The sequence below is a fragment of the Pseudomonas sp. GW821-FHT01C01 genome (assembly GCF_059422645.1).
Genome location: NZ_JBWKXF010000012.1, coordinates 1 through 56,409, shown reverse-complemented (window position 1 = coordinate 56,409; position 56,409 = coordinate 1). Strand labels below are relative to the sequence as shown.

The following is a 56,409-nucleotide window of genomic DNA, read 5'->3' as shown; positions in this document are numbered from 1 at the left end:
TGTAACACTTTACGTTTGAGCCTGAACATCCGGCAGCGGCAGAGCGCCCTGTTCCTCGCTGCTTCACTCGCCCGACAAGTCCACAGCCACCTGAACGCACACCCTATGGCAGAACTTAAGACGCTGCGTAGGCTGTGTTCGGAGTGGCGGGACGCTGCCCCCTCACCAACGATCCAACCTGCCGCACGGAAGGCCCCAACCAGTACAGTGATGCTGCACACCGACGGCCCGACCCTCGCTGCCCTTTCCAAGCTCTATATAGAAGAGGGAAAACGTGGCGGTACATGGCGTGAGGTCAGCACGCACGAAGTTGAACGCTCATTACGAGATTTGTTCGAGCTGATGGGCGACATGCCCGCCGAAGCATTCGACGTACAGCAAGCCCGACTGTTGAAAGATCGTCTGAGTCGCTGCCCGCAATACTTCGGCCTACGCCCTGAATATGAAGGCAAGACCCTCAAGCAGGTCGTGGAATCTGGCGCCAACTACAAGACCATCACCGCCGTTACCGTGAACAATCGCTTACGCAAACTCTCTGCGTTCCTGAACTGGTGCAAGTCGAACGGTTACGTCGCGGACAATCCGCTGGTGGGACTCAAGGTAATGACGGGGTCAGCCAAGGAGGCCCGACTGTCTTTTGATCGACACGACCTGACCACTCTGCTCGATCTGGACGCACTTAAGGCTCAAGCCCGAAAACATCCATGGCGTTACTGGTTGCCGCTCCTTGGGCGAGCCACCGGGGCACGACTGGAAGAACTCTGCCAACTACGTGTGGACGACCTCATCGAACAACAGGGCATCCAGTGCATCCGCATCGATGACAGCCGCGAAGGCCAGAACCTGAAGAACTCCAGTAGCAGACGTGTACTGCCCTTGCACCCTGCCCTGATCGACTTGGGGCTGTTGCAGCACGTTGAATCAGTCAAGACCACCGGAACAGATCGCCTGTTTCCCGAACTGGAAGCAGTACGTGGGAAGCTGGGCCATGCACCGTCGAAGTGGTTTGGTCGGTACAAGACCAAGCAGGGCATCACCGACCCGAGAAAGACGTTCCACAGTTTCCGCCACACACTCATTGACGACCTGCGCGACGCAGGTGTGCAGGACTCGCTGATCAAACGAATAGCCGGGCACGAGGACGGTGCAGTGACCTTCAGCATATATGGCAGTCGCTCCCCGTTGAAGGCGATGGCGGAAGCACTGCAACGGATAGAACTGTAAACATATAACCCAAACTGGGTCGCATCGGAATTTCATATCCATGAAGTACGCCCTTGCGACCCCGCACCACCTTTAACACCAACTCACTACCCCTCTCCTAAACTCCAGATTAGCCAATGGAACGCACTTACCGTGGTTTCCTGACGGATGAAGAGTTCGTTGCAATCTTGGATAACGGCAAGGACTTGTACTTCCACGCGGATGACTTGCGTGAGCGTCTACCGAAGTACGCGGCTTACCGGGATGAGCAACGAGAAAAGCAGATGGCAGAGTATCAAGCAGAGATGCAGAAGTACTTGAACGAACAAAAAGCAGAATAAGAAATTTGCCGCCTGCAAAGCGGGCGGCTTTATACGCCCCGGAGGGCACCAGGAATACATGAAACAAGTAACAACTGTAATGGGCGATAGTCCAGTAACAATGAGCAGCGTTGAGCTTCACAAGCTGACAGGGAAGAACCATGCGGATGTCATGCGAGACATTCGCAAAATGCTGAAGCAGTTGGGCGATGAGGAAGGACACAGCAAATTTGCTGGCTCCTATTTGAGCGAGCAAAACAAGTCACTGCCATGCTTCAACCTCCCTCGACGGGAAGTAGACATCCTGCTCACCGGCTACAGCATCCCGCTCCGTGCCAAGGTCATCGACCGCTGGCGTGAGCTGGAAAGTGAAGTGGTGAAGCCAGTTAATCTGTCAGACGCATCAGCCCTCCGTGGTTTGCTGCTGGGTTACACCGAACAAGTGTTGAAACTGGAACACAAGATCACTGAGGACAAACCGAAGGTTGAATACTTCGATGATGTTCGTGACTCTACTAACACACAGACCATCGGTGAATTTGCGAAGGTCTTGAAGTTCGGTGAGAAGAAGTTGTTTAAGTGGATGCGTGAGTCAGAAATCCTGATGACTGACAACAAGCCATACCAGAAACACTTGGACGCTGGACACTTCCGCGTTCTTGATAAGGCTACAACTAAGGCAGATGGTAAGAAGATTACTTACACCCAGACGGTTCTTACCGGCAAGGGTAAACAGTACATCCAGAAGCGCCTGAAGAAAGCTGGTAATCCAGACCTATCGGAGTAACAGCCCGATGTACCGCGATGCCGTTGAATACAAGCCGGGGCATTACCTTGCTCCGGGGAGTAAAGCCCTGGAGCTTTACAAAGAAAAGAAGTGGAAAGAGTTAGAAGCACTTCTAAAAGAAACTGATGCCGCTTGGCGGAAGCGGGAAAGACGGACTTGACTGACGACAACATTGACACGGTACTGGCAAAGCACTTGCCGCACTGGGCGAAAAACAAGTTAAACCGAGTCTAGGAGTAGTACAATCGCCCAAGAGTGCGATGGATTAAGTGTGAATTTGTCGTCCGATTACCCATTATTATTTTCTTGACGCCCCATTTCCACGATGTATCATCCGCATCCCCAGTCGCAAAGGCTGGACACAGCAACACCTCCCCTACCTGACAACCACCTCGCATGTTCAAGCCAATAGGCCTCTGAGCAGAGCGGGTTAAGTACTGCCTGCAATAAGGGCCATGCGTTCCAAACTTACAATAGCCGGAGCACTTCGAGGGTTTGCACATGCACTAACAACATCACAATGAGTAACATCAATATGAAGTCGCACCTCCTTAATAGCTACACTACCAGGATACTTACCCAGTCCGAACTCAAAGAGCTGGACGCACGCATTGCTGCCAACGCCAATAAATGGCTGGAAGCTAACGCACCACTAATCATGTCTAAGACTACTCGAAGGCAGAAAAGCACTTGCGGCCGACAAGTTAAGATGATCCCGAACCCGTTCTTTGGATTCATCGGCCCCTACACGTACTGGGAACGTTACCCGGTGTTTGCCCAAGACATCACAGAGGGTGTTGCACGGTTGGATTGGCATGATCGCTCTATCGGCGAAGGAGGAAAGTCTACGCCGTTGTCGGTACGCAATCTGGCAGTGATTCTCGCATCCCTCCCCTTCGTAACCACCGAGGCCGTACAAGACCTGCTGCAACTAGGGGAGAGGCACGCCAGGCGTTACGTGAAAGCAATTGAATTGATTATTCCGTGGATGATGAAGAGTCGCCCCCGCTCCCTTCTCAGCGAAATGGAAGGCATCGAGCCCGAGCAAAAAGCTTGCGAGTGGCAAGACTGGGATGAGTCGAACACTCCAAGCCCTGAAGAGCTGGACAAGTTACACCATGACTTGCGAACACAGACCCAGTACAAGACAGCCGAAGAATACGAAGCGGAGTTGGAATACAAAACCTCCATGCCAACAATCATCGCCTTCCCAACCCGTCAGCAGCACCCGAAGAAAACCCAGGTGATGCAGATGCTGATGGATGGAGTGAAGGGCAAAGCCATTGAGCGAGAAACTGGCGTGTCTGCGAAGACGATCAGGAAGTGGCGCGACGAGATGTCCGCTGCACAAGGCGAGTTGCAGGCTGCCTGACACGCCCCCCGCCGGAGAGAGGGGGGAGTAATTCGGCCGCATGTATCAAAGGCAAGTGCCAACTTCCGCCAAAGGGCGGAATGGGGCACAATCGCTAAAGCGGAGCTTTGAGATTAGCTACTTCTATAACATATTTAACCTGTGACGTTACCGTCACAGATAATAATTAGTGCCCGAGGCACGGATTACAACTCTATATAATTAAGGGGAGAGATGGGGCAACAAGCCCCTCCCCGCTCTTGATCTTGATCTTGATCTTGATCTTGATCTTGATCTTGATCTTGATCTTGCCGTTAACTGTGCAGAGAACTGTAGAGATGATTACTTCGTGACGGAACGTCACAATACACCTGCACAATTAAAGTCAAAAGCTTTGGGGCTTTATGGCCCCTCTTCTCTGATTAAATAGTATGCCGTCAGGCAAGATAACAACTCTACTATGTAGGGTACAGTGGTGCAGCAGCACCCTGATCTTGATCTAGCCCCTAACTGTACTTATAACTTTAAAGCTAACTACTGTGTGACGAAGCGTCACCACTTACATCCACAATCAAGATCAAAAACTTGCGGGGCTTCTACCCTGCCCCATTTCATCTACCAACTCGCCGATAGGCATTGGATAACAACTCTAAAACAAACTAAATAGAAACAATCTTTTATGCGTGGATCTTCTTGAGGTGCAGAAGTTATGCAGGCGAGCAAGTAATCGACATTCACAAAGCCCTCCTGAATGCAACTATTTTTCCATGAATGTATTGACAAAATGCACTTTCCATGCTATTATTTATCGATTTACAAGTAAATCGAGATACTAATCTCCTTCCCTCGCAACACTACAAAACATCCCAGCCTGCTACGTCATAGTTCGGACCATTCCTTTCCAACTATGTCGCACAACCTCGTTTCCGATTCCGAGGCAGAATGATCGGCTTAGTTGTACATTGATAGGCTTGGAGTTCGCGAGATTTCAACAGTCTTCAATGTCCCGCCTCGGCCAGAGGTACAACGAACTGGCCACTAATTCGCTCTGCAATAGAGCAAATACCGCACTTGCCCATAACGAGTGCAGTACACCCGGCAGCACCACTACCCCGTAATCTCATCCCGAGAGCGGGGTCTATTTCCCCGTAATAAACTTTATCAAACATACCAGAGGTAATTAACATGGCAAAGCGCCGACCGCTCCGCCTTCACACCTGCTCGTCTTGCAGCCGCAACTTCTACAGTCGCTCCCCCCTTAGCAGATTCTGTTCAGTACAGTGTCAGGTGAGAACTTGGAGAGCCAACAACAAATCCACCCAAGAACAACTTGAACGGGAATTCATCGCCCAAGAATCGAAGAAGATCAACGAATCAGAACCGCAGGAAGCAGCATAATGACAAGTAACAACATTTGGTTTGAGGTGGATAAAAGCAACGGGGCAATCATGTCCTACTGCTTGCAACTTCCCACCACCCTATCCAGCACGTGCGATTACATCGAGGCAACCAAAGACGAACTACTCTACTTATCAGCCTTGGAAGACGCCATCTTCGCCCCAGGCACTGTAGCTATGCTGAGTGATCTAACAGAGCACCGGACCCGAGTAGCAGCGGCAAAGAAGGCCAAGGCAACACCAACTACCAAGACCACCCACAAGACCCCACAAGAGCCTTCTAAGGGCGATAGCAAGCCTAACAGCATCAGCCCAAAGACAAATAACGAAAATGCCAAGGCAAGCCTTATAAGCACCTTACGCAAGCACCGTTCACGCAAGTAAACAATGAAACCCAACATGACTATTACAAAGCACCATAACTACGACACCGAAGTTGTCGAGTTCTTCAAACACGATGATGAAGCGTTACAGAAACTCATCGCGCAGCGGGAAGTTGATTACTTTCGCCGCAGTGAATCCTTACTCCACCCACAGATTGGGGTGCACATAAGTTGGTCCAGTGATCAACCAATGGCTGCGGCTCTTAAAGACCTAACCGAACTTTTGCTGAAAGGCTATAACGTAGTAACAGCCTACTCCAAGCCTCTTGACTTTAACGTACAACTTCGGAAGCCGGATTCTCTTATCGATTCTGACCTGATTAATATTACAGAGCAGGCGAAGACTGACTACGACGAAGATCGGTATGCCCGGAACGCGGAAGAAACAAAGCGTCAGATTGCTTTTACTGTAGCCCGTGAAATGCGGGAAGCAGAAGCAACAGCAGCCAAAGCCGCAGCAGATAAGTTAGCCGCCATCCAGGGTGCCGCTCTGGCGGATTTACTCGCTGCCTACTCCAAACCTACCAAGGCTAAGACCAAGAAGGCAGACGAGGTAGCAGCGTGAGCCAGGAGAACCCAACAAGACTGCTGGGCGTGAACTTCACGGACGACGAGTTCCACCAACTTAACGGTCACGCACGCAAGCACAAGATGCCCGTGCGTGATTTCGTGGAGTACATGGTCCGGTGCTACTTAACCTCGGTGCAGCAGGAGCAACGGGGCAAGGCGAGATAATCGCCCCTCAGATAGGTCCGACATTAGTAGGCGACGGCCAAACTGGTATTGCATCTCGACTATGGGGCGGCGTGGGTGAGGCACCACCTGCAAACACACCAGAGGCATCCCCACCAACAGCGATGATTGTGGATGTTACTGGTCTATAGCAGAGAACAGGGCGCGGTCAGATTTTTACCAGTTGTGATATCTGGACAGTCAACTTACCCTTACCCATCCTATCAAAACAAAATCTCTTACACTAAATAGCCTTGGCATAAGCGAAAACTAACACACTAAAGAAATAGCAACTTTCTTATTAGTGCAAGAGAAAGCATTTTAGTTATATAAAAACGTTAGTGTACGAGAAAAAATCTGCTTGACTTCATCATCAAGCCCTGCTTTTCTGGATATAAACCAGCACTTGGAGAACCAGAAATGATCGACAAAAAACCTGCCCTTAATGCCTCTGAAGATGATTGGAACGAGTACGCAGAATACAGTTGCGAATACCTCACGTCGAAGCTCCGTCCGTTTCTAATGGAAGGCTTCGGTTATAAGGAACGGTGGGTGAAGCAGAGAATAAGTTTAGGATTAGGTTCAACAATCAACGCATATACACATAGGTACGACCTTTACCTTCGCCTTTTTCCAAGACCCGAAGCCGGCTGGCCACGAGAGACACTTGTAATTGCACGGATAGGTTTCAAGGATGAACGAAAAGGTCATGGCCGTAGTTTGTTGACGTTTATTACGGGACTTGCCTCTGAGATAGGATATCAGCATATCGCCATAGAGTGTGCTAACGAGAACTCCAGTGCTTTTGGCAAACGCTTTGGTCTTCAACCAATGGACGAACGTAAAAGTAACTGGATCGGCTCCGTTGGCGATGTACGGCGAGCACTTGGGCAATCTACATAGTCCAAGGGACGGGAACTCAAGTCTGTCGAAATCAATTCTACGTTGTAGCTGGCCACTGAGCAGAACTATCAAGGAAGTAATCGAGTATCTGTTCCCCATAGGTGGCCCAGCAACATCTGGTGGCATCTTGTAGCACGTCAAGCCCGCTGTTTGTGGGACCTACACTACAGCCGGGTCAAGCAAAGCCCTCGCGACACGCGGTTTTCCCGCAGTCGTGGCAGATTTCCCCACACCAGCCTGAGTACAGCACCAGGAATTGCCAGACCTGCACTACAGCGGGGTGGTCAGTCATTTACGTGTGGGGATCAAGGGGCTGCACCAACCCCTTGACCGTCACCCCAGTCAGTCGTCCCGCTGATCCCTCACGTGTTCCCAGACCGCCCGCAGAGTCTCGTGCAATACCGCCCTGAGTACCCACAGCCATACCGCTTTGAAGAGTTGTCGCATGGTTATTTCCTTATTCCGGTGACACCCCTGCACGGATCTTAAGCTGGTCGGGTACCGGGTTCAAAGTCACGCCATGTGGATAGGTCTGTATCGAGCTGGAGTGTGTATACGGGCTCTGGTGCGGCAATCAGACAAGCGGTCTACCAAACCACCTTGCAGGGCCATCCAGTACGACCAAAAGTCCCGGTTAAAAACATTTTACAACTGTTGATCGGTCGTTCTAACAGTTGTAAAATTTACTCATCAGCCCAGCTAACGGAGTTACCAGCATGGAAGTTGTCGCCTACTACCGCGTATCCACGAAAGGCCAGGGTGAATCCGGCCTCGGTCTCGATGCACAGCGGGAGTACGTGAAATTCGCTGCCGAGCAGCAAGGATGGACGGTGGTGGCTGAGTTTGAGGACGTGGGCATATCCGGCTCGATTCACCCACTGGAGCGTCCAGCGGGGGCCAAAGCCTTCGCTGATGGTCGGCCTGTAGTCGTTGCCAAACTGGATCGGATGAGTCGAGATGTTGAACACATCGCTGGCCTGATGAAGCGCCACAAGTTCCGGGTAGCCACGATGCCCACCGCTGATACGTTCCAACTGCATATATACGCGGTATTGGCTGAACAGGAACGCACGTTCATCAGCGAACGCACCAAGGCCGCATTGAAGTCCTTGGAAGCGCGTGCAGCTAGTGGTGACGAAGAGGCAGTGCAGAAGATCAGCAACCGCTCCCAAGCTCTCGCCAAGGGCCGTAGCACGTTGAACCGCACCAAAGGCCATGATACCCAGCGCCAGCAGGCGGACGACCGTGCAGCCTTGGTTAAGGACGCCATCAGGTTGTGCATCATTGATGGAGCAACTAGCCTCCAGGCAGTAGCCGATTGCCTTATCTCTCGCAACATTCCCACCGCCCGTGGTGGTCAGTGGTCCCCTACCGCCGCCATGCGTGTGATGCAGCGTCTCGGATTGGAGTTGAATAAGGTCTGCACCACGTCTGTAAGCTCCTAGGAAGCGATTGCAGCGTGACTAGTAGCCGCCTCTGGGCGGCTATTTCTTGCCAGGATATTTCAGAAAGATAGGCGCTGACAGCGAGGTGGCACGGGAATGGCTCTTAACCTCGATCAAGCCTGTGCGGGAATCCGCCGATCTGCTGGATTCTCCGCCCTGATATTCCGCCACGGACTCACAGGCGATATTCGATCCTAGGCAACGACCGACAGCGAACGGCCAGAACTGGTCATTCCATGGGCTACATTCATATTCTGAGAAAGGAGATTTTTTGCAGATATGCGAATGCCCGCAGCATAACTCTCTGGAAATATGATTTACCTACGGTTCGGCTTGTCTTCGATTCGGCTACCATCAAGAACTCTTGATAGAGCGATATCGAAGGATCCGACGTGCAAAGAGAAGAAAGCGCTGTGCTAGCAGCAATGCAAATCCCAACGCAGCAAGGGACCATCCAAGTCGTCGTGAAGGCTGGACGACCTGTTTTTATTTTAGGGCGCAACGGGACTGGAAAGTCAGCTCTTGTGAATAATCTTGCGGCACAGTGGGGAGGGCAATGCGTCTATATGCCTGGGTCTCGGCCAAGCTATTTCGATCACGAAAGCTTATCCATGACTCCCGCTTCTCGGCGGGACTTTGGTACTAATGTTCACTATTACAACTCTCCAGACACCAGATGGAAGTCCTTAGCTGGCACAACTCGAAACGAGAAAGCCATTCACGACCTTCAAGCGGCTGAAACTCAGTATAAACTAGACGCAGCCAATCAGATTAAAGCCGAGGGAGCAGGATCTTCGGCGATTGCGCGACTTCAGGCTGATGATTCCCCCCTGGATATCGTCAACTCAGTATTGTCTCAAGCCAATCTGGCAGTGCAAATTGAGGTCGCTGGCGGCGAACTGCGAGCAAGCCAGGCCGGTTCGTTGTACAGCTATGCACGGATGTCCGACGGGGAGCGATCCGCACTTATTTTTTCAGCCGAGGTGGTTGCGGCACCATCAGGCACGGTCTTCCTGATTGACGAGCCTGAACTTCATCTTCATCCATCGATCGTAATCGCACTTATCAAGGCGCTGATACTGACGCGCCCCGACTGCGGTTTCGTGGTTTCTACCCACGAACTTGAGTTACCTATTGCCACTCAAGTCGGGGAGATCGTTTTAGTGCGCGGCAGCGTATGGCGGGATGGCAATATCTCTTCATGGGATGTTGATGTCATCCATGATCCAGAGCAAATTCCAGAATGGTTATGGGTCGATGTGATCGGTGCTCGACGCAAAATTCTTTTCATTGAAGGAAATGATAGAACGAGCTTGGATCAACCGTTGTACTCGCTCCTCTTTCCGGCAGTTTCGATTAGAGCGCTGGAGTCTTGTAAAGACGTTATGAGAGCTGTTGAAGGTCTTCGCGCGGTGGAAGAAGCTCACCGAACAAGAGCATTTGGTCTCATCGATCATGATGGAATGTCCGAAGAGCAAATGAGGAGATTTGAAGAAGGGGGCATATATCCCCTGCCGATCTTTTCTGTTGAAAGCCTGATCTATTCTTCGGAAGCCCAAAGCGCGGTTGCCTTATTACAGGCAGAAACCTTAGGTGTCCCTCAACAAGAACTGTTGGATGATGCGAAGAGAGGCGCAATCGATTCGCTGAAAAGCGGGGGGAAGAAAGAACACCTCGCGAGTCGGCTTGCGGAGCGGCACATGCGAGACCGTCTGCTTTCAATGATACCTACACGTCAACAGTTGATGGATCAGGACGCTGCTGACATAGGTGTAACATTCAGATCGCCTTACCCCGATGAGCTTGAGCGCCTGTCAACACTGATTGAGACGGATAATTTACAGGAGATTGTGAGCAGGTATCCCGTTCGCGAATCTGGCATTCTGAATGGCATTGCTAAGGGCCTACGCTTCAACAGCCGTGACGACTATGAGAGAGCCGTGCTAAGACGCGTACGTGCAGACTCAAATCTGCGCAATACGCTAAAAATGAAATTGAACAATCTTGCTGCGCAGCTAGAGTGAGCTGAATCGGGACTACAGCAAACAACTTACATAATGGTGAGCTGCCTGTTTCCACAGGCAGTTTTGGAACGTCTTCTGCCGGTTATAACCAAGACGCGTGCTGGTCAAATCCGTTCCAGACTGGTCAGGTTGAACGCAAACATTTGGGCAGGCCTGAACAATAACCCAGCCAGTCCCAGTCAGCAGCATGATGAACTAGAATTCCGCATCACCACTCAAGGACGATAGCCATGTCGGATAATGAAGCCAGCATCGCCACAGCGGATGCTCTGACACTGCTCCTGCACAACCAACACGCCTTAGCTGCGGCCATCGAGGAAATGACCAATTGGCTCTCTGAGAATGGAGTTGGGATTGTTGCCGCTAACGCTACAGCGGCCATGGAAACGCTGGACATGAATGCTCAAGGCATCACAGACGCCATCTTGCGGCTACGCCAGTCGTAGGCATCATCTGAGGATCGGACCAGCCTCAAAATTATAGGATCACATCGATAGTTGTACTGCTCTAGCGGCGAGGGTTTGGATTCGTGCAAAGCGGTCCTCGCCTTTTTCTGCTTATTGTGCAATCACCCAATTACTTCAACTTGCATGCCTGCAAGAATTTGTCCGTCTCCCGTGTAGATCCACCTGCTGAAACAGTTCCAGACCACTTGGAGTCGAACTCTTCTGACTGAAGCCCAAGTTGAACCACCGACTTCGCCTCACGGAGATCAGTCAATACCTTCAAGATTTCATCTTTCTCAAAGGTGACGTACTGAGCGTAATCGTTATTACGTTTGGCGCTCTGTGCTGTAAAACGGTGAATCTCACCCTTGTCAACCTTGATCAGAAGCTTCCAAGCCGAACTGTTCCGCCCCTCTGACCATTTTTCTTTCTGCAAGAGCGCGAGAGACAGGTTCTCGGAATCGCAGTCGAATGCAACCGATTGGGCGGGGCTTATGTCGCCGAGCATCATTGCTTTCTTGCCACCTGAGAAGATGTCGTCTTGTGTAGTTGTATACCAACCAGCACTGGCAGTTGTTGAAATGGCAATACCGATGGATGCAATCGCTGCCGCTACCCTTGCTTTCATGTCGTTACCCTTAGGAAAGATTGGGTAATATTATCGACTCTCTGGGCACGTTGCCATTACGTCGTACGCTCCCCAGGTGTCTTAGGTTACTGAACCGGAATCCATCCGTTGTTCTGGTAGCTGGCCCATATCTTTGTTGCCACGTAGAAAACCAGTCCTAGGAGCAAGAGAATATTTCGCGCCTTGTAGGCCCTGTTTCCCCTTCTGCGATATCGGGCGGTAATGCGAATAGGCCTAGCCTGCTTGGCCTCAGTGGGCGCTTCGTGGGCTCGTGTGTAAGCCAGCATTTCTTTTACCTTGAACTCCAATCGCAAATAACCGCAGATGGCGCTGAAAGTGAACACTGCCAGGCTTAGCAGTAGAAACGTTTCCTTGTTGATGCCTAGAGGCGCGTACGGATTGGTTTGGGCGAGGTAGGCACAAATCGCGAGGGATACGCCAAGAGTGAAATAATCAAGCTTGTTGGCAGCCTCCATGTGCAAGGTGCTTAGGTGGTCCGCTCGATCTAGTTCTAGTTTTTCTGCCATTCTCGTCTCTTGGGATACATCGTGTAGAAGCACGCGAGCTTAACGGGTGCAATGGCTACCTGCTCTGGACCTACGGCTTGTCCTCGCCAGGTGTTAAGCAGGGCCTTGGCTTACCTGATGGCTTACCTGGGCCAAATGCTATCTTGGGAGCATCAACCATGGAGACTGTGTGATGGGAGCAGATTTTGATGAAGGTAGTTTCAAGAAGGCCCGCAGCTTCCTGCTCGTCTTTTCCAGTTTGCTGCTGGTGCTATGGTATTTCAAGGCTGAGATGAATACCCTTTCCATCCTCGGCAACTCGATAAAATTCACCGCCAACACTCACGACACTTGGCTCCTCCTATCAGTCGCAAACGCCTACTTTTTCTTCCGATTCGTACAGCATCTTCCACCGAAATGGGCAGATCAGGGAGAGACCGCAACGAAATATTTCGAGCAGACATTAATCCGTATCACTCAAGCGCTATATAGTCGCGCAAACGCTCGATCAGCGATGGAACATTTCGATGCAAATCCTGAACACCAAACCTCGAAAGACATAAAGATTTACCCAACAGGGCACATGGATTATCGGGTGTCCCAAGGCCCAACAGGCGAGATGGATGGCGATCCAAGTTCAAGCGTGGTGCGATTTACGTTGCGATGCACCTACGTAGCTGAGAGCGGAAATCTTTGCACCGTGGATGGCTACCTAAACCGAGTGAAGCCCCACCGTTTGGTCATCCATTACAGTCGGGTAGCCGGCTTCATTAAGAATTTGTTCCTATCGCCCTGGTTCACAGAGCACATTTTCCCAATGCTCTTTGCTCTCTCCGCCACGGGCGTGGGCCTTTGGAGTTGGTGCGAAATACAATAGAGCGAAGTAGGGGCGTTGCCGAACGGTAGAGAGTTTGATGCAAGCACGATAATATGCCGCTTATGGTGCACCACTTAGGTGTACCTAAACGCTGTCACACTTCGAGATTTTTGACTGACAAATCCTTGTAGAGCCAAGGATTTAGAGATAGGTGGCGACCCTACCAGCCACACCCCGGCACACAATGTCACCGCTGCGGCTGCTCCCTTCCAGGCCTGACCGGGTTCACGGCTGATCGTTGCGGGGGGACCGATAGGGTCACCATAACGACGCTCACCTGTCGGTGAGCCGCGCCATTGTACCTATCTGAGACGAAGTTACAACCGTTCGGGCAGATTAAAAAACATGAGCCCGTTCAAGGACATGCGTTCTCCCGAAAAGATCGTCCAAACGCGACCCGAACCTGCGCCAGCGCCTACAGGGCCAATGCCTCGTCTGCCCTGCCGCCCTCCTGCTGAATCACCAGATGGATAAAGTGCAGCTTGGCGATCACCGCCGGCGGCAAGACGAACGGATAGAAATCCGGCTGCCCCATGCTGCGCGACAGCTCATTGAGCATGCCGGCCAGTTCGATCCACGCATTGACGAACGTCAGAAACGCCGCGCCACCGGGATGCTGCGGATCGTAAAGGGTGTCGGGTGGAAACGGCTGATAGTCGAAATCCATTTCCCGGGCGCTCATGCCAAAGCCCAGCGCGGTATCCACGGCGTCCATCATATGCAGGTAATGCGCCCAGGATTCCGCCCAATCTTCCCACGGGTGCATGGTCGCGTAGGCGCTGACGTAGTGCTGCTGCCAGTCGAGCGGCGCGCCCTGCTGATAATGCCGTTCGAGGGCATCGGCATAACGGGTGCGCTCATCGCCAAACAATCCACGAAACGACTCAAGCCAATGACTGCTGGCGATCAATCGATCCCAGTAGTAATGCCCGACCTCGTGACGGAAATGCCCGAGCAGCGTGCGATAGGGTTCGTGCATTTGCACCCGCACCTGCTCGCGATGGGCATCGTCGGCCTCCTTGATATCGAGGGTGATCAGCCCGTTGGCGTGGCCCGTGGTCGGCAGTTTGCCTTCCAGGTCGACGCCGATGAAGTCGAACGCCAACCCCGTTGCCTCGTCCACGGATTTCGGGATAACTGACAATCCCAGGCTGACCAACTGCGCGATCAGCCGACGCTTGGCGGTTTCCACCTTGCGCCAGCGTTCGTGATTGTCCGTGATCGACAGGTCGGGAATCGTGCGATTCAAGCTACAAGCCATGCACAAGGTTTCGTGATGATTAGCCGGGAGCAGCCAATTACACGCAGCGGGTGAATCGAGATTGGCGCAGCGGCGGAACGCACCAGCCTTCGGATCGGCGTCGAGCAACCAGGTGTCGGGGTGCTCACCCGGTTGCAGCGAAGATAAACGGCTTTGCTCAGACTGATATCCAAGGGCTGCCGAACACGCCAGGCACTGGCTGTTGCGAAAGAACAGCGACTGCCCGCAACGACAGGACCAGACTTTGCTGTTGCGCGAGCTTTCGCCCATGAACGGCGCGGCAATGCGCGAACTGAGCTGCTCGAAGAAACGGTACATGGCGATCTCTCCCTGGAGCTTGCCAAGACTAGATCATTCTCCCTTGCAGATCGTTCCAATTCTTGTGATGGGGCTGAGATCGCCATCGCTGGCAAGCCAGCTCCTACAAGGATCGCGTAAACCCTGTAGGAGCTGGCTTGCCAGCGAAGGACTTCACACCGAAATATCGTGCTCGCGCAGAAACTCGACAAACGCTTCTTCATCCAGCACCTTCAGGCCCAGCTCATTGGCCTTGGTCAACTTGGAGCCCGCGCCCGGCCCGGCCACCACGCAATGGGTCTTGGCCGATACGGAGCCAGCGACCTTGGCCCCCAGGCTTTCGAGTTTTTCCTTGGCGATATCGCGACTCATCAGCTCCAGCGAGCCGGTCAGCACCCAGGTCTGCCCGGCCAGCGGCAAACCTTCGACGACCTTCTTCTCGCTCTGCCAGTGCATGCCGAAATCGGCCAGTTGCTTCTCGGCCGCTTCAGCCATTTGGCGATTGGCCTCGACGGCAAAAAACTCACGAACCGAGTTGGCTTGTTTCTCCGGTAGTGCCTGGCGCATGTCCAGCCAGTCAGCACCGATCACCCCCTGCAGCGAGCCGAATTTGTCCGCCAGTTTCTGCGCCCCGCCCGGACCGACCGATGGAATATGCAGCTTGTCGAGGAAACCGCCCAATGTCGTACTCGCGGCAAACTCGGCCCCCAACTCGCCCTGATCCTGAATCTGCATGCCATGCCTGAGCAAATCGGCGATCACCCGCTGGTTATGTGCATCCTCGAAGAAGCTGTGGATCTCGTGCGCGACTTCCAGCCCGACATCCGGCAAGTACGTCAGCACCTGCGGCAAGGCCTGCTGCACCCGTTCCAGCGAACCCAGGGAGCGAGCCAGCACCTTGGCCGTCTCCTCGCCGACATCGGGAATCCCGAGGGCGTAGATGAACCGCGCCAAGCCCGGCTTCTTGCTGTCTTCGATGGCGCCAAGCAGATTCTTGCTCGACAGCTCGGCAAAGCCTTCCAGATCGACGATCTGCTCGAATGCCAGGGCGTACAGGTCGGCCGGCGAACTCACCAGGCCTTCGTCGACCAGTTGCTCAACGCTTTTCTCACCCAGGCCTTCGATGTCCATGGCACGACGGGAAACGAAGTGAATGATTGCCTGCTTGAGTTGCGCGCCACAGGCCAGGCGACCGACGCAGCGGTACACCGCGCCTTCGCTGATCGTCTCGCGGCCCTTGCTGCGCTTGATCAGTTGCGTGCGCTCGACATGGGAGCCGCACACCGGACACTGTTCCGGGATCTGCACGGGGCGCGCATTGTCAGGGCGGCGCTCCATGACCACTTGCACCACCTGCGGAATCACGTCACCGGCACGGCGAATGATCACCGTGTCGCCGATCATCAAGCCCAGGCGTGCAACTTCGTCCATGTTATGCAGTGTGGCATTGGCCACCGTGACGCCCGCGACCTTCACCGGTTTCAGACGCGCCACCGGCGTCACCGCCCCGGTGCGGCCGACCTGGAATTCCACATCGAGCAGTTCGGTCAATTCTTCCATCGCCGGGAATTTGTGGGCGATGGCCCAACGCGGCTCACGGGCGCGGAAACCCAGCTCGCGCTGGGAGGCAATACTGTTGACCTTGAACACCACGCCGTCGATTTCATAGGGCAGCGCGTTGCGCCGCTCACCGATGTCGCGGTAGTAATCCAGGCACTCGGCGATACCGTGCGCCAGTTTCAGCTCATGACTGATCGGCATGCCCCAGGCTTTGAGCTGCTGCAAATTGCCGATGTGCGTATCGGCAATGTCCGCCGACACCTGGCCGATGCCGTAGCAGCAGAATTCCAGTGGACGGTTGGCGGTGATCTTCGAATCCAGCTGGCGCAAACTGCCCGCCGCCGCGTTGCGCGGGTTGGCGAAGGTCTTGCCGCCGACTTCCAGTTGCGTGGCGTTGAGCCGTTCGAAACCAGCCTTGGACATGAACACTTCGCCGCGCACTTCCAGGGTCGCCGGCCAGCCAGTGCCGTGCAGCTTGAGCGGAATGTTGCGTACGGTGCGCACGTTGACGCTGATGTCTTCGCCAGTCGTGCCGTCGCCGCGCGTGGCGCCGCGCACCAGCACGCCATCCTGATACAGCAGGCTGACCGCCAGGCCATCGAGTTTGGGTTCGCAGCTGTATTCGACTGTTGCACCGCCACCGAACAGGTCGCCCGCCGGCAGGTCCAGGCCTTCGGTCACCCGGCGGTCGAACTCACGCATGTCGGTTTCTTCGAAGGCGTTGCCGAGGCTGAGCATCGGTACTTCGTGACGCACCTGGGTAAACGCCGACAGCGCCGCACTGCCCACTCGCTGGGTCGGCGAATCGCTGGTGATCAATTCGGGATTGGCCGCCTCAAGGGCCTTGAGCTCGTTGAACAAGCGATCGTATTCGGCGTCCGGAATGCTCGGCTCGTCCAGCACGTGATAACGATAGTTGTGCTGATCCAGCTCAGCGCGCAGCTCTAAAATGCGGTTCTTGGCGGCGGTCATAGGTGTTCTCTCATAAAGCAAAAGAGCAGCCGAGGCTGCTCAATTTTCTAAATACAGTAGCCCAAGGCTATGGACATTGTGGCGAGGGAGCTTGCTCCCGCTCGGCGGCGAAGCCGTCGTAAATCCTGCATCCGTGCTGAACCTGACACAGCGAGGGGGATGGTTTTGGGGCTGCTTCGCAGCCCAGCGGGAGCAAGCTCCCTCGCCACAACAAGCCCCTGTGCCACAGGAAGCCGCTCAAGCCATTGGATCAGCGTTTCTGGGTCAGTGCACGACGCTCGAATTCCACGATGCGCTGACGGTAATGCTCAATCGTCTGGGCAGTCAGTACGCTGCGCTGGTCGTCCTTCAGTTCGCCATTGAGCTCCTGGGATAATTTACGCGCCGCTGCCACCATCACATCGAAGGCTTGCTTCGGATGGCGAGGGCCTGGCAGCCCCAGGAAGAAGCTCACCGCCGGAGTGCTGAAGTGGTCGATGTCGTCCAGGTCGAATACGCCAGGCTTGACGGCGTTGGCCATGGAGAACAGCACCTCACCGTTACCCGCCATGCTTTCGTGACGGTGGAAAATATCCATCTCGCCGAAACGCAGGCCGCTTTCCAGAATGTTCTGTAACAGCGCCGGGCCCTTGAAGCCGGCAGCGTCGCGGCAGATCACGCTGATCACCAGCACTTCTTCAGCTTGCGGCTGATCTTTTTCACTGACCGATGGCGAAGACTTGGTGTTATCCGGGAAATCGTCGTCGCGGCTGCTGAAGCTCGGGCCGCCGTCCAGATCCAGGCTGAGGTTCATGTCACCCTGGGAAGGCTCGCCGTGGCTACGCTTGCCGCGCTTGGAACCCGACTCGCGAGGCTCGCGGGCCGGCATGCTCACCGACGGCAGATCGTGCTCGTCCAGTTGCGGCTCTTTATGCGTGTCCAGCACACGTGGCGGGCCCAGCAGCTCGGCGCTGCTGTCCTCGTCCGGCAGGTTGGACAGACTTCGGTCAAGACGGAATTTCAGTTTTCCCTTGCCGCCGCGCATACGGCGCCAGCCATCAAAAAGAATACCGGCAATGACAATAATGCCGATGACGATCAGCCACTCGCGCAGACCGATTTCCATGTAATCCCGTGCCTCTATGAAAAATGCTGAAAAATAAGGGGTTTACAACCTGCAAACCGCTTTAAAACGTGGCGCCAACTCTATGTTCTGACAGGCGTTTTGCCCACGTATACGAAAAATTGACATTAAACTAGCACGACCAAAGGTAACTTTACACCGTCTACCACGTTAGCTAGCGCGAATATGTCGATTGGCCAGCAAGTCGCAGCCAGTAAAAGAGTCCTACAAACCGTAAACACCCCTTCCTACAACCACGACTCAGGCGTCCACCATCGCCATCGCCTCCTCGACATCCACGGCCACCAGACGTGAACAGCCGGGTTCGTGCATCGTCACACCCATCAGTTGTTCGGCCATTTCCATGGCGATCTTGTTGTGGGTGATATAGATGAATTGCACTGTCTGCGACATCTCTTTTACCAATCGCGCGTAGCGTCCAACGTTAGCGTCATCCAGTGGCGCGTCAACCTCATCGAGCATGCAGAACGGCGCCGGATTCAACTTGAAGATCGCAAAAACCAGGGCCAATGCGGTCAGGGCCTTTTCGCCACCGGAGAGCAAATGGATGGTGCTGTTCTTCTTTCCTGGCGGCTGCGCCATGATTGTTACCCCTGTATCGAGTAAATCTTCGCCCGTCAGTTCCAAATAAGCGCGGCCCCCACCGAAAACTTTTGGGAAAAGCGCCTGCAAACCGCCATTGATCTGATCAAAGGTATCTTTGAAACGGTTGCGGGTTTCCTTGTCGATCTTGCGAATCACGTTCTCAAGCGTTTCAAGGGCTTCCACCAGATCGTCGTTCTGCGCATCCAGATAACGTTTACGCTCCGATTGTTGCTGGTATTCATCGATGGCTGCCAGGTTGATCGCGCCCAGACGCTGAATCCTCGCGGCGATGCGCTCGAGTTCTTCCTCTGCTTCTTTCTCGCTGGCCTCGGCGGTCAACGTCGCGAGTACGCCGTGGAGATCGTAGCCGTCTTCCAGCAATTGGTCCTGCAAGGTCTTGCGGCGCACGGTCAGGGCTTGCCATTCCATGCGCTGGGTTTCGAGCTGGCTGCGAATCAACTGCGATTGTTGTTCGGCCTGGCTGCGGCGCTTCTCGGCGTCGCGCAGTTCGCGGTCGGCGTCTTCGAGGGCGATCTGCGCGGTCTTGAGTTCTTCGTCGACGGTCATGCGCTTGTCGAGCAGTTCTTCGAGTTTCAGGCGCAGCTCTTCCAGCGGTGCTTCGCCCTCCTCCAGGTTGAGGCTCAGTTGTTCACGCTTTTCCGTCAGGCGTTCGGACTGCATCTCCAGGCGCTCGAGCGCCTGGCGCGTCGAATCGTGCTGCGCCTTGAGCGAGCCCAGACGCACCGCCAACTGATGGGCGTGGTCCTTGTGTTGCCGCGCTTCCTGACGCACCCGGTCCAGGCGCTCACGCAAACTGTCGCGCTGTGCCAGCAGCAACTCACGCTGCTCGGTGTCCAGCGCCATGCTGTCGAGGGCTTCCTGCAATTGCAGGCGCGCTTCGCCGATGTTTTCGTGCTCCAGTGCACGCTGTTCGTCCAACTCGACGATTTCTTCGTCGAGACGAGTACGGCGTAGAGTCAATTGCTCGGCCTTGGCTTTACCGGCGGACAATTGAGCTTTCAATTCACCTTGCTGACGCGCCTCGTCCTGCAACAAACGGCGCAAATGTTCGCGACCGTTTTCCTGCTGACGCTGCTGCGCCCTGAGATTCTGAAGCTGGGTTTCCAGGGTTTCGACGGCGGCTTCGCGCTCTTCACGCTCAAGGCCCAGTTGCTGGATTTCCTGACCACGGGCGAGCACGCCGCTTTCTGCTTCGCTGGCCCGACGCACACGCAGAAAATGCCGACCGACCCAGTAACCGTCACGGCTGATCAGGCTCTGGCCGGCCGCAAGCTGCCCCCGCAAGGCCAAGGCCTGTTCGAGGCTGTCGACCGGTTTGACTTGCCCCAGCCATGGCGACAGATCGATCTGCGCCTCGACCTTATCCAGCAAGCTGCCCGGCACCCGTACGCCATCGCTGGCCGGGCTGAGCAAACGCAAATCGCCCTGGGCAAAACCCGACAGATCGAAATCGTTGAAATCATCCACCAATACCGCTTGCAGGTCGGCACCGAGCACGGTTTCCACCGCCAGCTCCCAACCGGCTTCAACCTTGAGGCCTTCGGCCAAGCGAGGGCGATCAGCGAGATTCTGTTCACGCAACCATTCGGCGGTGCCGGTACCCGGATCGAGCGCGGCTTGCTGCAAGGCTTCGAGCGAAGCCAGTCGACCATTGAGCCGCTGCAAATCGCCCTGGGCCTGCTGTTGCGCCGACAGCGCTTGCTGCAATTGCTGACGCAGTTGCTCCAGGCGTTCGACCTGAGCCTCTTCGCTGGCCTGCAAATCTTCGAGGGTCGCTTCGGAAGCCGCGAGTTGTTCACTGAGCTCCATGATCGCCGCGTCTTCCGGGTCCGCCGACAGCAACGCGCGCTCCTCGCCAAGACGCTTCTGGCGGTCGGCCAGGCGCTCCAGGCTGGTTTCCAGCTGCTGGATACGCGATTGCTGCACTTCGGCCTGACGGCGCGGTTCGGCGGCGGTGAGGTTGAACGTATCCCACTGCTCTTGCCAGCCATGCATGGTGGTTTCGGATTCTTCCAGCGCGGCAGCAGCTTCTTCGGCGGCAGCGCTGGTGACTTCCTGCTCCGGGGTGAGCATGTCCAGCTCTTCGCCGAGGGTCAGGAGCAACGTGCGGTCGTGGCCGAGGTGGGATTCGGTTTCCAGGCGCGCACGCTCGGCTTCTTTCAGGTCTTCCTGCAATTGGCGCAAACGCTGCTGACCGTGCTGGATGCTCTGCTCGACCCGGGCAATGTCGCCGCCGACCGAGTAGAAGCGTCCCTGCACCAGATTGAAGCGTTCCGAGAGGTCGTGGTGCCCGTCACGCAAGCGCTCGATGCTCGCGTCGGCATTGCGTTGTTCGGCCACCAGGGCTTCGAAAGAAACCTCCTGATTACCGATGATCGCTTCACGCTGGCCGACCTGATCGTTCAGCGCCTGCCAGCGCAGGGCCGACAGTTGGGCCTTGAGCTGACGCTCCTCGCCCTTGTATTCCTGATACTTCTTGGCGGCCTCGGCCTGGCGGTGCAAGCGTTCGAGCTGACGTTCAAGCTCTTCGCGCAGGTCTGTCAGGCGCTCAAGGTTTTCGTGGGTGCGGCGAATGCGGTTTTCCGTCTCGCGCCGGCGCTCCTTGTACTTGGAGATCCCCGCCGCTTCTTCAATAAAGTTGCGCAGGTCTTCGGGCTTGGACTCGATCAGCTTGGAGATCATCCCCTGTTCGATGATCGAGTAACTGCGCGGGCCAAGGCCTGTGCCGAGAAAGATGTCGGTGATGTCACGGCGCCGGCATTTGGTGCCGTTGAGGTAGTAAGTGGTCTGGCTGTCGCGCGTCACTTTGCGGCGAATGGAAATTTCCGCATAAGCGGCGTATTCGCCGAGCAGGGTGCCGTCGGAGTTATCGAACACCAGTTCGATGCTCGCCTGGCTCACCGGTTTGCGGCTGGTCGAACCGTTGAAGATGACGTCGGTCATCGACTCGCCGCGCAGGTTCTTCGCCGAACTCTCGCCCATCACCCAGCGTACGGCATCGATGATGTTCGATTTGCCGCAGCCATTGGGCCCGACCACCGCCGCCATGTTACTGGGGAAGTTCACCGTGGTCGGGTCGACGAAGGATTTGAACCCCGCCAGTTTGATGCACTTGAGCCGCACGCTTAAGCGTCCGTCAGGGCAGAAACCACCAGATCGCAACTGCGCTGGGCGTAAGCCGTCAGCACTTCGCGGATCTGCGGAAAGTCACGGGCCAGCACGGCAGCAAGCAAGCGTTCAAACAGCTCGAGGAATTCGCTCATCGACGCTTTGCGCTGGTCCAGGGCGAGGAAATACGCACGGCTCATGGCCGGCTGCAGATTCTCGACGGTTTCCTGCAAGTACGGGTTGTTGGCGAACGGGTACGCGGCACGCATCACATTGAAGCTGTCGTCGACGAAAGTGCGGATGTCCTGACGCTCGTAGCTGGCAGTCAGGCGTTGCTGGATCTGCACGAACGGCGCCATGTCAGCCTGGGTTTTCCAGCCGCTGGCCACCGAATTGCCGAGCAGAATATAGAGCTCGCTCATCAGCGTGCACAGGCTCTGCACCTTGTGCGCGGTGAGCTCGGTGACGTGGGCGCCACGGCGCGGCAGGATCGCGATCAGGTGCCGGCGCTCGAGGATCAGCAAAGCCTCGCGGACCGAACCACGGCTGACATTGAGGGCCAGCGTGACCTTCTGTTCCTGGATGCGCTCCCCGGGCTTCATTTCGCCGCGAATGATGCGTTCGGCGAGGTGGTGAGCGATTTGCTCGGCGAGGCTGTCCGGCGCCTTGAACGTCATGGTTGTCCTTCAAACTCTTCGATCTGTACAAGCGGCGCAGTGTAGCGCAATTGCTGCGTCAGGGCGGAGTGCCCGTCCGTAATGTTGTTCACTTAAGCGAAGTGATTCTTTGTAGGAGCGAGCTTGCTCGCGATGGACTCAAGCGCGCCGCGTTTAGCCAGTAAATACGCGTTATCGTTAACGACCATCGCGAGCAAGCTCGCTCCTACAGAGGACCACATTCGCTTAACTGAACAGCATTAGAGTGCCCGCCCGGAGGTTTTTGGCACGATTCAAGCAAAAAAGCAGGCTATCGAACCAACGACAATAATTAAGGAACAGATGGTTAATCGACAAAATGCAATTTCCTGACCTTTAAGTCAGAAAATCATTGACCGAAAAGTCAGACCTGCTAAATTCGGTTCCTATCGGTTAACAACAATAATGAGTCTGCGAGGCCTTCCGTGATCCAGTTTTTACTAAACCAGGAACTCCGTAGCGAGCACGCCCTGGACCCGAACCTGACCGTGCTCAATTATCTGCGCGACCATGTGGGCAAACCCGGCACCAAAGAAGGCTGCGCCAGCGGTGACTGCGGCGCCTGCACCGTGGTGGTCGGCGAGTTGCAAACGGATGATGACGGCCGCGAACACATTCGCTATCGCAGCCTCAACTCGTGCCTGACGTTCGTGTCGTCCCTGCACGGCAAACAACTGATCAGCGTTGAAGACCTCAAGCACAAAGGTGAACTGCACAGCGTGCAGAAAGCCATGGTCGAGTGCCACGGCTCGCAATGCGGCTTCTGCACCCCCGGCTTCGTGATGTCGCTGTTTGCCCTGCAAAAGAACAGCGATGCGCCGGATCATGCCAAGGCCCACGAAGCGCTGGCCGGCAATCTCTGCCGTTGCACCGGCTACCGGCCGATCCTCGAAGCCGCCGAGCAGTCCTGCTGCGGCAAGCAACCGGACCAGTTCGACGCCCGCGAGGCCGACACCATCGCGCGCCTGAAAGCCATTGCCCCTACCGATATCGGCGAACTCAACAGCGGCGACAAACGCTGCCTGGTGCCGCTGACCGTGGCCGACCTGGCCGACCTCTACGACGCTTATCCACAGGCCCGCCTGTTGGCTGGTGGCACCGACCTGGCGCTGGAGGTCACGCAGTTCCACCGCACGCTGCCGGTGATGATCTACGTCGGCAACGTCGCCGAGATGAAGCGCATCGAACGTTTTGACGATCGTCTGGAAATCGGTGCCGCCACGGCCCTTTCCGATTGCTACGAGGCGTTGAACGCCGAGTACCCGGACTTCGGTGAATTGCTGCACCGCTTCGCATCTTTGCAGATCCGCAACCAGGGCACCCTCGGTGGCAACATCGGCAACGCCTCGCCGATTGGTGACTCGCCGCCCCTGCTGATCGCCCTCGGCGCGCAAATCGTGCTGTGCAAAGGCGAAACCCGCCGCACCCTGGCGCTGGAAGACTACTTCATCGATTACCGCGTCACGGCGCGCCAGGAAAGCGAGTTCATCGAAAAGATCATCGTGCCCCGCGCCAGCGTCGAAAAACTGTTCCGCGCCTACAAAGTCTCCAAGCGCCTCGACGATGACATCTCGGCAGTGTGCGCCGCCTTCAACATTCGCCTGGAAAACGGCGTAGTCGCTGAAGCCCGCGTCGCCTTCGGCGGTATGGCCGCCATCCCGAAACGTGCTGCAGCCTGCGAAGCCGCGTTGCTCGGCTCACCGTTCAATAACGCCACCGTTGAACGCGCCTGCGCGGCCCTGGGCGAAGACTTCACACCGCTCTCGGACTTCCGCGCCAGCAAGGAATATCGCCTGCTCAGCGCGCAGAACCTGCTGCGCAAATACTTCATCGAACTGCAAACACCGCACATCGAGACTCGGGTGACCGCTTATGTCTAATCATCACGCCGTAGAGAAGACCCAAGCCGAATTGGCTGAACTGTTCGCCAAGGACCTGACCACCGGTGTCGGCCGCAGCGTCAAGCACGACAGCGCCGCCAAACATGTGGCCGGTGAAGCGCAGTACATCGACGATCGCCTGGAGTTTCCGAACCAGTTGCACGTTTACGCGCGCATGTCGGACCGTGCCCACGCCCGGATCATCAGCATCGACACCGCGCCCTGCTACGCCTTCGAAGGTGTGCGCATCGCCATCACCCACGAAGACGTGCCGGGCCTGAAAGACATCGGCCCGTTGCTGCCGGGTGATCCACTGCTGGCCATCGACACGGTGCAATTCGTCGGCCAACCGGTGGTCGCCGTCGCGGCGAAAGACCTGGAAACCGCGCGCAAGGCGGCGATGGCCGCGATCATCGAATACGAAGATCTCGAACCGGTGCTGGATGTCGTCGAAGCCCTGCGCAAACGCCACTTCGTACTCGACAGCCACACCCACCAACGTGGCGACTCGGCCACGGCGCTGGCCACCGCCGAGCATCGCATCCAGGGCACGCTGCACATCGGCGGCCAGGAACACTTCTACCTGGAAACCCAGATCTCTTCGGTGATGCCGACTGAAGACGGCGGCATGATCGTCTACTGCTCCACGCAAAACCCCACCGAAGTGCAGAAACTGGTGGCCGAAGTGCTGGACGTGTCGATGAACAAGATCGTCGTCGACATGCGTCGCATGGGCGGCGGTTTCGGCGGCAAGGAAACCCAGGCGGCGAGCCCGGCGTGCCTGTGCGCGGTGATCGCGCACCTCACCGGCCAGCCGACCAAGATGCGCCTTCCGCGCGTCGAAGACATGCTGATGACCGGCAAGCGCCACCCGTTCTATGTCGAGTACGACGTCGGCTTCGACAGCACCGGCCGCCTGCACGGCATCAACCTGGAACTGGCCGGCAACTGCGGTTGCTCGCCTGACCTGTCGGCGTCGATCGTCGACCGGGCGATGTTCCACTCGGACAACTCGTACTACCTGGGCGATGCGACCATCAACGGTCACCGCTGCAAGACCAACACCGCATCGAACACCGCTTACCGTGGCTTCGGCGGCCCGCAAGGCATGGTCGCCATCGAGGAAGTGATGGACGCCATCTCTCGCCATCTGGCCCTTGATCCGCTGGCAGTGCGCAAGGCCAACTACTACGGCAAGACCGAGCGCAACGTCACCCACTACTACCAGACCGTCGAGCACAACATGCTCGAAGAGATGACCGCCGAACTGGAAGAAAGCAGCCAGTACGCCGAGCGCCGCGAAGCGATCCGTCGCTACAACGCCAACAGCCCGATCCTGAAAAAAGGCCTGGCGCTGACCCCGGTGAAATTCGGTATTTCCTTCACCGCCAGCTTCCTCAACCAGGCCGGTGCCCTGGTGCACGTCTACACCGACGGCAGCATCCACCTGAACCACGGCGGCACCGAAATGGGCCAGGGCCTGAACACCAAGGTCGCGCAGGTCGTGGCCGAAGTGTTCCAGGTGGAAATGGACCGCGTGCAGATCACCGCGACCAACACCGACAAGGTGCCGAACACCTCGCCGACCGCTGCTTCCAGCGGTGCCGACCTGAACGGCAAGGCTGCGCAGAACGCCGCCGAAACCATCAAGAAACGTCTGGTGGAGTTCGCCGCGCGCCAGTACAAGGTCAGCGAAGAAGATGTGGAATTCCACAACGGCCACGTGCGGGTCCGTGATCACATCCTGACCTTCGAAGCGCTGATCCAGCAGGCATATTTCGCTCAGGTGTCGCTGTCGAGCACCGGCTTCTACAAGACCCCGAAAATCTACTACGACCGCAGCCAGGCCCGTGGCCGTCCGTTCTACTACTTCGCCTTCGGCGCGGCGTGCTGCGAAGTGCTGGTCGACACCCTGACCGGCGAATACAAGATGCTGCGCACCGACATCCTCCACGACGTCGGCGCCTCGCTGAACCCGGCCATCGACATCGGCCAGGTCGAGGGCGGTTTCATCCAGGGCATGGGCTGGCTGACCATGGAAGAGCTGGTGTGGAACAACAAGGGCAAGCTGATGACCAACGGCCCGGCCAGCTACAAGATCCCGGCCGTGGCGGACATGCCGCTGGACCTGCGGGTGAAGCTGGTGGAAAACCGCAAGAACCCGGAAGACACGGTATTCCACTCCAAGGCCGTGGGCGAGCCGCCGTTCATGCTCGGTATCGCTTCGTGGTGTGCGATCAAGGACGCTGTGGCGAGCCTGGGCGATTACAAGCATCAACCGAAAATCGACGCACCGGCGACCCCGGAGCGGGTGTTGTGGGGTTGTGAGCAGATGCGCCAGCTGAAGGCGGCGAAGGCGGTCGAGGCTGAGACCGAGTTGGCTTCGCTTTAAGACCGCATCGCCTGCTTCGCTGGCAAGCCAGCTCCTACAAGGATCGCATGTCACCTGTAGGAGCTGGCTTGCCAGCGAAGGGGCCTGAACAGACAACAATGATGTCGAGGTGAACATGTACAACTGGATCGACGCCCTCGCCGACCTGCAAAACCGGGGTGAGCCCTGCGTGCTGGTAACCATCATCGAAGAGCTCGGCTCGACGCCGCGCAACGCTGGCTCGAAAATGGTCATCAGCGCGAACCAGGCCTTCGACACCATCGGTGGCGGGCACCTGGAATACAAGGCCATGCAGATCGCCCGCGACATGCTCGCCAGCGGCAAGCAGGACACCCATCTGGAGCGTTTCAGCCTCGGCGCCAGCCTCGGCCAGTGCTGCGGCGGTGCCACCGTTCTGTTGTTCGAACCGATGGGCCAGGTGCAGGCGCAGATCGCCGTGTTCGGTGCCGGCCATGTGGGCCGGGCGCTGGTGCCATTGCTGGCCAGCCTGCCTTGCCGGGTCCGCTGGATCGATTCGCGGGATGCCGAATTCCCCGAGCAGATCCCCCACGGTGTGCGCAAGATCGTCAGTGAAGAGCCCGTCGATGAAATCGACGACCTGCCCGCCGGCAGCTACTGCATCGTCATGACCCACAATCACCAGCTCGACCTCGAACTGACCGCCGCCATCCTCAAGCGCAATGACTTCGCCTACTTCGGCCTGATCGGCTCGAAGACCAAACGGGTGAAGTTCGAACACCGCTTGCGCGACCGCGGTTTCGACAACAGCGTCGTGCAACGCATGCGCTGCCCGATGGGCATCGGCGAAGTCAAAGGCAAGCTGCCTGTGGAAATCGCCATCTCCATCGCCGGCGAGATCATCGCCACCTATAACGCGAACTTCGGCCAACACACCGCCAGCGCCGGATCGATTGCCAAACTGCTGCCTGCGTCACGCCGCAGCCAAGCCTCCCATTGAGAATCCTCATGCCTCTGACTCGCAAAGCCTACCGCGCCGCCATTCTGCACAGCATCGCCGACCCTGCCATCGTGGGCATCGAAGCCTCCTACGAGTATTTCGAAGACGGTTTGCTGGTGGTCGATAACGGCCAGATCAGCGCCCTCGGCCACGCCAGCGAATTGTTGCCGACCCTGCCGGCGGACATCGAAATCACTCACTATAAGGATGCGCTGATCACCCCGGGCTTCATCGACACCCACATCCATTTGCCACAAACCGGCATGGTCGGCGCCTATGGCGAGCAATTGCTGGACTGGCTCAACACTTACACCTTCCCGTGCGAAAGCCAGTTCGCCGACAAGGCCCACGCTGACGAAGTCGCGGACATTTTCATCAAGGAGCTGCTGCGCAACGGCACCACCACCGCGCTGGTGTTCGGCAGCGTGCACCCGCAATCGGTGAATTCGTTCTTCGAAGCCGCCCAGCAGCTCGACCTGCGGATGATCGCCGGCAAGGTGATGATGGACCGCAACGCCCCGGACTACCTGACCGACACCGCCGAATCCAGCTACGTGGAAAGCAAGGCGTTGATCGAGCGCTGGCACGGCAAGGGTCGCCTGCACTACGCCGTCACCCCACGCTTCGCGCCGACCAGCACCCCGGAACAACTGACCCTCGCCGGCCAGTTGCTCAGCGAATTCCCCGACCTGTACATGCAGACTCACATCAGCGAAAACCTCAAGGAAATCGAGTGGGTCAAGGAGCTGTTCCCGGAGCGCAAGGGCTACCTGGACGTCTACGATCACTACCAGTTGCTCGGCGAGCGCTCGGTGTTCGCCCACGGTGTGCACCTGTGCGATGACGAGTGCGCACGACTGGCAGAAACCGGTTCGGCCATCTCGTTCTGCCCGACCTCGAACTTCTTCCTCGGCAGCGGTCTGTTCAACCTGCCGATGGCCGAGAAGCACAAACTCAATGTCGGCATCGGCACCGATGTGGGCGGTGGCACCAGTTTTTCGCTGCTGCAAACCCTCAATGAAGCCTACAAGGTCATGCAACTGCAAGGTGCGCGCCTGAGCCCGTTCAAGTCGCTGTACCTGGCGACACTTGGCGGCGCCCGCGCACTGCGCCTGGAAGACAAGATCGGCACCCTGCAACCGGGCACCGACGCCGACTTCCTCGTGCTGGACTACAACGCCACGCCGCTGCTGGGCTATCGCCTGAAGCAGGCCAACAACATCGCCGAGACGTTGTTTGTGTTGATGACGCTGGGGGATGACCGGACTGTGCTGCAGACGTATGCGGCAGGCAATCTGGTGCATCAGCGCTAAGGTTTTCCGGGCATAAAAAATCCCCCGCAATCATCAGATTCCGGGGGATTTTTTTGTGTCCTTGAGGCCACCTTCGCGAGCAAGCCCGCTCCCACCTTCGCGGTACTGCGGGCAGATCGAAACCCGCCTTCAGGAACGCGCCACTTCCGAGTGAGCGGTAAAACGGGTGGCGACGATCTTCCATTGTCCGGCGATACGCTGGTAACGGTCCTGATAGAACCCACCCAACTGCCGCGTTGCCCCGCTCTCGCCATCCAGATTGAAATACCACAGGGCCCAATGGCCCTGGGCCTGATCTTCGTTCAGCACCTCGATCTCCGGGTTGGCGCCGTGATGCAAGTCGATCACCCGGTCATGGCAAGCCAGTTCGCGGTACAGCGCGACAAAACTGTCGCGCTCACGAAAGATCCCCAACGGACCGTAATCGATCAGCACTTCACCTTCGGCAAAGCAGTCGGCAATCACCTCGATCTGCTTGAGGTCGCAGGCATTGAGGTAGCGATGCTTGAGCTGGCGGATGTCCTCCAGCGCTTCCAGACGGGCGATCCGTTGCTCCAGATTCATGCTGCACCTCGCGCCGTCACATTGACCTCGCTCCAGAAGGCTTTCATCGACCGGATCTTGCCGTCGGCATCGAACTCCATCACGTCGATCACATGCAGCGAGCACGGTTGCCCGCCCCACTCCATGTCGACCCGGAACGGCATCGCGCCGCAACCGTTGAGTGTCGCACGCACCGGGCCGGTCCGGGTCGCCGAGACTTTCATCGCCCCCAGTCCTTCACGGTAGAAACGCTCGATGGCTTCGATGCCCCGCAACGGCTCGTGGCCGACCGGGTCTTCAACGGTGGCGTTTTTTGCGTAGAGCGCGAGGATGCCGTCGATGTCGCCGGCATTCACCAGTTCCACATAACGCGCCATGCTCTCTTGCACATGCTGTGCGCCGATCATTCAGACCACCTCGAACAGGGCGGCGGCGCCCATGCCGCCACCGATGCACATGCTCACCACCACGTAGCGCAAACCGCGACGCTGGCCTTCGATCAACGCGTGGCCAACCATCCGCGCACCGGACATGCCAAACGGGTGACCGATGGAAATCGCCCCGCCATTGACGTTCAGACGCTCGTCCGGAATGCCCAACGTGTCGCGGCAATACAGGACCTGACAGGCAAACGCCTCGTTCAGCTCCCACAGGCCGATGTGATCCATGGTCAGGCCATGGCGCTTGAGCAGCTTCGGAATGGCGTACACCGGGCCGATGCCCATCTCGTCGGAGTTGCAGCCAGCGACCGCCATGCCGCGATAGATGCCCAGCGGTTCCAGGCCACGCTTCTCGGCCATTTTCGCGCTCATCAACACCGAAGCCGACGCACCGTCGGACAGCTGCGAGGCATTGCCTGCGGTGATGAAACGCCCCTTGTCGCTCCACTGACCGCCGGGCCATACCGGCTCCAGCGCTTTCAGGCTTTGCAGAGTGGTGTCGATGCGGTTGCACTCGTCGCGCAGCAAGGTGACGGATTCATGGCGGGTTTCGCCCGTAGCCTTGTCGACGATCATCTGGCGGCTGGTCAGCGGCGCCAGTTCACGCTCGAACCGCCCGGCGCTCTGGGCCTGTGCGGTACGCAGCTGGCTCTGGTAGCTGTATTCGTCCTGTTCGTCGCGGGAGATGCCATAACGTGCAGAGACGATCTCGGCGGTTTCGATCATCGGGATGTAGGCGTGCGGATCCAGCTCGATCACCGCAGCCGACTGGTTGCGATAGAGGTTCTTGTGCTTGTTCTGCACCAGGGAAATCGACTCCAGGCCACCGGCCACGGCGATGTCGATTTCGTCGCACATGATGCCTTTGGCGGCCATGGCGATGCTCATCAGGCCCGACGAGCACTGGCGCTCGACGGCCATCCCGGCGACCGATGCCGGCAAGCCGCCGGCAATCGCGCACAGACGCCCCAGGTTGTAGGACTGGGTGCCCTGCTGCGCGGCGGCGCCAATGATCACGTCGTCCACTTCGCCCGGCTCGATGCCGGCACGGCGCACGGCTTCGCGCACCACATGGCCGCCCAGTTGCGGCGCTTCGGTGTCATTGAATGCACCACGAAAGGCTTTGCCGATCGGAGTACGGGCGGTCGAAACGATGACGGCTTCTTTCATGTTCAATTCCTCGAAAATTCTGTTGAAGGTCAGGCCGGGTAATAGCGACTGATGGTGTCGACCACGCAGCCGGGCCGTTCCTCGCCGTCGATGTCGACGCTGACGCGGATGGTTGCCTGCACGCCGCCCTTCACTTCCTCGACCGCGATCAATTGCGCACTGCCGCGCACCCGCGAGCCGACACGCACCACCGACGGAAAGCGCACCCGCTCGCAGCCGTAATTGACGCCCATGGCCAGGCCACGGACCTCGACGATCTGTGGCAAGAACAGATTGACCAGCGACAGGCTCAGGTAGCCATGGGCAATGCACGTACCAAAGGGGCCGCTGGCGGCCTTGAGCGGATCGACGTGAATCCACTGGTGATCGCCGGTAGCGTCGGCGAACCGGTCAATGCGGTCCTGTTCCAGCAACAGCCAGTCACTGACGCCGAGTGATTCGCCCACGGCGTCGAACAAGGCCATCGGCGTGTCGAAAATACGTGGCATGGTCACGCCCTCTGGCTGGACACCGACAACACTTCGCCGGTCATGTAGGAGCTGTAGTCGCTGGCCAGGAACATCATCACGTTGGCCACTTCCCAGACTTCGGCGGCGCGGCCGAAGGCTTCGTTGGCGGCGAGTTGATCGAGCACCGCCTGGGGCGCGGATTTGCGCAGGAAATCGTGCAAGGCAATGCTCGGGCTGACCGCGTTGATGCGGATGCCATAGTCGGCGGCTTCGACCGCTGCGCAGCGGGTCAGGGCCATGACCCCGGCCTTCGCCGCGGCGTAGTGCGACTGCTCTTTCTGCGCCCGCCAACCCAGCACCGAGGCGTTGTTGACGATCACCCCGGCACGCCGCTCCATCATTTTCGGCAGCATGGCGCGGGTCATGCGCATGGTGCCGGTGAGCGTCACATCCAGCACTCGGTTCCATTCTTCGTCGCCCATTTCCACCAGCAAGCGCGAGCCGCCGAGGCCGGCGTTGTTGATCAGCACGTCGACGCCTTGCAGGTCGCGCTCGGCGCAGGCAATCAGGTGCTGCACCTGGGCTTCGTCGGCGACGTTGCAAACCTGACCGAAGACTTGTTGCAGCCCGGTGGTTTCGCGGATTTTCACCACCGCCTCGGCCAGGCGGCCTTCATGGATATCGCTGATCATCAGCGCGCGGCATCCTTCCTCGGCGGCGCGCACGGCAGCGGAAAAACCGATCCCGGCACCCGCCGCCGCCGTGATCAGCACCGACTTGCCGCGCAGCAGGCCGCGACCTTCAACATATTGAGGTACAGACATGAACTCTCTCCTTTCAGGCGCGCGGGCGCAGTTCTTTGGGCATTCCCAAAGCACGCTCGGCGATGATGTTGCGCTGGATTTCATTGCTGCCGCCGTAGAGGGTGTCGGCGCGGCTGAACAGGTACAGCGACTGCAAACGGGTCAGTTGGTAGGGCGCGGCTTCGAGCAGCTCCGCTTCGGCGCCGAGGACGTCCATCGCCAACTTCCCAAGGCTGGCGTGCCAGGTCGACCAAAACAGCTTGTAGATGGTCGCCTCCTTGCGCAGTGAACCGTCCTGACTACCCGAGAGCATGCGCAGCGAGTTGTAGCGCATGATCCGCAGCCCGCTCCAGGCTTCGGCCAGGCGCTGGCGCAGGATCGGATCACGGTCGGCACCGTTGGCTTTGGCGATGGTGATGATTTCGTTGAGTTCGTTCTGAAACTGCATCTGCTGGCCGAGGGTCGACACACCGCGCTCGAAACCCAGCAGCGCCATGGCGATCTTCCAGCCTTCACCCGGCGCGCCGATGATGTTGGCGCCGTCGGTGCGCGCATCGTCGAAGAACACTTCGTTGAATTCCGAGGTTCCGGTCAGTTGCTCGATGGGCCGCACGGTGATTTGCGCCTGGGCCATCGGCACCAGCAAGAACGACAGACCGCGATGGCCGACACTGCCCGGCTCGGTGCGGGCAATCACGAAACACCAGTCCGACTCATGGGCCAGGGACGTCCAGACTTTTTGCCCGTTGATCACCCAACTGCCCGTCGCTTCATCCAGCACCGCACGGGTCTTGACGTTGGCCAGGTCGGAACCGGCGCCCGGTTCTGAATAGCCCTGGCACCAGAAGCTCGTGCCGCTGACAATCCCCGGCAGAAACCGCTGTTGCTGCTCGACCGAGCCAAACGCGGCAATGGTCGGCCCGGCCAGCCCTTCGCCGATATGGCCCATGCGGCCGGGGCCACCGGCGCGGGCGTATTCTTCGTGGAAAATCACTTGCTGAGTGATCGACAGTCCGCGCCCGCCGTGCTCCGGCGCCCAGCCGACACAAGTCCAGCCACCCTCGGCGAGTTTGCGCTCCCAGGCTTTGCGCTCTTCGGGAAACATGTGCTCATCGCCCGGACCGCCGCGAAAGCGCAGGGCTTCGAATTCGCCGCAAAGGTTGGCGCTCATCCAGTCGGCGACTTCCTGGCGGAAGCGTTCGTCCTGTTCGCTGAAACTGATTTTCATGGCTGCTCTCCAAGAATCACCGCGGCTATCCGCTCGCGATGCCAGGCCGGTAGCCCGAGGAAGCTTTCGCTGGCGCGGGCGCGCTTGAAGTAGAGGTGTGGGTCGTACTCCCAGGTGAAACCGACGCCGCCATGCAACTGGATCGACTCGGACGCACAGGAGAAGTAGGTTTCAGAGCACTGCGCCTTGGCCAGCGCCGCCGCCAGCGGCAGTTCGGCCGCCACCTGCGGATCACCCTGCGGATCGAGGACTTCCTGGGCCACGCACGCGGCGTAATAACTGGCCGAACGCGCGCATTCGACTTGCAGCATCATGTCGGCGGCGCGGTGTTTGAGGGCCTGGAAACTGGCAATCGGACGACCGAACTGCTGGCGTTCCTGCATGTAGGCCACGCTGAGGTCGAGTACCTGCTGCGCGCCGCCAGTCTGCTCGGCGGCCAGGCCAATGCAGGCCAGTTGCAGGACCCGCTCAAGATGCGGCCAGCCGTGACCGAATTCACCCAACAGCGCGTCAGCTTCAAGGTACAGGCCCTTGAGCTGGATCCGCGCCTGGCGGCGGGTCTGGTCCATGGTCGGCAGCATTTGCCGCTCGATACCGGCCTGTACCGCGTTCACGACAAACAGGCTGATGCCCGCTTCGCCGGTCGAACCGGGTTGCCGCGCGGCAATGACCAAAAGATCGGCGCCATGCCCGTCGAGCACATGTTTGAGGGTGCCGTTAAGGACAAACCCGTCGCCTTCAGCCACCACCGTTGCCTGGACGTCGTCGGCCGACCAGCCGTTGGCACTGCTGAAAGCCAGGGTCGCGGTCACGCTGCCATCGGCGATCGAGGGCAACCAGCGCTGCTTCTGTTCGTCATTGCCGGCCAGCAACAGTGCGGGGGTGGCCATGCAGGCGGTGGCAAAAAACGGCGAGCACAGCAAACGCCGGCCCATCTGCTCGAGCAGGATCGCCAGTTCGACAAAGCCCAGCCCAAGGCCACCATAGGTTTCGGGGATATGAATCGCCGGCCAGTACATTTCCTGGCACAGACGCTGCCAGAGGGCTTCATCAAAACCCCGTTCGCTGACCATTGCCGCCCGCACGGCGGCAGAATCCGAGACATCGGCGAGGAAGCCCTCGGCCGATGCGCGGATCATTTCCTGTTCGTCGCTGAATGCAAACTCCATCGCGGCGCCTTCTGCTCGTTTGGCGGGGCGCGCGTGGCGCAACACCCCTTTGAGCATGAAGTTTGGCGCCGGCCGGAGGCGGCAGAATCGTTAGCCCTGCCTAGTCCGAACGGGTGATGTGGTGGCGTGTGTGTTCGGCCGGGAAGCCGATCAGCGGCAGTCTCCGCCCATGCGCACCAGCAGCGCTGTACGGTCAGGTTTCAGGTACGGGTTGATTTCACCGACCTGGCATGACGCCAGGTTCTGCAGTTCCGGTGCGAGGGGTTCTTGCACAAACAACAGCCCTGCCGGACGGGACTCCGATTGCAACTGCGCCACCGTCAGCGGCGCCACTGGCCGCCCCATGTAATAGACCAGACGGATATCCGGTTCACCGAGGGTATAAGCCTTCTGCCCCGGCTGCCCGTCGGCCAGCGTGGCAATCTGCTCAAGACCGCCAACCCGGTGCGACAGCACCCGCGCTTCGACGAACATGTAGAACACCACAAACCCGGCCAGCATCACGTAGGGCACAACGGCCAGGACCGTGCGCCAGCGCCCCTTCAGGTCATCGAGCAGCGCCGACCAGTGCATCGCCAGCAGCAACGCCATGGACGGATAAACCGGCAACAGGTACTTGCCATGCTTTTCGGTGAACAGGGAAAACACCAGCAGCGGCAACAGGCTGCAGCACAGCAGCATGCCGGCTTCGCGGCGCGAGCGGATCATTGCCCAGAACTTGCGCGGCTGCACAAACACAATCAGCCAGAACGGGAAGAAATCACCGGCCAGGTACAGCAGATAGGCATACCAGGCCTCGGCACCCTGCCCGTCGATCTTCTTCACGATGTCTTCGCTGATGATCGAGGCCCAGATGCCCCAGCCCTGACTCACCGACACCGCCAGGTACCAGGAACTGCCCAGCACCACGGCAGTCAGCCAGCCCCAACCGTCGCACAGATACGCCTTGGCCCGCGCATCGCGGTAGATCAAGGCATAGGCCAGGATCGGCGCCGTCACCCACAACAGGCAAACCGGCCCTTTGGTCAGCAGTGCGCAACCCAGCAGCACGTAGCTGAGCCGACTCCACCAGACCCGGCCTTGCTGGAAGATGAATTGCCAGGCCGCCAGCAGCGCGCCGAAGCACAGCAGGGTCAACAGCATCTCGATTTCCGAGCGCCGTGCGAACAGGCTGAAGGCACCGTTCGCGGCCAGGAACACCACGGCGAACAAACCGACCTGCCGCCCCGCCTGCCGAACGCCGTACAGATACGTGCCCAGACAGCACAAGGCGGCGGCCAGTGCCGAAGGCAGGCGCACGCTCCACTCGGACAAGCTGCCCAGCACCGCCGTCGAAACCAGACCGGCCCAATAGAAAAACGGCGGCTTGGACAAGTACAAGTCGCCGTTCATGTAAGGCAGCAGCCAGCTCCCTGCCTCGCGCATTTCGCGCACGGTGACGGCGCGGCGGGCCTCATTGACGCTGAGGAACGGCACGCTGCCCAGCCCCCAGAAAAACAGCAATGCAATCGCGACGGCCACAAGCAACGTAATATTTCGGGTCGATAACGATCCGCGCATAACCTACTCCTTCAGGTGTTTGCTTTTTTTGATCAATTGCAGGTTGCGAAAATAGACGATGGAGCCAAACGCCTGACCGGCGATGAACACCGGATCTTCGCGGTAAATGGCATAGGCGAGCAGCAAGGTGCTGCCGACGATGCTCAAGTACCAGAAGCTCACCGGAATGATGCTGCGTTTCTTGTATTCGCTGTACAACCACTGCAGGACAAACCGCCCGGTAAAGGCGATCTGGCCGGCAAAACCGACGATCAGCCACAAGGCTTCACGGGAGATGTTCATCCTTCGATCTCCTGGGCAATGGTGTTCAGCCGCGTACGCTTGATCAGCCACCAGACACCGAACAAATCGAGAATGCCCACCAGCGCGCGGTCGAGGTTGCCGTATTTCGACACCCCGGCCGTGCGATGCCGGTGGTTGACCGGGTGCACGATCATGCGGCCGTTATGGCGCTGGATCAGGGCTGGAATATAGCGATGCATGTGGTCGAAGTACGGCAGGCGCAAGAACGCCGCGCGCTCGATCAGCTTCAGGCCGCAACCGGTGTCCGGGGTGGCGTCCTTGAGCAGGCGGCGGCGCAGGTTGTTGGCGAAACGCGAAGCGTAGCGTTTGCTCGCCGTGTCGCGACGGTTGACCCGATGCCCGGCAACCAGTTGCACATCGACCTTGCCCGGTTCGCCGCGCACCAGCGCCAGCATGCCGGGGATGTCCGCCGGGTCGTTCTGGCCGTCGCCATCGAGCGTCGCCAGCCACGTGCCCCGTGCCTCACGGGCGGCGTGGTACAGCGAGGTGCTCTGCCCCAGCGAACGTTCGTGATGCAGGATGCGCAAGGTGTTCAAGCCGTCTTGGCGGATCTGCCGCAGTTCTTGCAGGGTCGCATCGGTGCTGCCATCGTCGACGACGATGATTTCGTAAGACTCATCGGCCAGCGCCACGCGGATTTCCTCAAGCAATGGCTTGAGGTTGTTCGCTTCGTTCTTGGCGGGAATCAGTACGGATACAAAAATGTCTTGGCTCATGGAGTCACTCTCGCCTTTATTGAATTTCTTTTATCAGAGGCGAATGAAGGTGTTGTACACCGGCCGACTCGATGCAGGGTTCAGCTATTCAGGGCGATGACGCCAACAATATCCCGCCCTGTGGACGCACTCGCGCGCGACCCCGCATACGGTGCCCGGCCATTTGTAAAAATGGCGTTAATATTTCATACACTTTTTGTCATCATTCCCCAAATGACGCAGCGAATTCGGTTGCCATTGGCGCTTGCCCATCTAAAGTGCACTCACGCAAGTGAAAAACATGAATCGGGTAAGGATGCACAACCATGAGCACTGAGCAAGAGACGACTTTAGACGAGCCGCGGCTCGACAGTACGGAAATCCGCATTCTGGGCTCGTTGATCGAGAAACAGGCCACCAGCCCGGAAACCTATCCCCTGACCCTCAATGCCCTGGTGCTTGCCTGCAACCAGAAAACCAGCCGCGAGCCGGTGATGAACCTGACTTTGGGCCAGGTCGGCCACAGCCTGCGCGCCCTCGAAGGGCGCGGCTTCACCAGACTGGTGATGGGCAGCCGCGCCGACCGCTGGGAACACAAGGTCGACAAGGCCCTGGAACTGGTGCCGGCGCAGGTCATCTTGACCGGACTGATGTTCCTGCGCGGCCCGCAGACCGTCAATGAACTACTGACCCGCAGCGGCCGCATGCATGAGTTCGAAGACGCCGAACAGGTTGTGCATCAACTCGAACGCCTGATTGCCCGTGGTCTGGCCGTACTGATTCCACGTCAGGCCGGCCAGCGCGAAGACCGTTACACACACGCCCTGGGCGATCCGGCGGATATCGAAACGATCCTCGCGGCACGGCACAACCCGGCCGAGCGTGGCAGCAGCGGGGTTTCGGTTGAACGGATCGAAGAACTGGAAGCGCGGATTGCGGCGCTGGAAGAGCGGTTGGCACGGCTGGAATAATCAGGCTACAGAGATCCAATGTGGGAGCGGGCTTGCTCGCGAATGCGATCTGTCAGTCACATCAATGTTGAGTCGACCATCGTCTTCGCGAGCAAGCCCACTCCCACAGTAGTTTGAGGGTGTCTGCGCTTACTCGCCGTCCCAGTAGTCAACCCCATCCGCCTGCCGGGCCACCGCAACAAAACCTGAAGCATTTCCCTCGGCATCGACCTTGAAGTCATCCATCACGGCGTATTTGCCGGAATCCGGGTACTCACAGATCTCCGGCGATTGCTGGGTGCTGACGGCCAGGTAACGCAACTCGCCGTTGCTGGTATTGATGATCTGATGCGCCTTTTCAGGCCCGCCCGGCGGGCAGGCAATCACATCACCGGCGCGGATTGGAAAACGTTCGGATCCCAGGCGGACTTCCCCTTCCCCGGCCACAACGTAGAACATTTCCTCATTGACCCGATGACTGTGAAACGGGCTGCCGCGCATGCCTGGCTCCAGCACATACAGGCGATAACCCAGCTTTTGCGCCCCCAGTCGCTGACCGACACGGGCCAGACGCTGTTGATAGCGACCGGCGGTCTCACCGGTCGGCGCAAACGCTTCGGGCAGCGGTTCAAGTTCGACCGAATTCAGATTGAGAATGGGGGGATGCATCGACACCTCCTAGCTGCGGGCAAACGCTACTGCCTTGTGGAATTGCTCGTCCGTCGGACGTACGCCGGTATAGAGGACAAATTGCTCCAGTGCCTGGATCGCGATGACTTCCAGCCCGGTAATGACCCGTTTGCCTTCGGCGCGCGCATGCACGATCAGCGGTGTTTCCGAGGGGATCGCCACCACGTCGAAGACAGTTTCTGCTTTTTCGATCACGTCAGGCTCAAAGGCCAGTTGTTCGGCCTCCGGTCCTCCCGTCATGCCGATCGGGGTGACGTTGACCAGCATCTGCGGGCGACGACTCCCCAGCTCTGCCTGCCACTCATACCCCAGCGACTGCGCCAGCGCCCGCCCGGCGCGCTCGTTGCGGGCCACGATCAGGCCGTTTTCATAGCCGCCATCACGCAAGGCGCTCGCCACGGCCTTGGCCATGCCGCCGCTGCCGCGCAGGGCAAAGGTCGAGTCCTTGGGCACCTGGTGTTTTTCCAGCAACTGGGCAACGGCAATGTAATCGGTGTTGTAGGCCTTGAGATGACCGTCGGTGTTGACGATGGTGTTGATCGATTGAATGGCGGCGGCCGACGCATCGAGCTCATCCACCAGGGCAATGCAGGCTTCCTTGAACGGCATCGACACGCCACAGCCACGAATCCGCAGGGCGCGAATGCCGGCAACGGCACCCGGCAAATCCTGGCTGGCAAAGGCCTTGTAGTAGAAATTCAGGCCTAGCTGTTCATACAGATGATTGTGAAAACGCAGGCCAAAGTTCCCGGGGCGTCCTGATAGGGACATGCACAGCTGGGTGTCTTTGTTGGGGTTCATCTGCATGGGCAAGCTCCTTCAAATGCACTTTTCGGATGGACGGAATCAGCCCTCCATCGGGTTCTGATCGATCATATAAGCCTGTTCGCACGGGCTTACACGGGTCGTTAAGAAAGTCGGTACTGACCTTACACAAAATTTACCTAACGGCCGTGCTGATTTTCGAAAAAACGCTGTCTTAGAAGTATCCCCGCGACAATCACTGGGTCTATTGCAGACACCGGCGCCGGGCTGAAGAACCGAGGAACTATCATGATCCGTAAAGTCCCCACAGTAGCCTTGCTGATCGGCGCCCTCGCTATCGCAGGACAGGCGCAAGCCCATGGTGGTGGTAATTACTGGCAAGGCCCGGCGGTGTTTGGCGCGATCGTCGGTACTGCCATCGTCGGCTCGGCCCTGATCAACGCCAACCGACCTGTTTACGTCGCACCACAACCGGTCTACTACCAGCCCGCACCGGTGTATTACGCACCACCGCCTCCGGTGTACTACCAGCCGGCCCCGGTCTACGTGCAACAACCGATGTACTACCGTCCGGCCCCGGTCTACTACTACGGACCACCCCGTGGTTACTACGGCCATCACTACGGTCGCTGGTAACGGACGCATCAAGCCCCGCTAAAATAGCGGGGCTTTTTTTGGGGCGCTCACTGGTTTGGATTCGGATGTGGCCTTTTGTAGGAGCTGGCTTGCCAGCGATAGTCGTTAACGATAACCCGTGTGAACTGGATAAACGCGGCGCACTTGAGTCCATCGCCAGCAAGCTGGCTCCTACAGGTATTGCGTTATCGGTGTTTCCCGGGATTGCGTGAAGAACCTTTTTTACGCCCGTTTGTCGGTGCTGGTCTGGATAAATCTCGCCAAGGTCGTTATCGGAACAGCGTTGGCGGCCCAAGTTGGCAAGATTGACCTGACATTGTTTCTGCCGTGCGGCAGCAAACTGTCATATTTATGTCATGTCAGGTCCGCAAGCTCGGGTCTGTCCGTCAATAACAGGTTGATAACAACAAGGACGACCACATGCCAACGCAAAACCCGCACCGCATCGTCGGTCTGTGCACCTCCAGCAAGGTCTACAACGCACTGACCGAACTCAAGCACCTGGAAGGTCATCGCAGCGCCAAGTTTCTCTCGCTGCTGACGCAAAACCTGGTGCGCAAAGGCCTGCTCAACGAGCAGGAAGTGGTTCATATGCTCGATCAGGTGGTCAGTTGACCGACCAACGGTCGTTTGCCCCCGCTGGCATCAATGACCACTATCGAAAGCGTTGATTACTCCTAAAGGCACCCTGACCTTAAAGTAACTCCACAGATTGATGGAGGTACTTTTCATGTCCAAGGTTCAGATCATGTCCGTTATCGGCAGCGCCGTCCCTGCACAGCTCAGAGAACTGGGCATGCTCGCCTGTTGGTATCTGGTGCAGGACGGCGTGCAGATCAGCGGCCCGCTCACTTCGCTGCCCGCCGCCCAGGCACTGTCGCAACGCATCGGCACCGGCCAGTCCGGCAGGCTCAGCGCCTAAGGCAGCTGCACCCGCGGTTTGGTGTCAATGAAGATGTCCCAGCTCGACATGAACAGGGCCGCGATCAACGGGCCGATGACAAAGCCGTTCAGCCCGAATATCGCCAGGCCGCCGAGGGTCGAGATCAGGATCATGTAGTCCGGCATCTTGGTGTCCTTGCCCACCAGCAACGGCCTGAGCAGATTGTCCACCAGTCCGATCACGAAGATCCCGAACAGCCCCAGCACCACGCCCTGCCAGATCGCTCCAGTGAGCAGGAAAAACACCGCCACCGGCGCCCAGACAATCCCCGCCCCGACCGCCGGCAACAGCGACAGAAACGCCATCAACACCGCCCAGAGCAATACGCTGGGAATATCCAGAAACCAGAAAATCAGACCGCCCAGCGCGCCTTGTGTGATCGCCACCAACAAGTTGCCCTTCACTGTGGCCCGCACCACGCGATTGAACTTGAGCTGCAAACGGCGTTTCTGCTGTTCCTGCAACGGCACCGCCAGGCGCACCTTGCGTGCGAGCTCCGCACCGTCGCGCAGGAAGAAAAACAACAGGTACAGCATGATGAAAAAACTGACGATGAACTCGAACGTGCCCTGGCCAAAACTGAAGGCCTGGGTGGCGAAGAACTCATTGCCAGTCATCGCGCTCTTGATGATTTTCTCCCTCAGCCCATTGAGTTCCCCAATGCCGAAGCGGTCGAGCAAATGCTGGAAGTATGGCGGCAGGCTGTGCTTGATCTGCAGCACATACCCGGCGATGTCCAGCTCGCCGCTTTCGATGTTCTTGTAGAGCGTTGTTCCCTCCTGGACCAGGAAGACACCGAGGACTATCACAGGCAGGATCGCGATCAACAGGCAGATGCTCAGTGTGAGCAGCGACGTGAGGTTGCGCTCCCAGCCGAACTTCAGTTGCAGCCGTCGTTGCAGGGGAGCGAAGAGGATTCCGAGGATCACCGCCCAGAACACGGCGCCGTAAAGCGGCAGCAGAATCCAGACAAAAGCGATGCTCACCAGGGCCAGCAGGACGGTCAGCGATTTGTCTTTCAGGGTTTCTTCGTTCATGTCCGATCCATGCCAGTCTGCCCGGACGCAAAGGTACGTCCTGATGCTTAGGTCGCCGCGGCCAGCACGAGTGCCGTGAACAAAGCATAGATCCAGATCAATAAACCCTCGGGCCAAGGCGTTTACCCTGCGCGGCTTTTGCGATCGACCCGCCATGAACCTGATTGCTCCGCAACTGCTTGCCCCCGCCGGCACCCTGAAAAACATGCGTTACGCCTTCGCCTACGGTGCCGATGCCGTGTATGCCGGCCAGCCGCGCTACAGCCTGCGGGTGCGTAACAACGAATTCGACCACGCCAACCTGGCCCTCGGCATTCGCGAGGCCCAGGCTCAGGGCAAGCGCTTTTACGTGGTGGTGAACATCGCGCCGCACAACGCCAAGCTCAAGACCTTCCTCAAGGACCTGGCGCCGATCATCGCCATGGCGCCTGATGCCCTGATCATGTCCGACCCCGGCCTGATCATGCTGGTGCGCCGCCACTACCCGCAGATGCCAATCCACCTTTCGGTGCAGGCCAATACGGTGAACTGGGCGAGCGTCGAGTTCTGGCAGCAGCAAGGCTTGAGCCGGATCATCCTGTCGCGGGAGCTGTCGCTGGAAGAAATCGCCGAGATCCGCGAGCAAGTGCCCGCCATGGAACTGGAAGTGTTCGTGCACGGCGCGTTGTGCATGGCCTATTCCGGGCGTTGCCTGCTGTCGGGCTACATGAACAGGCGCGATGCCAATCAGGGCAGTTGCACCAACGCCTGTCGCTGGAAATACTCGGCGCAACCGGCCACGGAAAACCAGCTCGGCGAGATCGTCCAGACATTCGATCCCGAACCGACCCTGGGCATCGGCGCACCCACCGGGCAGGTGTTTCTGTTACAGGAAGCCAATCGTCCCGGCGAACAGATGCCGGCCTTCGAAGACGAACACGGCACTTACATCATGAACGCCAAGGACCTGCGCGCCGTGCAGCACGTCGAACGCCTGACCCACATGGGCGTGCACTCCCTGAAAATCGAAGGCCGGACCAAATCGCACTTTTATTGCGCGCGCACCACCCAGGTGTATCGCCGGGCGATCGACGACGCGGTGGCGGGCCGGACCTTCGACCGCGGCCTGATGACCGACCTGGAATCCCTCGCCCAGCGTGGCTACACCGAAGGTTTTCTGCGCCGGCATGTGCATGACGAATACCAGAACTACCAGAACGGCAGTTCGGTGTCGGAACGCCAGCAGTTTGTCGGTGAACTGACCGGCCAGCGACGGGATCGCCTGGCCGAGGTCAGGGTGAAGAACCGCTTCGGCCTGGGCGATCACATGGAACTGATGACGCCCAAGGGCAACTTCCACTTCGACCTGCATCAGTTGCAAAACGCTAAAGGTGAAGCGATCGACGTAGCGCCGGGCGACGGGCATACGGTGTATTTGCCGATACCGGATGCGGTGGATCTGGATTTTGGATTGTTGATGCGGGATATCAACATGCCGTAATCCCCTGTGGGAGCGGGCTTGCTCGCGAAGGCGGTGTATCAGTCACTATTAATGTTGGCTGACACGCCGTCTTCGCTGGCAAGCCAGCTCCTACAGGTAATGCGTTACGCAAACTCCTCGCGGAGCATCGCCACAAACGCCTCACGCGCCGGGTGCACCCCGGCGTTTTCGTGCCAGTAAAACAGGTTGTCGACGGCAGTCAGTTCGGGGAATTCAAACCCAGCGCACCCCGCGCCTTTGGCGTATTGATCGAAGATGCCTTTGGGCACCAGCGCCACGCCAGCCCCGGCGCTGACGCAACCGACAATCGCACCATAACTGGCCAGGCTGACAATCGGCAGTGCCTGCCCTTGTCGCAGCAACCAATGTTCCAGCGCCGCCCGGTATGGACAGCCCTGGGGCCACATGAATACGGTCTGGTCCTGCAAATCACTGATATCACGCAGCGGTCCCAGGGATGTAGAGGCGATCAGCAGCAAATCTTCGCGGTACATCGGCGTGCGCTTGAGGTGCGAACGCTCGACATCCACCGCCACGATGGCACCGTCGAGTTTGTGATTGAGCGTGTCATCGAGCAACTGGCCCCAGGAGCCGGTGGTCAGCTCCAGTGCCACCTGTGGAAAACGCTTGTGGAATTTCGCCAGCAGACGTGGCAAACGCCCGGTAGCCGACGACTCGATGGCCCCGATGTGCAAGGGGCCGGAGGGTTCGGCCGAAGGGTCGACCGCGCGTTTGGCCTCGGCGGTGAGGGCCAGAATTTTCGAGGCGTAAGCCAGAAACGTCTGCCCCGACGGGCTGATGCGCAGCCCTCGGCCCTCACGCAGAAACAGCGCGACACCCAGTTCGGCCTCAAGGGCCTTGATCCGTGCAGTGATGTTCGACGGCACGCAATGCAACAGCTCGGCCGCGCGGGCGATGCTGCCGACGTCGGCCACGGTCTTGAACATGCGAATCTGAGCCAGCTCCATACATCACCAATAGTGAACGGTTAGCGCAGTATAAGTCAGTTGTGGCGAACGATCCGCTTTCTGATACTCGGTGCATCCGCCCACAGGTGCACGACCATGAAGCCGCTCTCACCCACCCCCGTTTCGCGCTTGAAAATCATCCTGGCCATGGCATTTGTCGTGGCGTGCTGGGGCTACTCCCCAACCGGCATCCATATCGGCTTGCAGGCCTACGACCCCGTGCATCTGGCGCTCCTGCGCTTCTTGCTGGCTTCCTTGTTCATGGCCGTGGTCGCGATATTCAAGGGCATTCGCTTACCCAGGCTTCGAGACTTGCCACTGATGTTCGGCCTGGGTTTCTTTGCCGTGAGCCTGCACCACGTGGCGATCAACTTCGGACAGCAGGGTGTCAGCGCCGGCGCTTCGAGCGTCCTGGCACAGACCACCCCGCTGTTCAGCACATTGATTGCGCGCTTCGTGTTCAAGGATCAGGTGAGCCTGTGGCGCTGGGGTTGTGTGCTGCTCGGGTTGTTTGGCGTGGTGATAGTGGTGGCGGGCGATCACGGCCTGGGCAGCATTGACGCCCACGGCTTGCTGATCCTGCTGGCGGCGGTGTCCTGGAGCCTCTACTTTGCCCTGCAAAAGCATCACACCGGGCGTTACGACGGGCTGACGCTGGTGTGCTACACGGTGTGGTCCGGGACCGTGCTGTTGCTGGTTTACTTGCCTGGTCTGGTGGATCAAGTTGCCCTTGCGCCGCTGCAAGTGCAGTTTGCGGTGATCGCCCTGGGGATATTCCCCAGTGCCCTGGCCTACCTGGCCTGGGCGTTTGTGCTGGCGCATGTCGATTTGAGCCGGGCGACCATGACGCTGTATTTGACGCCGCCGACGGCGATGGTCATTGCGTCTTATGCACTTGGCGAGCGGCCGACGCTGATGATTGTGGTCGGCGGGCTGGTGGTGTTGATGAGTGTGCTGGCGTTGAATCTGGAGCGGCGGGTTGTCGTTGCTCAGGTTGCCCGGGCCTGATCCATGTTTTTTGCTACCTGGACTGACGCCTTCGCGAGCAAGCCCGCTCCCACAGGTTCAGGGTTTGCTCAAGAACCGCGGCAAACACAAAACCCTGTGGGAGCGGGCTTGCTCGCGAAGAACGATGACGCGATTTCACTGACCATCAGCCAGGCGAAAACCAGTCACAGTTGCGTGCAAGTGCCACAAAAACCGGGCTGGAAGTTCGACAACAAGCGGCCGTGCCTGGTGCGTTGAATCGCCAAGTATGTTGAATCAATGGTTGCGCGTGGCCGCCTGATGGCGGCCGATATTAAAAAGCGCTCGGAGCATGGCGCTCCAGCCCCTAAAATGACGCGCAACTGAATCAACGACGGATGAAACCAACATGGACAGGCTGAAAACCATCGCCGCTTGCATGGCGATATTCGCCGCGGGCCAGTGCGTGGCACAGGATCAAATCGAGACGGTGGTGAACGCCGCTGTACAACCGGTGATGCAGGCCGAGGCTATCCACGGCATGGCCGTGGCGGTCACCGTCAACGGCCAACCGCACTATTTCAATTATGGCGTCGCCTCGAAAGAAACCGGCAACCCTGTCACACAAGACACCTTGTTCGAAATCGGCTCCGTCAGCAAAACCTTCACCGCCACCCTCGCCGCCTACGCCCAGGCCAGCGGCAAACTTTCCTTGTCCGACAAAGCCAGCCACATCCTGCCGAGTCTGCACGGCAGCGCCTTCGATAACATCAGCGTGTTGCAACTGGGCACCTACAGCGCCGGCGGCTTGCCCCTGCAATTCCCGGTCGATGCCGACTCGCCCGATAAGATGCTCGGTTACTACCAACAATGGAAACCGCTCTACGCCCCCGGCAGCCACCGACTGTATTCGAACCCTAGCCTCGGCCTGTTCGGCTACCTCGCCGCCCACAGCATGGGCCAGCCGTTTGATGACGTAATGCAAAACACCCTGCTTCCCAAACTCGGCTTGAAGCACACCTACCTGAGGGTGCCGCAGGACCAGATGGCGCTTTACGCCCAAGGTTATAACAAGGACGGCAAACCGGTGCGGGTCGGTCCGGGTGCGCTGGATTCCGAGGCGTACGGGGTGAAAACCAGCGCTGCAGACCTGATGGCGTATGTTGAAGCGAACATGAAGCCATCGCGCCTGGAAAAACCGTTGCAACAGGCAATCGCGTTGACTCACACCGGTTACTACACGGTCGGCGACATGACTCAGGGATTGGGCTGGGAGTTGTATCGTTACCCGATCACTCTGGATCAACTGCTGGCGGGCAACTCGACCCCGATGGCGATGGAGCCACATAAGGTCCAGTGGCTGAATCCGCCACAGCCGCAACTGGAGAACCTGCTGATCAACAAAACCGGTTCAACTGGTGGGTTTGGGGCTTACGTTGCGTTCGTGCCGTCGAAGGACATCGGCGTTGTGATTCTGGCAAACAAGAATTATCCGAATGCAGAGCGGGTCAAGATTGCTCATCAAATATTGAGTGCCCTTCCCCAATAGTTCCTGATCCGTCTGTGGGAGCGAGCTTGCTCGTTCCCACAGGTCCTCAGCTCCCCACCAGAATTCAATGTCGAATCAATCATCCGGCATTTCAGGCGGTTTGGCGGGCTTGCCCGGTTTGCTGTTTTTGCCAGCCTTGGTGCCTTTGGCAGCCGGCTCGGCTTCAGCGACGGGAGCGGCCACTGTCGCGGTAAATTCTTTCTCGGCTGCCGGCAACTGATCGACAGCGCTGAAAATTTCTTCCAGCTTGATGGCGTCCGATTGTTCAAGTTTCTTTTCGCCGTCCTTGCCGACCAGTATCACCTTGGTCTTGGCGCCGGCGCCCAGCTTGAGCGAGCGGATCAGCGCCGCCGTGTCCTGTGGCCCGAGGTCTTTGCCGTCGCGCTGGCCCATCAGATTGAGCACGGTGTAGAGCACCATGTTGCGCTCGGTGAATCCCTTGCGATTGGCCGGCTCATCCAGCGACTTTTTCAGGCTGACCCAGGTCGGATCAACGGTACTCGGGGCGATGACAATCAGTGGCCGGGCCCTGCCCTTGTCCATGTCCAGCGGTGAGTCGCCATCGGCGGCGAACAAGGGGCCAGCGATAGCCAGCAAGGTTGCCAGGGTCAGTGACCTGATGAGCATGCGCATCTCCTTTTGATATCCACGCTCTAATGATTGCGCATCGCGGCGATCGTTCCGGGTGACGTACCGCAATTGTGTTTCGCCTTGCCCCAAGCTTAGGTCAGGGCGGTCATTGCGCAACAGGCTGAGCTAATCTGAAGACTCATGACCACCCGCGTGATCCGTCGTGAGGACTTGCGCATGAGCGCTCAGTTGAACCACACCATCGTCTGGTGCCGGGACAAGCAGGTTTCGGCGAATTACCTGGCCGGACTCCTCGGCCTGCCCGCCCCCGAGCCCTTCGGGCCGATGCTGATCGTCAAGCTGGATAACGGCGTGTCACTGGATTTCTACGACAACGCCCCGCCGATAGCGTCTCAGCACTATGCGTTTTTGATTGGCGACGAGGATTTCGATGCGGCCTTCGCACGCCTGCAAGCCAACGGTCAGCCGTGGTGGGCGGATCCGGGCAAGCAGCGGCCAAGGGAAATCAATGATTACGCGGGAGGACGGCGGGTGTATTTCGATGACCCGGACGGGCATCTGCTGGAAATATTCACCCGCGAATGAAACTGGCGTACCGGATTGAATCAGAACGCCAGTTTGTAACCGATCAACAACAGCATGGTCGCCAGGCAAGGGCGCAGCAATTCGTCGGAGATACGCCCGGTCAGGTGGCTGCCCAGGTAAATCCCCGGCAACGAACCCACCAGCAAGTAACCCAGGACGTGCCAATCCATATTGCCCATGCTTGCATGGCCAAGGCCCGCGACCAGGGTCAGCGGCACGGCGTGGGCGATTTCAGTCCCCACCAGGCGGCGGGTCGGTAGCATCGGATAGAGAATGAACAGTGCCACGGTACCCAGCGCACCGGCGCCGATGGACGTCAGCGCGACCATGGTGCCAAGGACCAGCCCGGTGATGACTGTCATCACGTTCAAGCGCAATCCGCTGGGGTTGTAGCTGCCGCCCGCACGCTTGTGGGCGAAGTCGAGCAGGCGCTTCTTGAACAGGATCGCCAGTGCCGTGGCAAACAACACAAAACCGAGGGCCTGTTTGATGATCGCGTTCATCGCCTCGGGGGCGCTGTGCAGGGTGCTGAGGAACCACAGCGTCAACGCCACCGCCGGCACGCTGCCCAAGGTCAGCCAGCCGGTAATCGCCCAGTCGATGTTGTTGTTCTTGCGGTGAACCAGTACACCGCTGGATTTGGTGATGGCGGCGTACAGCAGATCGGTACCGACCGCCGTCGCCGGGTTGATGCCGAACCCAAGCAGGATCGGGGTCATGAGCGACCCGCCACCTACGCCAGTCATGCCGACGATGAAGCCGACGACCAGCCCGGCAACCACCAACCCGATGTTCACTAAATCCATGAATACTTCCACAAAGATCGCAGGGGAAATCTGGCCCGCAGCATAGCGACATTTCTTATAACCAGTTATATCGATGCGATCTATCTTTATGCCCTGAACTCAATTCCCCTGTGGGAGCGGGCTTGCTCGCGAAAGCGGTGGGTCAGTCAATATTAATGCTGCCTGACACTACGCCTTCGCGAGCAAGCCCGCTCCCACAAGGGATATGTGTCGTGCTCACTGCACTGGCAGGAAATTCAGGAACAGCAGGCTCTGGGCATAGTTCAGGCCGATGCGCCGGTAGCGCTCGTCGAGCATCTGGGTCAGCAGGTCCAGCCGGGCGACGATCTTGCCGAACTCGACGGCAAAGCTCAGGTTGCTACCCTCCTCCGAGATTTCGTTGGAGAACAGCAAGGGCTGGCCCTCAGTGTTTTGTCGCTGGCTGAGGAGCCAGGTGGCGATCTCGATGTTGCGCGCGGCATTGCTGACGAATACCGGGTTGATCGTATCCGTCATGTAGAACTCGAGGCGATTGCCATGGGCGGTCACCAGCATGCTGCCGATGGCATAGATGAACGCCCCGACCCGATCGCCGAGAAACTCCGGGCTCATGGCAAAACGCAGGGCCGCGAGATCTTTTTTGCCGCCGAGGACGGGCAGTGGCTGCTGCTGTTCGATGGCTATGCGCACTTGCTTGCCGGCGGTACGGGCATCGAGGAACCCAGACTTTTTCAGCTCATCGGGGTTACGCAGGTAAAGCTTGCTCATCAGCAGGTAAAGGCTGTTCAGGTTGTCGCGCATGGTCAGGGTTGCCATACGGTCGACGCTGGTTTGCAGGAACTCCTGGGGGCTGCCTTCGCGCATCTGGGTGAAGATGTCGCCGCCCTGCTGCTGACTGCAACCGGTGACGAAGAACATCGACAGACCTGCCAGCAGCAGGCAATGACGGCGTATTCTCGTAATGATGCGGGGTGAAACTCGAGCCATGGGTTATTGGACTTGGGCATGGGCCGGCGGTGGGGATCGCCGCAGGCTGCCATGGATAGAGCCGGACATTTCGAAAAAGTGCAGTATCGGCACAGAGCAATCGATCACCGGCAAGGTGAGACTCAAATGATCGCCGCCTGCGAAAACCCCTGCGACGGAACCGATGGACTATTCTGCTGCCCACTGAAACAACCATCGGCATTCATAAAGGAGGTTTGCATGCGCACGCTTGAATTGGCTGGCGCCAGGGTCCCGGTTATCGGCCAGGGGACCTGGCAGATGGGCGAAGACCGCTCACGGCACACGGAAGAAGTCGCGGCACTGCGTCTGGGCATCGAACTGGGCATGACCCTGATCGACACCGCTGAAATGTACGCTGAAGGCGGCGCCGAGGAAGTGGTCCGCGATGCCATCGCCGGCCAGCGCGACAGCGTCTTCCTGGTCAGCAAGGTGTACCCGCACAACGCCAGCCGCCACGGTATTCCCCAGGCTTGCGAGCGAAGCCTGCGCAGGCTCGGCACCGATTACATCGATCTGTATCTACTGCATTGGCGCGGCCAGTATCCCCTGGAAGAAACCGTCGAAGCCTTCGAGCGCCTGCGTGAGGACGGCAAGATCGGCCGTTGGGGCGTGTCCAATTTCGACCTCGATGACTTGCGGGAACTGGACGCCCCGACCTGCGCCACCAATCAGGTGCTCTACAACCTGGAACAACGCGGCATAGAATTTGATTTACTGCCCTGGAGCCAACAACGGCGGTTGCCGGTCATGGCTTACTGCCCGATTGGCCAAGGCGGCAAAATGCTCGCCAATGCTACGCTCAAACTAGTAGCCAGCCGTCACGGCGTGACACCGGCACAGGCAGCACTGGCATGGATTCTGCGCCAGGATGCAGTGATTGCCACCCCCAAAGCGGTGCATCCCGAACATGTACGCCTCAATGCCCAAGCCGCCATGTTGCAGCTTGAAGCGGGGGATCTGGAGGCGCTGGACCAAGCGTTTCACGCGCCACAACGCAAACAGCGGCTGGCCATGGTCTGAACCACCGCAGTCTGTCAGAGAGCTTCGCCATGAGAAGCACCGACCACCTGGACCCGTTCAATCTGCAACGCTTTCTCCAGGCTCAGGACCCGGTATTCGACCGGGTTCAAGACGAACTGAGCAACGGACACAAGCGCAGTCACTGGATGTGGTTCATTTTTCCGCAGTTTGCCGGGCTTGGCGGTAGCGAGATGTCGCGCCGCTTTGCCATCCGATCGCGGGAGGAAGCCCTGGCCTACCTTGAGCACCCGTTGCTGGGCGCCCGGTTACGCACCTGCACCCAGGAAGTGCTGAATATCCGGGAGCGCTCGGTGGCCGGGATCTTCGGTCATCCCGACGACCTGAAGTTTCATTCCTCGATGACCCTGTTTGCCCAGGTTGCTGCCGCCGACAGTCTGTTCCAGCAAGCCTTGAACCAATACTTCCACGGCATCCTGGATGACTGGACCTTGTCGCTGATGGACTCAAAACAGGCCCAGTTGCCCCCCAATCAGGGTTGAGAAGTCGTCGTCGACAAACGGCAGTATCGCGTCCGCCACCGGTTGCAGTTGCCGGGTGATGTAGTGGTCGTAATCGATGGGCGCGCTGCGCACTTCCAGCGGTTCAGGGCCGGCAACGGTGATCACGTAGCTGATCCAGCCGCCGTTTTGGTATTGCCGCGGGCGACCCTGCCGGTCGTTGTACTCGTCGGCCAGGCGCGCCGCGCGCACATGGGGCGGTACGTTGCGCTGATAGTCATCGAGGGTGCGGCGCAGGCGTTTGCGGTAGATCAGCCGGTCATCGAATTCACCGGCCAGGGTCTTGCGGACATAGTCACGCACATAATCCTGATAGGGCTTGCGCAGGAAGATCCGCGAATACAGCTCCTGCTGGAATTGACGGGCCAGCAGCGACCAGTCGGTGCGCACGGTTTCCAGGCCTTTGTAGACCATTTCGTCGCTGCCATCGGCACGGGTCACCAGACCCGCATAGCGCTTTTTACTGCCTTCTTCGGCACCGCGAATGGTCGGCATCAAAAAGCGCTTGTAGTGGGTTTCGAACTGCAACTCGAGAACGCTTTGCAAGCCGTATTCCTGCTGCACGTGTTCGCGCCACCACTGATTGACGTGCGCCACCAGTGCCTGGCCGATCTGCGCCGCCTCCTGCTGGCCATGGGCGCGACGCAGCCAGACGAATGTCGAGTCGGTGTCGCCATAAATCACCACATGCCCCTGCGCTTCGATCAACTGGCGGGTACGCAGCATGATCTCGTGCCCGCGCAAGGTGATCGACGAGGCCAGGCGTGTGTCGAAGAAGCGACAACCGCTGGAGCCGAGTACCCCGTAGAAGGCGTTCATGATGATTTTCAGCGCCTGGGACAGCGGTGCGTTGTGTTCGCGCTTGGCGGTTTCCCGGCCTTCGGCCACTCGGGCGACAATGGATGGCAGGCAATGCCGGGTGCGAGAAAAACGCGCGCCACGAAAACCCGGCACCGACTCGCTGTCGTCCGGATGCTCGAGCCCTTCAATCAATCCCACGGGGTCAATCAGGAAGGTGCGGATGATCGACGGATAGAGGCTTTTGTAGTCGAGCACCAGCACCGATTCGTACAGTCCCGGTTGCGAGTCCATGACAAAACCGCCGGGACTGGCTTGCGGTGGCTTGCCACCGAGGTTCGGCGCAACGAAACCCTGGCGGTGCATCAGCGGCATGTACAGGTGTGTGAATGCCGCCACCGAACCGCCCATGCGATCGGCCGGCAAACCGGTGACGCTGGCCCGCTCCAGCAGGAAGGTGAGTAATTCGGTCTTGGCGAAAATCCGCGTGACCAGTTCGCAGTCCTTGAGGTTGTATTTGGCCAGCGCCGGTTTGTCCTCGGCGAACATGCGGTTGATTTCGTCCATGCGCTGGTACGGGTTGTCGATGGACTTGCCTTCGCCGAGCAAGGTTTGCGCGACGTTTTCCAGGCTGAACGAGGGGAAACTCCAGGTCGCCGAACGCAGGGATTCGATACCGTCGATGATCAAGCGGCCAGCGGCTGAAGCGAAGTAATGGTTGCCGTTGCCGTGTTCGCGCCACTGCATTTCCTCGCCGCCACGCCCCAGTTTCAACGGCACCGCCAGGCGCCGGGCGTGTTCGTGAAGCACCCGCAAGTCGAACTGCACGACGTTCCAGCCGATGATTGCGTCCGGGTCGAAGCGGGCAAACCATTCGTTGAGTTTTTTCAGCAACAGGGTTCGCGAATCGCAGTATTCGAGCTGGAAATCCACCTGGCTATCGTCGCCGTTGGGCGGACCGAGCATGTACACCTGACGCTCGCCGCAGCCTTCCAGGGCGATGGAATACAACTCGCCCTGGGCCGTGGTCTCGATGTCCAGGGACACCAGTTTGAGGCTCGGCCGGTAATCGGGGTCGGGTTTCATCTGTGCGTCGAGTAGCAGGCCCTCGGCATTCGGCGTGCCACTGAAGCGCACCGGCGCGGTGATGAAACGCTCCATCATGTAGCGTTCCGGCGGACGCACGTCGGCTTCGAACACCTCGACGCCGGCCCGGCGCAGCGCGGTTTCGAGGCGCATCAACTGACCATGTTGCTGGCAGTAAAGACCGAGGACCGGGCGATGTTCGAAATCCTGCAGGGCCAGGGGCCTGAGCTCGACGTTCTTCTCATCATGCAAAACGCTTTCGGCCGGCTGACGCTGCGCAGCAGGGATGAACGCCACCGAGGGCTGGAAAGGCAAGCGGATGCGCCGGGGACCGCTGTCGGTCGCCAGCCAGAACTCGACTTCCGTACCGGCCGGGGTGTCGCGCCAATGCCGGGTCAGGACGAAGCCCTGCTGTAGTTCCACCGCTGCAACCTCACATCCGATTCAGAGGAGGATTCTACCCGTCATCGGCAGGGATAGCGCGTTTGCCGCAGGCCTATCAGGCAGACACCGAACCTGTGGGAGCGGGCTTGCTCGCGAAAGCGGACTGGCAGCCAACAAGGATGTTGGATGTGCTGGCCTCTTCGCGAGCAAGCCCGCTCCCACAGGTCATCTACTGGCCGGAAATGTGGGGTTTGCCGAAGAAAAACCGCCGAATGACGTTTTTTGCGTGTTATCTGCCGCTTTCGCCCTTGCCCTGAACGCTTGCGTCTACGATTCTTCAAGAACAACGACAACACCCGAGTAACCACCATGAAAACCGTCGCCCAACTGCTCAAGCTCAAAGATCAGAAGAATCAGGAAGTGCACCAGATCAAACCCGACCACATGGTGCTCGAAGCGCTGATGAAGATGGCCGAGAAAAACGTCGGCGCCTTGCTGGTGGTGGAGAATGATGAAGTGCTGGGCATCATCAGTGAACGCGACTATGCACGCAAACTGGTGCTGCATGGCCGCTCTTCGGTGGGCACGCCGGTGCGCGACATCATGGTGTCGCCGGTGATTACCGTCGACACCCATCAAACCGTGGAGACCTGCCTGGGCATCATGTCCGATAGACGCCTGCGTCACTTGCCGGTGGTCGAAGGCGGCAAATTGATCGGGCTGCTGTCGATCGGTGACCTGGTCAAGGAAGCGATTGCCGAACAGGCGGAACTGATCAAGCAGCTGGAACAGTACATTCGCGGGGAATAAATCGACACGCCGAAGATCCCCTGTGGGAGCGGGCTTGCTCGCGAAGGCGGTGTGTCAGTCAACGCCACTGTTGATTGGCACACCGCTTTCGCGAGCAAGCCCGCTCCCACATTTGGTTCTCAGTGTCTCAGGCCGGCCAATGCCGGGCGAACACCGGTGCCAGCGCCGGGTAGCGGTCGATGCGCTCCAGCCAGGCGAAAAAGCCCGGCCGGGCATTGCGCAGATGTTCCCGACTGCCCGCCCATCGCGATATCACTGCCGCCAGTAAATCCAGCGCCCCCGGCTTCTCGCTGCCCAGATACAACTCGCCCGAAAACTGATCGGCAAACACCTCCCAACTCCAGTGCAGGCGCCGGCGGGCACCCTCCATGAGATTCTGCCTGGAGGACTCATCAGCCTCGGCCAGCCAGCGCTCGGGGTAGTCAATGATGCCAATGGCCGCATAGCAATTGCTGACGATGTACGCCATGCCGCGAATGGCCTGGTCCCGCTCGGCCGGATCTTGCGGCAACAATCCCGATGTGGGAAAGGTCAACCCAAGGTGGATCAGGATCGCCGCGCTCTCAGTCAGGACGCCGCCATCGGGCCGTTGCAAGGTCGGAATCTGTTTGAGCGGGTTGAGTTTCTCCAGCGCCTGGGCCGCCTCCGCGGACGTCTCGACATCGATGAAGCGATAAGGAACATCACAGAGTTCAAGGGCAGCTTCGATGGCCGCCGCCCCGGAGTTCTGATAACCGTAGAGCTGGTACATAAACGTCTCCTAGTACACCGCGATCTCTGCAGTGCCGCATCAAGCTATCCAGTGTAGAAGCCGCCACCCGCCACACACGGCCATCCGACGACCGCACCATCACACTCACAAGGGGTATGGCACGGGTCCTATCATTGCCGTCGATGTTCACCATCACCTCAATGAAGTTCTCATAAAAAATCCCCGGCGTAACATCTGCTCCATACCAACCCATTACACCCCCGGAGCACACCATCATGAAACGCCAAGTCCTTCTCAGCATCGCTTTCTCGGTTTTCGCAGTTAACGCTTTCGCCGCAACTTCTGCTCAACCTGTGGTCGCTGAAGGCGGCTCGGATCGTCTGATTGAAAGCCGCGTTGCCGAAGGTGGTTCCGATCGCCTGATCGAGAATCGTGTGGCCGAAGGTGGTTCAGATCGCCTGCTGGAAAAACGTGTTGCCGAAGGTGGTTCCGACAAACTGCTGCAGAACCGCGTTGCTGAAGGCGGTTCCGATCGCCTGATCGAGAATCGTGTGGCCGAAGGTGGTTCAGATCGCCTGCTGGAAAAACGTGTTGCCGAAGG

55 protein-coding genes and 1 other RNA gene (1 of these 56 only partly in view) are annotated in these 56,409 nt (G+C 58.5%); 29 read left to right on the top strand and 27 right to left on the bottom strand.

Annotated features, from left to right (window positions below; genetic code table 11):
• From AC07XF_RS10985 to AC07XF_RS10935, 11 genes are all read left to right on the top strand, one after another.
• A protein-coding gene (locus AC07XF_RS10985) for a tyrosine-type recombinase/integrase (protein ID WP_495026500.1) crosses the window boundary here: on the top strand, nt 1-1,224 show its 3' portion. 72 nt of this gene lie to the left of the window's left edge; 1,224 of the gene's 1,296 nt are visible here — the last part of the coding sequence; its start codon lies beyond the left edge, outside the window; it ends in the stop codon at nt 1,222-1,224.
• A gap of 116 nt (nt 1,225-1,340) precedes the next feature.
• Nucleotides 1,341-1,544, top strand: a complete 204-nt coding sequence (locus tag AC07XF_RS10980; RefSeq protein WP_495026499.1) for a hypothetical protein — start codon at nt 1,341-1,343, stop codon at nt 1,542-1,544.
• A 58-nt stretch (nt 1,545-1,602) separates the two neighbouring features.
• Nucleotides 1,603-2,310, top strand: coding sequence for a phage antirepressor KilAC domain-containing protein (locus AC07XF_RS10975; RefSeq protein WP_495026498.1), 708 nt, complete (start codon nt 1,603-1,605; stop codon nt 2,308-2,310).
• Between the two features lie 7 nt (nt 2,311-2,317).
• Nucleotides 2,318-2,470, top strand: a complete 153-nt coding sequence (locus AC07XF_RS10970) for a hypothetical protein (RefSeq protein ID WP_495026497.1) — start codon at nt 2,318-2,320, stop codon at nt 2,468-2,470.
• Nucleotides 2,471-2,830: 360 nt separating this feature from the next.
• Entirely contained in the window at nt 2,831-3,682 is an 852-nt protein-coding gene (locus tag AC07XF_RS10965; protein WP_495026496.1) for a helix-turn-helix domain-containing protein, read from the top strand.
• A 1,376-nt stretch (nt 3,683-5,058) separates the two neighbouring features.
• Nucleotides 5,059-5,442, top strand: a complete 384-nt coding sequence (locus AC07XF_RS10960; RefSeq protein ID WP_495026495.1) for a hypothetical protein — start codon at nt 5,059-5,061, stop codon at nt 5,440-5,442.
• Between the two features lie 15 nt (nt 5,443-5,457).
• The gene (locus tag AC07XF_RS10955) at nt 5,458-6,006 is read left to right on the top strand and encodes a hypothetical protein (RefSeq protein ID WP_495026494.1); all 549 of its coding nucleotides are present in this window, start codon (nt 5,458-5,460) and stop codon (nt 6,004-6,006) included.
• A 587-nt stretch (nt 6,007-6,593) separates the two neighbouring features.
• On the top strand, nt 6,594-7,076 hold the full coding sequence (locus AC07XF_RS10950) for a GNAT family N-acetyltransferase (protein WP_495026493.1): 483 nt from the start codon (nt 6,594-6,596) through the stop codon (nt 7,074-7,076).
• A gap of 716 nt (nt 7,077-7,792) precedes the next feature.
• Nucleotides 7,793-8,521 (top strand): recombinase family protein, encoded by a 729-nt coding sequence (locus tag AC07XF_RS10945; RefSeq protein WP_495026492.1) that lies wholly within the window; start codon nt 7,793-7,795, stop codon nt 8,519-8,521.
• A gap of 392 nt (nt 8,522-8,913) precedes the next feature.
• Nucleotides 8,914-10,545 (top strand): AAA family ATPase, encoded by a 1,632-nt coding sequence (locus AC07XF_RS10940; protein WP_495026491.1) that lies wholly within the window; start codon nt 8,914-8,916, stop codon nt 10,543-10,545.
• A 230-nt stretch (nt 10,546-10,775) separates the two neighbouring features.
• Nucleotides 10,776-10,991 (top strand): hypothetical protein, encoded by a 216-nt coding sequence (locus tag AC07XF_RS10935; protein ID WP_495026490.1) that lies wholly within the window; start codon nt 10,776-10,778, stop codon nt 10,989-10,991.
• A gap of 130 nt (nt 10,992-11,121) precedes the next feature.
• Here the strand turns inward: AC07XF_RS10935 and AC07XF_RS10930 are convergent, their stop codons facing one another.
• Both AC07XF_RS10930 and AC07XF_RS10925 read right to left on the bottom strand, forming a co-directional pair.
• Complete coding sequence (locus AC07XF_RS10930; RefSeq protein WP_495026489.1) at nt 11,122-11,619, bottom strand: hypothetical protein; 498 nt, start codon at nt 11,617-11,619, stop codon at nt 11,122-11,124.
• Nucleotides 11,620-11,705: 86 nt separating this feature from the next.
• On the bottom strand, nt 11,706-12,146 hold the full coding sequence (locus AC07XF_RS10925; protein WP_495026488.1) for a hypothetical protein: 441 nt from the start codon (nt 12,144-12,146) through the stop codon (nt 11,706-11,708).
• A 172-nt stretch (nt 12,147-12,318) separates the two neighbouring features.
• Between AC07XF_RS10925 and AC07XF_RS10920 the strand changes: the two genes are divergently transcribed.
• Nucleotides 12,319-13,002, top strand: coding sequence for a hypothetical protein (locus AC07XF_RS10920; protein WP_495026487.1), 684 nt, complete (start codon nt 12,319-12,321; stop codon nt 13,000-13,002).
• 158 nt (nt 13,003-13,160) lie between these two features.
• Here the strand turns inward: AC07XF_RS10920 and ffs are convergent.
• The 6 genes from ffs to AC07XF_RS10890 all read right to left on the bottom strand — a co-directional run bounded on the left by ffs (nt 13,161) and on the right by AC07XF_RS10890 (nt 22,606).
• Nucleotides 13,161-13,257, bottom strand: an RNA gene (gene ffs, locus AC07XF_RS10915) — signal recognition particle sRNA small type.
• A gap of 160 nt (nt 13,258-13,417) precedes the next feature.
• Entirely contained in the window at nt 13,418-14,581 is a 1,164-nt protein-coding gene (locus AC07XF_RS10910) for a zinc-binding metallopeptidase family protein (protein ID WP_495026486.1), read from the bottom strand.
• A 153-nt stretch (nt 14,582-14,734) separates the two neighbouring features.
• Nucleotides 14,735-17,092 carry an NAD-dependent DNA ligase LigA gene (ligA, locus tag AC07XF_RS10905; protein ID WP_495026485.1) on the bottom strand — a complete coding sequence of 786 codons (2,358 nt, stop codon included), beginning with the start codon at nt 17,090-17,092 and terminating at the stop codon, nt 14,735-14,737.
• A 250-nt stretch (nt 17,093-17,342) separates the two neighbouring features.
• Nucleotides 17,343-18,197 carry a cell division protein ZipA gene (zipA, locus tag AC07XF_RS10900; RefSeq protein ID WP_007985900.1) on the bottom strand — a complete coding sequence of 285 codons (855 nt, stop codon included), beginning with the start codon at nt 18,195-18,197 and terminating at the stop codon, nt 17,343-17,345.
• Between the two features lie 258 nt (nt 18,198-18,455).
• Nucleotides 18,456-21,944 carry a chromosome segregation protein SMC gene (gene smc, locus AC07XF_RS10895; RefSeq protein ID WP_495026484.1) on the bottom strand — a complete coding sequence of 1,163 codons (3,489 nt, stop codon included), beginning with the start codon at nt 21,942-21,944 and terminating at the stop codon, nt 18,456-18,458.
• Nucleotides 21,945-21,946: 2 nt separating this feature from the next.
• Nucleotides 21,947-22,606, bottom strand: a complete 660-nt coding sequence (locus AC07XF_RS10890) for a GntR family transcriptional regulator (protein ID WP_495026483.1) — start codon at nt 22,604-22,606, stop codon at nt 21,947-21,949.
• 443 nt (nt 22,607-23,049) lie between these two features.
• Between AC07XF_RS10890 and xdhA the strand changes: the two genes are divergently transcribed.
• The 4 genes from xdhA (at nt 23,050) to guaD (ending at nt 29,167) form a co-directional block, all read left to right on the top strand.
• The gene (gene xdhA, locus AC07XF_RS10885; protein ID WP_116582859.1) at nt 23,050-24,504 is read left to right on the top strand and encodes a xanthine dehydrogenase small subunit; all 1,455 of its coding nucleotides are present in this window, start codon (nt 23,050-23,052) and stop codon (nt 24,502-24,504) included.
• Entirely contained in the window at nt 24,497-26,896 is a 2,400-nt protein-coding gene (gene xdhB, locus AC07XF_RS10880) for a xanthine dehydrogenase molybdopterin binding subunit (RefSeq protein ID WP_495026482.1), read from the top strand. Before xdhA ends, xdhB begins: the two co-directional genes overlap by 8 nt.
• A 115-nt stretch (nt 26,897-27,011) precedes the next feature.
• The gene (xdhC, locus tag AC07XF_RS10875) at nt 27,012-27,854 is read left to right on the top strand and encodes a xanthine dehydrogenase accessory protein XdhC (protein ID WP_495026481.1); all 843 of its coding nucleotides are present in this window, start codon (nt 27,012-27,014) and stop codon (nt 27,852-27,854) included.
• An 8-nt stretch (nt 27,855-27,862) separates the two neighbouring features.
• Nucleotides 27,863-29,167, top strand: a complete 1,305-nt coding sequence (gene guaD / locus AC07XF_RS10870) for a guanine deaminase (RefSeq protein ID WP_495026480.1) — start codon at nt 27,863-27,865, stop codon at nt 29,165-29,167.
• A 129-nt stretch (nt 29,168-29,296) separates the two neighbouring features.
• On the opposite strand, the gene AC07XF_RS10865 is transcribed toward guaD, so the two are convergent.
• The 10 genes from AC07XF_RS10865 to AC07XF_RS10820 form a co-directional block, all read right to left on the bottom strand.
• Nucleotides 29,297-29,731, bottom strand: a complete 435-nt coding sequence (locus AC07XF_RS10865; protein WP_495026479.1) for a nuclear transport factor 2 family protein — start codon at nt 29,729-29,731, stop codon at nt 29,297-29,299.
• Nucleotides 29,728-30,117, bottom strand: a complete 390-nt coding sequence (locus AC07XF_RS10860) for a steroid Delta-isomerase (protein WP_495026478.1) — start codon at nt 30,115-30,117, stop codon at nt 29,728-29,730. Before AC07XF_RS10860 ends, AC07XF_RS10865 begins: the two co-directional genes overlap by 4 nt.
• Complete coding sequence (locus tag AC07XF_RS10855) at nt 30,118-31,320, bottom strand: acetyl-CoA C-acyltransferase (RefSeq protein ID WP_495026477.1); 1,203 nt, start codon at nt 31,318-31,320, stop codon at nt 30,118-30,120. It lies immediately after the preceding gene.
• Between the two features lie 29 nt (nt 31,321-31,349).
• Nucleotides 31,350-31,808: a MaoC family dehydratase gene (locus tag AC07XF_RS10850; RefSeq protein WP_495026476.1), complete on the bottom strand. Its 459-nt coding sequence runs from the start codon at nt 31,806-31,808 to the stop codon at nt 31,350-31,352.
• Nucleotides 31,809-31,810: 2 nt separating this feature from the next.
• On the bottom strand, nt 31,811-32,593 hold the full coding sequence (locus AC07XF_RS10845; protein WP_495026475.1) for an SDR family oxidoreductase: 783 nt from the start codon (nt 32,591-32,593) through the stop codon (nt 31,811-31,813).
• 13 nt (nt 32,594-32,606) lie between these two features.
• Nucleotides 32,607-33,800 carry an acyl-CoA dehydrogenase family protein gene (locus AC07XF_RS10840; RefSeq protein ID WP_495026474.1) on the bottom strand — a complete coding sequence of 398 codons (1,194 nt, stop codon included), beginning with the start codon at nt 33,798-33,800 and terminating at the stop codon, nt 32,607-32,609.
• Complete coding sequence (locus AC07XF_RS10835; protein ID WP_495026473.1) at nt 33,797-34,969, bottom strand: acyl-CoA dehydrogenase family protein; 1,173 nt, start codon at nt 34,967-34,969, stop codon at nt 33,797-33,799. The genes AC07XF_RS10840 and AC07XF_RS10835 overlap by 4 nt, the downstream gene beginning before the upstream one ends.
• 150 nt (nt 34,970-35,119) lie before the next feature.
• Nucleotides 35,120-36,529 carry an ArnT family glycosyltransferase gene (locus tag AC07XF_RS10830; protein WP_495026472.1) on the bottom strand — a complete coding sequence of 470 codons (1,410 nt, stop codon included), beginning with the start codon at nt 36,527-36,529 and terminating at the stop codon, nt 35,120-35,122.
• 3 nt (nt 36,530-36,532) lie between these two features.
• Nucleotides 36,533-36,811, bottom strand: coding sequence for a lipid-A-disaccharide synthase N-terminal domain-containing protein (locus AC07XF_RS10825; RefSeq protein ID WP_204934500.1), 279 nt, complete (start codon nt 36,809-36,811; stop codon nt 36,533-36,535).
• Nucleotides 36,808-37,548 (bottom strand): glycosyltransferase family 2 protein, encoded by a 741-nt coding sequence (locus AC07XF_RS10820; RefSeq protein ID WP_495026471.1) that lies wholly within the window; start codon nt 37,546-37,548, stop codon nt 36,808-36,810. The genes AC07XF_RS10825 and AC07XF_RS10820 overlap by 4 nt, the downstream gene beginning before the upstream one ends.
• Nucleotides 37,549-37,853: 305 nt before the next feature.
• Here AC07XF_RS10820 and AC07XF_RS10815 point away from each other — a divergent pair, with 305 nt between their 5' ends.
• A complete protein-coding gene (locus AC07XF_RS10815; RefSeq protein WP_495026470.1) occupies nt 37,854-38,498 on the top strand; it encodes a YceH family protein in 645 nt (214 codons plus the stop codon).
• 129 nt (nt 38,499-38,627) lie between these two features.
• Here AC07XF_RS10815 and AC07XF_RS10810 read toward each other — a convergent pair whose 3' ends face one another.
• Entirely contained in the window at nt 38,628-39,146 is a 519-nt protein-coding gene (locus AC07XF_RS10810) for a cupin domain-containing protein (RefSeq protein WP_495026469.1), read from the bottom strand.
• Between the two features lie 9 nt (nt 39,147-39,155).
• On the bottom strand, nt 39,156-39,974 hold the full coding sequence (locus tag AC07XF_RS10805) for a shikimate 5-dehydrogenase (protein ID WP_495026468.1): 819 nt from the start codon (nt 39,972-39,974) through the stop codon (nt 39,156-39,158).
• 246 nt (nt 39,975-40,220) lie between these two features.
• Between AC07XF_RS10805 and AC07XF_RS10800 the strand changes: the two genes are divergently transcribed.
• The 3 genes from AC07XF_RS10800 (at nt 40,221) to AC07XF_RS10790 (ending at nt 41,490) form a co-directional block, all read left to right on the top strand.
• The gene (locus tag AC07XF_RS10800) at nt 40,221-40,568 is read left to right on the top strand and encodes a hypothetical protein (protein ID WP_008004167.1); all 348 of its coding nucleotides are present in this window, start codon (nt 40,221-40,223) and stop codon (nt 40,566-40,568) included.
• A gap of 420 nt (nt 40,569-40,988) precedes the next feature.
• Nucleotides 40,989-41,183: a hypothetical protein gene (locus AC07XF_RS10795; RefSeq protein ID WP_007988042.1), complete on the top strand. Its 195-nt coding sequence runs from the start codon at nt 40,989-40,991 to the stop codon at nt 41,181-41,183.
• Nucleotides 41,184-41,298: 115 nt separating this feature from the next.
• The gene (locus AC07XF_RS10790; protein ID WP_495026467.1) at nt 41,299-41,490 is read left to right on the top strand and encodes a hypothetical protein; all 192 of its coding nucleotides are present in this window, start codon (nt 41,299-41,301) and stop codon (nt 41,488-41,490) included.
• On the opposite strand, the gene AC07XF_RS10785 is transcribed toward AC07XF_RS10790, so the two are convergent.
• Nucleotides 41,487-42,548, bottom strand: a complete 1,062-nt coding sequence (locus tag AC07XF_RS10785) for an AI-2E family transporter (protein WP_495026466.1) — start codon at nt 42,546-42,548, stop codon at nt 41,487-41,489. The two genes, AC07XF_RS10790 and AC07XF_RS10785, sit on opposite strands and share 4 nt — an antisense overlap.
• A gap of 154 nt (nt 42,549-42,702) precedes the next feature.
• Here AC07XF_RS10785 and trhP point away from each other — a divergent pair, with 154 nt between their 5' ends.
• Complete coding sequence (trhP, locus tag AC07XF_RS10780; protein ID WP_495026465.1) at nt 42,703-44,028, top strand: prephenate-dependent tRNA uridine(34) hydroxylase TrhP; 1,326 nt, start codon at nt 42,703-42,705, stop codon at nt 44,026-44,028.
• 104 nt (nt 44,029-44,132) lie between these two features.
• Here trhP and AC07XF_RS10775 read toward each other — a convergent pair whose 3' ends face one another.
• A complete protein-coding gene (locus AC07XF_RS10775) occupies nt 44,133-44,996 on the bottom strand; it encodes a LysR family transcriptional regulator (protein ID WP_495026464.1) in 864 nt (287 codons plus the stop codon).
• 96 nt (nt 44,997-45,092) lie between these two features.
• On the opposite strand from AC07XF_RS10775, the gene AC07XF_RS10770 reads away from it, so the two are divergent.
• The 3 genes from AC07XF_RS10770 to ampC all read left to right on the top strand — a co-directional run bounded on the left by AC07XF_RS10770 (nt 45,093) and on the right by ampC (nt 47,511).
• Entirely contained in the window at nt 45,093-46,004 is a 912-nt protein-coding gene (locus AC07XF_RS10770; protein WP_495026463.1) for a DMT family transporter, read from the top strand.
• A 108-nt stretch (nt 46,005-46,112) separates the two neighbouring features.
• Nucleotides 46,113-46,241 (top strand): hypothetical protein, encoded by a 129-nt coding sequence (locus AC07XF_RS10765; protein WP_495026462.1) that lies wholly within the window; start codon nt 46,113-46,115, stop codon nt 46,239-46,241.
• Nucleotides 46,242-46,401: 160 nt separating this feature from the next.
• The gene (ampC, locus tag AC07XF_RS10760) at nt 46,402-47,511 is read left to right on the top strand and encodes a class C beta-lactamase (protein WP_495026537.1); all 1,110 of its coding nucleotides are present in this window, start codon (nt 46,402-46,404) and stop codon (nt 47,509-47,511) included.
• A gap of 75 nt (nt 47,512-47,586) precedes the next feature.
• On the opposite strand, the gene AC07XF_RS10755 is transcribed toward ampC, so the two are convergent.
• Complete coding sequence (locus AC07XF_RS10755; RefSeq protein WP_495026461.1) at nt 47,587-48,138, bottom strand: DUF4174 domain-containing protein; 552 nt, start codon at nt 48,136-48,138, stop codon at nt 47,587-47,589.
• Between the two features lie 180 nt (nt 48,139-48,318).
• On the opposite strand from AC07XF_RS10755, the gene AC07XF_RS10750 reads away from it, so the two are divergent.
• The gene (locus AC07XF_RS10750; RefSeq protein WP_495026536.1) at nt 48,319-48,687 is read left to right on the top strand and encodes a VOC family protein; all 369 of its coding nucleotides are present in this window, start codon (nt 48,319-48,321) and stop codon (nt 48,685-48,687) included.
• A gap of 20 nt (nt 48,688-48,707) precedes the next feature.
• Here the strand turns inward: AC07XF_RS10750 and AC07XF_RS10745 are convergent, their stop codons facing one another.
• Nucleotides 48,708-49,493: a sulfite exporter TauE/SafE family protein gene (locus AC07XF_RS10745; RefSeq protein WP_204934471.1), complete on the bottom strand. Its 786-nt coding sequence runs from the start codon at nt 49,491-49,493 to the stop codon at nt 48,708-48,710.
• 216 nt (nt 49,494-49,709) lie between these two features.
• A complete protein-coding gene (locus AC07XF_RS10740; protein ID WP_495026460.1) occupies nt 49,710-50,459 on the bottom strand; it encodes a hypothetical protein in 750 nt (249 codons plus the stop codon).
• A 219-nt stretch (nt 50,460-50,678) separates the two neighbouring features.
• On the opposite strand from AC07XF_RS10740, the gene AC07XF_RS10735 reads away from it, so the two are divergent.
• Together AC07XF_RS10735 and AC07XF_RS10730 are read left to right on the top strand one after the other, a co-directional pair.
• The gene (locus AC07XF_RS10735) at nt 50,679-51,500 is read left to right on the top strand and encodes an aldo/keto reductase (protein ID WP_495026459.1); all 822 of its coding nucleotides are present in this window, start codon (nt 50,679-50,681) and stop codon (nt 51,498-51,500) included.
• A gap of 29 nt (nt 51,501-51,529) precedes the next feature.
• Nucleotides 51,530-52,000 (top strand): DUF1810 domain-containing protein, encoded by a 471-nt coding sequence (locus AC07XF_RS10730; RefSeq protein ID WP_495026458.1) that lies wholly within the window; start codon nt 51,530-51,532, stop codon nt 51,998-52,000.
• Here the strand turns inward: AC07XF_RS10730 and AC07XF_RS10725 are convergent.
• Nucleotides 51,965-54,325 (bottom strand): DNA polymerase II, encoded by a 2,361-nt coding sequence (locus AC07XF_RS10725; protein ID WP_495026457.1) that lies wholly within the window; start codon nt 54,323-54,325, stop codon nt 51,965-51,967. The genes AC07XF_RS10730 and AC07XF_RS10725 overlap by 36 nt on opposite strands.
• Nucleotides 54,326-54,655: 330 nt before the next feature.
• Here AC07XF_RS10725 and AC07XF_RS10720 point away from each other — a divergent pair, with 330 nt between their 5' ends.
• Nucleotides 54,656-55,096, top strand: coding sequence for a CBS domain-containing protein (locus AC07XF_RS10720; protein ID WP_007987990.1), 441 nt, complete (start codon nt 54,656-54,658; stop codon nt 55,094-55,096).
• A 127-nt stretch (nt 55,097-55,223) separates the two neighbouring features.
• Here AC07XF_RS10720 and AC07XF_RS10715 read toward each other — a convergent pair whose 3' ends face one another.
• Nucleotides 55,224-55,847: a glutathione S-transferase gene (locus AC07XF_RS10715; protein WP_495026456.1), complete on the bottom strand. Its 624-nt coding sequence runs from the start codon at nt 55,845-55,847 to the stop codon at nt 55,224-55,226.
• 236 nt (nt 55,848-56,083) lie between these two features.
• Here AC07XF_RS10715 and AC07XF_RS10710 point away from each other — a divergent pair.
• Nucleotides 56,084-56,409, top strand: a 326-nt coding sequence (locus tag AC07XF_RS10710) for a hypothetical protein (protein ID WP_495026455.1), incomplete at its 3' end; no start/stop codon positions are given.

What these genes read in the sequence shown, in the direction of transcription:
- AC07XF_RS10980 (WP_495026499.1), top strand. Translation starts at nt 1,341, where the DNA reads ATGGAACGCACTTACCGTGGTTTCCTGACGGATGAAGAGTTCGTTGCA.
- AC07XF_RS10975 (WP_495026498.1), top strand. Translation starts at nt 1,603, where the DNA reads ATGAAACAAGTAACAACTGTAATGGGCGATAGTCCAGTAACAATGAGC.
- AC07XF_RS10970 (WP_495026497.1), top strand. Translation starts at nt 2,318, where the DNA reads ATGTACCGCGATGCCGTTGAATACAAGCCGGGGCATTACCTTGCTCCG.
- AC07XF_RS10965 (WP_495026496.1), top strand. Translation starts at nt 2,831, where the DNA reads ATGAGTAACATCAATATGAAGTCGCACCTCCTTAATAGCTACACTACC.
- AC07XF_RS10960 (WP_495026495.1), top strand. Translation starts at nt 5,059, where the DNA reads ATGACAAGTAACAACATTTGGTTTGAGGTGGATAAAAGCAACGGGGCA.
- AC07XF_RS10955 (WP_495026494.1), top strand. Translation starts at nt 5,458, where the DNA reads ATGACTATTACAAAGCACCATAACTACGACACCGAAGTTGTCGAGTTC.
- AC07XF_RS10950 (WP_495026493.1), top strand. Translation starts at nt 6,594, where the DNA reads ATGATCGACAAAAAACCTGCCCTTAATGCCTCTGAAGATGATTGGAAC.
- AC07XF_RS10945 (WP_495026492.1), top strand. Translation starts at nt 7,793, where the DNA reads ATGGAAGTTGTCGCCTACTACCGCGTATCCACGAAAGGCCAGGGTGAA.
- AC07XF_RS10935 (WP_495026490.1), top strand. Translation starts at nt 10,776, where the DNA reads ATGTCGGATAATGAAGCCAGCATCGCCACAGCGGATGCTCTGACACTG.
- AC07XF_RS10930 (WP_495026489.1), bottom strand. Translation starts at nt 11,619, where the DNA reads ATGAAAGCAAGGGTAGCGGCAGCGATTGCATCCATCGGTATTGCCATT.
- AC07XF_RS10925 (WP_495026488.1), bottom strand. Translation starts at nt 12,146, where the DNA reads ATGGCAGAAAAACTAGAACTAGATCGAGCGGACCACCTAAGCACCTTG.
- AC07XF_RS10920 (WP_495026487.1), top strand. Translation starts at nt 12,319, where the DNA reads ATGGGAGCAGATTTTGATGAAGGTAGTTTCAAGAAGGCCCGCAGCTTC.
- AC07XF_RS10910 (WP_495026486.1), bottom strand. Translation starts at nt 14,581, where the DNA reads ATGTACCGTTTCTTCGAGCAGCTCAGTTCGCGCATTGCCGCGCCGTTC.
- ligA (WP_495026485.1), bottom strand. Translation starts at nt 17,092, where the DNA reads ATGACCGCCGCCAAGAACCGCATTTTAGAGCTGCGCGCTGAGCTGGAT.
- zipA (WP_007985900.1), bottom strand. Translation starts at nt 18,197, where the DNA reads ATGGAAATCGGTCTGCGCGAGTGGCTGATCGTCATCGGCATTATTGTC.
- AC07XF_RS10890 (WP_495026483.1), bottom strand. Translation starts at nt 22,606, where the DNA reads ATGACGTTCAAGGCGCCGGACAGCCTCGCCGAGCAAATCGCTCACCAC.
- xdhB (WP_495026482.1), top strand. Translation starts at nt 24,497, where the DNA reads ATGTCTAATCATCACGCCGTAGAGAAGACCCAAGCCGAATTGGCTGAA.
- xdhC (WP_495026481.1), top strand. Translation starts at nt 27,012, where the DNA reads ATGTACAACTGGATCGACGCCCTCGCCGACCTGCAAAACCGGGGTGAG.
- guaD (WP_495026480.1), top strand. Translation starts at nt 27,863, where the DNA reads ATGCCTCTGACTCGCAAAGCCTACCGCGCCGCCATTCTGCACAGCATC.
- AC07XF_RS10865 (WP_495026479.1), bottom strand. Translation starts at nt 29,731, where the DNA reads ATGAATCTGGAGCAACGGATCGCCCGTCTGGAAGCGCTGGAGGACATC.
- AC07XF_RS10860 (WP_495026478.1), bottom strand. Translation starts at nt 30,117, where the DNA reads ATGATCGGCGCACAGCATGTGCAAGAGAGCATGGCGCGTTATGTGGAA.
- AC07XF_RS10855 (WP_495026477.1), bottom strand. Translation starts at nt 31,320, where the DNA reads ATGAAAGAAGCCGTCATCGTTTCGACCGCCCGTACTCCGATCGGCAAA.
- AC07XF_RS10850 (WP_495026476.1), bottom strand. Translation starts at nt 31,808, where the DNA reads ATGCCACGTATTTTCGACACGCCGATGGCCTTGTTCGACGCCGTGGGC.
- AC07XF_RS10845 (WP_495026475.1), bottom strand. Translation starts at nt 32,593, where the DNA reads ATGTCTGTACCTCAATATGTTGAAGGTCGCGGCCTGCTGCGCGGCAAG.
- AC07XF_RS10840 (WP_495026474.1), bottom strand. Translation starts at nt 33,800, where the DNA reads ATGAAAATCAGTTTCAGCGAACAGGACGAACGCTTCCGCCAGGAAGTC.
- AC07XF_RS10835 (WP_495026473.1), bottom strand. Translation starts at nt 34,969, where the DNA reads ATGGAGTTTGCATTCAGCGACGAACAGGAAATGATCCGCGCATCGGCC.
- AC07XF_RS10830 (WP_495026472.1), bottom strand. Translation starts at nt 36,529, where the DNA reads ATGCGCGGATCGTTATCGACCCGAAATATTACGTTGCTTGTGGCCGTC.
- AC07XF_RS10825 (WP_204934500.1), bottom strand. Translation starts at nt 36,811, where the DNA reads ATGAACATCTCCCGTGAAGCCTTGTGGCTGATCGTCGGTTTTGCCGGC.
- AC07XF_RS10820 (WP_495026471.1), bottom strand. Translation starts at nt 37,548, where the DNA reads ATGAGCCAAGACATTTTTGTATCCGTACTGATTCCCGCCAAGAACGAA.
- AC07XF_RS10815 (WP_495026470.1), top strand. Translation starts at nt 37,854, where the DNA reads ATGAGCACTGAGCAAGAGACGACTTTAGACGAGCCGCGGCTCGACAGT.
- AC07XF_RS10810 (WP_495026469.1), bottom strand. Translation starts at nt 39,146, where the DNA reads ATGCATCCCCCCATTCTCAATCTGAATTCGGTCGAACTTGAACCGCTG.
- AC07XF_RS10805 (WP_495026468.1), bottom strand. Translation starts at nt 39,974, where the DNA reads ATGCAGATGAACCCCAACAAAGACACCCAGCTGTGCATGTCCCTATCA.
- AC07XF_RS10800 (WP_008004167.1), top strand. Translation starts at nt 40,221, where the DNA reads ATGATCCGTAAAGTCCCCACAGTAGCCTTGCTGATCGGCGCCCTCGCT.
- AC07XF_RS10795 (WP_007988042.1), top strand. Translation starts at nt 40,989, where the DNA reads ATGCCAACGCAAAACCCGCACCGCATCGTCGGTCTGTGCACCTCCAGC.
- AC07XF_RS10790 (WP_495026467.1), top strand. Translation starts at nt 41,299, where the DNA reads ATGTCCAAGGTTCAGATCATGTCCGTTATCGGCAGCGCCGTCCCTGCA.
- AC07XF_RS10785 (WP_495026466.1), bottom strand. Translation starts at nt 42,548, where the DNA reads ATGAACGAAGAAACCCTGAAAGACAAATCGCTGACCGTCCTGCTGGCC.
- trhP (WP_495026465.1), top strand. Translation starts at nt 42,703, where the DNA reads ATGAACCTGATTGCTCCGCAACTGCTTGCCCCCGCCGGCACCCTGAAA.
- AC07XF_RS10775 (WP_495026464.1), bottom strand. Translation starts at nt 44,996, where the DNA reads ATGGAGCTGGCTCAGATTCGCATGTTCAAGACCGTGGCCGACGTCGGC.
- AC07XF_RS10770 (WP_495026463.1), top strand. Translation starts at nt 45,093, where the DNA reads ATGAAGCCGCTCTCACCCACCCCCGTTTCGCGCTTGAAAATCATCCTG.
- ampC (WP_495026537.1), top strand. Translation starts at nt 46,402, where the DNA reads ATGGCGATATTCGCCGCGGGCCAGTGCGTGGCACAGGATCAAATCGAG.
- AC07XF_RS10755 (WP_495026461.1), bottom strand. Translation starts at nt 48,138, where the DNA reads ATGCTCATCAGGTCACTGACCCTGGCAACCTTGCTGGCTATCGCTGGC.
- AC07XF_RS10750 (WP_495026536.1), top strand. Translation starts at nt 48,319, where the DNA reads ATGAGCGCTCAGTTGAACCACACCATCGTCTGGTGCCGGGACAAGCAG.
- AC07XF_RS10745 (WP_204934471.1), bottom strand. Translation starts at nt 49,493, where the DNA reads ATGGATTTAGTGAACATCGGGTTGGTGGTTGCCGGGCTGGTCGTCGGC.
- AC07XF_RS10740 (WP_495026460.1), bottom strand. Translation starts at nt 50,459, where the DNA reads ATGGCTCGAGTTTCACCCCGCATCATTACGAGAATACGCCGTCATTGC.
- AC07XF_RS10735 (WP_495026459.1), top strand. Translation starts at nt 50,679, where the DNA reads ATGCGCACGCTTGAATTGGCTGGCGCCAGGGTCCCGGTTATCGGCCAG.
- AC07XF_RS10730 (WP_495026458.1), top strand. Translation starts at nt 51,530, where the DNA reads ATGAGAAGCACCGACCACCTGGACCCGTTCAATCTGCAACGCTTTCTC.
- AC07XF_RS10720 (WP_007987990.1), top strand. Translation starts at nt 54,656, where the DNA reads ATGAAAACCGTCGCCCAACTGCTCAAGCTCAAAGATCAGAAGAATCAG.
- AC07XF_RS10715 (WP_495026456.1), bottom strand. Translation starts at nt 55,847, where the DNA reads ATGTACCAGCTCTACGGTTATCAGAACTCCGGGGCGGCGGCCATCGAA.